This window comes from Alloalcanivorax xenomutans (genome assembly GCF_900217905.1).
GTDB lineage: Bacteria > Pseudomonadota > Gammaproteobacteria > Pseudomonadales > Alcanivoracaceae > Alloalcanivorax > Alloalcanivorax xenomutans.
Genome location: NZ_OBMO01000028.1, coordinates 1 through 47,979 on the forward strand (window position 1 = coordinate 1; position 47,979 = coordinate 47,979).

The window sequence follows — 47,979 nt, forward strand, 5'->3', positions numbered from 1 at the left end:
CAATAAACGCCATCTCTCGTGTCTTCCCTTGCTTATACGGCTTCATCCCGCTGTGAGGAGAGCCCGGATACCGTTCAGATTTAAGAGAATGTGGGGCGGAGCCAGATCTACAATACAGGGTCTTGGCCCTCAGGAGCTTGCCAGGCTTTGGTCCGACCCGGGAGTGCCGGTAGCTAACCAACACTCGTGGAGAGATACAAGGAGCTTGTCCGGGCGGCGGGCCGCTGCAAGCGAATTTTTTTAGCTCTTGTGCCCTCCCCAATTCGCTTGCAGGCAAGCTCCCACAGCGGCACAGCGGCACAGCGGCACAGCGGCTTCGTAGTTCCCCCTCTCTGTGAGAAGCGAGCTTGCTCGCGAATAGCCTGTTGCGTGCAAGCGCCCCGCCTCGTCAACAGGCATAATACCCGCTCCTGTTTTCTGCCCTGGACGTCCGCCCCATGGAATATCTTGGCGACCCCTGGCTGGTGGCGGCCCTGCTTGGCTCGGGGGTGATCGCCGGCTTTATCAATACCTTGGCCGGCGGTGGCGGCCTGTTGATTCTGCCGCTGCTGATGCTCAGTGGCATGGGCCCGGCCCTGGCCAACGGAACCATGCGGGTGGCGGTACTGATTCAGTGCGTGGAAGGTGTGCGCCAGTTCCACCGGCACGGTTCGGTGCCGTTCAAGGTCCTGCCCGGCATCCTCATTCCCACCCTGAGCGGTGCCTTGATCGGCGCGGTGGCCGCCTCTTTCCTGCCCACGACCATTCTCAAACCGGTGTTGCTGACCACCCTGGTGGTGATGGCGGTGATCATGGTGGTGCGTCCCTCCACGTTGATGCCGGAGGAGGGCGAAACGCCCAAGGCGTTGGCCAGTACCCCCGCCGCCTGGCTGGGCCTGTTCCTGACCGGCGCTTACGGCGGGTTTGCCCAGGCCGGCGTCGGGTTCCTGGCCATCGCCGTGCTGGCCGGCCAGTTACGCTATGACCTGCGCCGCACCAACGCGCTGAAACTGGCCATGACCGCCAGCTTTACCATCCTCGCTCTGGTGGTGTTCGTCTGGCGCGGCCAGGTGGCCTGGCTGCCGGGTCTGGTGGTGGGGCTGGGCACTTTATTGGGAGTGCGTCTGGCGGTGGGCTTCGCTCACCGGGTCTCCGGCGGCTGGCTCAAAGGGCTGCTGCTGATCATGGTGCTGGTGACCTGTTCCGCCGCTTTCCTCAAGGGTTGATCGGCCATGCCTATCGGTGTTCGTGACCCATCGCAACCGATCGATGACGACGCTATACTTGCCGGTCACCCCCAATCCAGCAATGACGTGTTCCTTATATGAAGAGCGCTGAGATTCGCCAGGCCTTTCTTGATTACTTCGCCAGCCAGGGCCATACGGTCGTGCCGTCCTCCTCCCTGGTGCCGGAGAACGATCCCACCCTGCTGTTCACCAACGCCGGGATGAACCAGTTCAAGGACGTGTTCCTGGGCCGTGAAAAGCGGGATTACACCCGTGCCACCAGCTCGCAACGCTGCGTGCGTGCCGGCGGCAAGCACAACGACCTGGAAAACGTGGGCTACACCGCCCGTCACCACACCTTCTTCGAGATGCTGGGGAATTTCAGCTTCGGCGACTACTTCAAGCGCGAGGCGATCCGCTTTGCCTGGGAATTCCTCACCGGCACCCTGGGGCTGCCGGAAGAGCGCCTGTGGGTGACGGTGCATGTCTCCGATGACCAAGCCGCCGACATCTGGCTCAAGGAAATGGGTGTCAGCGCCGAGCGCTTCTCCCGCCTGGACGAGGACAATTTCTGGCAAATGGGGGACACCGGTCCTTGCGGTCCCTGTTCGGAAATCTTCTACGATCACGGCGAGGACGTTCCCGGTGGCCCGCCGGGCTCCGAGAACGATGACCTGGATCGCTACATCGAGATCTGGAATCTGGTGTTCATGCAATACGATCGCCAGCCGGACGGTGAACTCAAGCCGCTGCCCAAGCCCAGCGTGGACACCGGCATGGGGCTGGAGCGCATTGCCGCGGTGATGCAGGGCGTCCACTCCAACTATGAAATCGATCTGTTCCAGGCCCTGCTGAAAGCCGCCGCCGAAGCCACCGGTTGCCAGAATCTGGAAGAGAAGTCTCTGCGGGTGATCGCCGACCACATCCGTTCCGCCAGCTTCCTGATCTGCGATGGTGTGATTCCCTCCAACGAGGGGCGCGGTTATGTGCTGCGCCGCATCATCCGCCGGGCATTGCGCCACGGCCATAAACTGGGGCAGGACAAGCCGTTCTTCTCCACCCTGGTGAAAGCGCTGGTGGCACAGATGGGCCAGGCCTACCCGGAGCTGGTGCGCGAGCAGGCACGCATCAAAAAAGCACTGCTCACCGAGGAAGAACAGTTCGCCCGCACGCTCAACGCGGGCATGAAGGTGCTGGAAAATGCCATTGCCGGCCTGCAAGGCAGCGAACTGCCCGGCGATGTGGTGTTCGCGCTGTACGACACCCATGGTTTCCCGCCGGATCTGACCGCCGACGTGGCCCGCGAGCGCGGCCTGACCGTGGATATGGCCGGCTTCGAAAAGGAAATGGAAGCGCAGCGGGCCCTGGCCCGGGGCACCGGCGCCTTTGCCAATGATTACAGCGACCGTCTCACCATCGAGTCGGTGACCGATTTCTCCGGTTACGAGAAGCTGGCGGATCAGGACGAGATCGTCGGTCTCTACAAGGACGGCAACGCCGTGAACAGCCTCAATGCCGGTGATGAAGGCATGGTGGTGCTGGCGCGCACGCCGTTTTACGCCGAATCCGGTGGTCAGGTGGGCGACACCGGCCTGCTGGTCAAGGGCGACAGCCGCTTCGCCGTGGCGGATACCAAAAAGCGCCAGTCCGCCCATGTGCATCTGGGCACGCTGGAAGCCGGCACTCTGAAGGTAGGGGACAAGGTCGATGCCTGCGTGGACGTCGAGCGCCGCAACAACATCATGCGCAACCACTCCGCCACTCACCTGATGCACGCCGCGCTGCGTCAGGTGCTGGGCGGGCATGTGCAGCAGAAAGGCTCGCTGGTGGCGCCGGATTACCTGCGCTTCGATTTCTCCCACGGCGAGGCGCTGAGCGCTGAACAGCGCGAGCAGATCGAGACCATCGTCAACCGTCAGATCCTGGCGAACACGGCGGTATCCACGGAGTTGATGGACATCGACGCCGCCCGTGAGGCCGGTGCCATGGCCCTGTTCGGCGAGAAATACGACGACCAGGTGCGGGTGCTGACCATGGGGCGCGATGGCTTCTCCAAGGAGCTTTGCGGCGGCACCCACGTGAGCCGTACCGGCGACATTGGCCTGTTCAAAATCACCCTGGAAACCTCCGCCGCCGCCGGCGTGCGCCGTATCGAGGCGGTCACCGGGGAAGGGGCCCTGGCGCTGGTGCGTCAACACGAAGCGGCGCTGGCGGAGATTGCCGGCACTCTCAAGAGCAGCCCGGAACTGGCCGCCGAGCGGGTGGGTGCCCAGGCTCGCCGTGTGCGCGAGTTGGAGAAGGAAGTGGAACGCCTGAAGCAGAAACTGGCTTCCGGTGCCGGCGGTGATCTGACCGCCGACGCCCGCGAGGTGGCCGGGGTGAAAGTGCTGGCCACCCAGGTGGACGGCGCCGACGCCAAGACCCTGCGGGTGACCATGGATAAGGTGAAGGACAAGCTCGGCTCGGCGGTGATCCTGCTGGCGGCGGTGGAAGGTGACAAAGTGGCGCTGGTGGCCGGCGTCACCAAGGACCTCACCGACCGCTTCAAGGCCGGTGATCTGATGCGCCAGGTGGCCGGTCAACTGGACGGCCGCGGTGGCGGCCGGCCGGACATGGCCCAGGGCGGTGGCAACGACGTGGCGGCGCTGCCGAAAGCGCTGGCCGGCGTTTACGACTGGGTGGCGGAACAGGCCTGAGCCCGCCGCGTTTCGGCGGGGAAAACCGGCCTCACATGATAACCGGGCGCGGAAATGTTACCCTTACGCGCCCTTTTTTGCGGAACAACGTCATTTATGGCCCTAATTGTTCAGAAATACGGCGGCACCTCCGTGGGGTCCGTCGAACGCATCCAGGCCGTCGCCGAACGGGTGGCGCGCTTTCACCAGCAGGGTGATCAGGTGGTGGTGGTGGTCTCCGCCATGAGCGGCGAAACCAACCGTTTGATCGAGCTGGCCAACGGCATCAGCGGCACCCCGTCTCCGCGGGAAATGGACGTGCTGGTGTCCACCGGTGAGCAGGTCACCATCGCGCTGCTGTCCATGGCCCTGCATGGCCGTGGCATCGACGCCCGTTCCTACACCGGTTGGCAGGTGCCGATCCGCACCGACCGCAGCCACTCCAAGGCGCGTATCGAGGACATCGACGACCAGAAAATGAGCGCCGACCTGAAGGCCGGGCGCGTGGTCGTGGTGGCCGGGTTCCAGGGGATCAACGACGACGGCCACATCACCACCCTTGGCCGGGGTGGTTCCGACACCACGGCGGTGGCCCTGGCGGCTGCCCTGAAGGCCGACGAGTGTCAGATCTATACCGACGTGGACGGGGTTTACACCACGGACCCCCGGGTGGTGGACAGCGCCCGCCGCCTGGACAAGATCACCTTCGAGGAAATGCTGGAAATGGCCAGCCTCGGCTCCAAGGTGCTGCAGATCCGTTCGGTGGAGTTCGCCGGCAAATACAATGTGCCGCTGCGTGTACTGTCCAGTTTTCAGGAGGGTCCGGGCACCCTCATTACCGTCGACGACGAGGTGGATATGGAAAAGCCGGTAATTTCTGGCATTGCTTTTACCCGTGATGAAGCCAAGATCACCGTGCGTGGTGCCCCCGACACCCCGGGTATCGCCGCCAAGATCCTCGGCCCGGTAAGCGACGCCAATATCGAAGTGGACATGATCGTGCAGAACGTGGGGGCCGACGGCGCCACCGACTTCACCTTCACCGTGCACCGCAACGACTTCAACAAGGCCAAGGACGCGCTGCAGAAATCGGCCTCGGAGCTGGGCAGCCCGGAGATCATCGGTGATGACAAAATCGCCAAGATCTCTCTGGTGGGTGTGGGCATGCGCTCCCACGCTGGCGTGGCCAGCAAGATGTTTGAAACCCTGGCCCAGGAAGGGGTTAATATCACTATGATCTCCACCTCGGAAATCAAGATTTCCGTGGTGGTGGCCGAAAAGTACCTGGAGCTGGCGGTTCGCGCACTGCACCAGGCCTTCGAGCTGGATCAGCCCGCCGCCTGACGAGACATTCTTATTGGCATGCGGCATACTACCCGCCTCGCACACGGGGCGGGTACCGGCTTCCCGATAGTGGAACGCTCAAGGATGACGGGTGGCTCGTATCCAGTGTGCAAAACCGCGCTCACTGAACAACATATGGATTCGAGGAGGGAACTCCCATGCTTATTCTGACCCGCCGCGTCGGCGAGACGCTCATGGTCGGCGACGATGTCACCGTCACCGTTCTGGGTGTAAAAGGTAACCAGGTACGTATTGGTGTTAACGCGCCCAAAGAGGTGGCGGTGCACCGTGAGGAAATTTATCAGCGTATCCAGCACGAAAAAGGCTCTGATGGCGAGTCTGCCTGATTTTTGAGCTGTATTTTCTGTCCAAACTGGTATGATGCGCGGCGATGTCACGAGTCGCCGTGAGAACAAAGCGATCGACCGTGTTCCGGAGAGGTGGGTGAGTGGCTGAAACCAGTTCCCTGCTAAGGAACCATACGGGTTACCGTATCGCGGGTTCGAATCCCGCCCTCTCCGCCATACAAACAAAAGCGCCCCGCTCCGCGGGGCGTTTTTGTTTGTATCGGTGACGGGCAGGGCTGAGAACCCGCCGGTTCGACAAGCCGCGCTTGCGCGGCGCAGGACGTCGCAAAGCGACGCCCCGAAGGGGTGAGCCGGCACGCCGGCGAATCCATCCCGCCCTCGGCACCTGACTCTCGTGCCACCATTCTCCTAAGCGCCCCGCTCCGCGGGGCGTTTTTGTTTGTATCGGTGACGGGCAGGGCTGAGAACCCACCGGTTCGACAAGCCGCGCTTGCGCGGCGCAGGACGTCGCAAAGCGACGCCCCGGAGGGGTGAGCCGGCACGCCGGCGAATCAATCCCGCCCTCTCGACGCTGACTCTCTCGCCCCCCTGATTTCTCAAGCTCCCACAGCGGCTTCGTAGACAGGTCTACGGGAAATTCTATTTAGCAGCGAATGGCGTGCTAGCGTGCTAGCGGGTAGTCGAGCAGGCATCCGACCCGGTGGCCCTCCAGAACAGAAGGGTCGAAGCAGACGATGTTGTTGTCCCGGTGCCAGCCGCAGGGGTAAAAGCCAGCATGGTAGACCTGGAACAGCGCTTCAAGCACCGGTTCGCCGTCCGGGCCCAGGCAATGCCGTGCCGCCGACACCTGCTTGAGTTGTTCCACGGCGTCGTAGAGCAGGGTGGTGACGAAGTTTTCGAACTCGGTCTGGGTTTTCCTGAGACGGCGTTTGACCAGCGTCATCCGGATCGGCTCCCAGTGTTCCCAGAATGGGGCGACGGCTTCCTCAATATCCGGGCTGATGGCGGCGTAGGCGTCGGTGCAATAGAAAGGGGAAACCGCATTGGCCTGCACGTCCTGCCAGATACGGTACTCCGGCGGTAACTCCTGCGAGTTCTCCAGCAGCATGGCCCGGTCCAGATCGGTGAGGACCTCCGTGCCGTCGGGCAGGGCTTCCCGGTGGGCGGCGGAGAACAGCCGCTCCGAAAAGGGGAGCCGGACCGGCTCCAGTACCAAGGACAAGTCATAATCAGACAAGAGGCCTCTCCCAAATCACGCTAATGGTTTAAGCCTGGCGTTCACCCAACGTCCGGCCCTGGAACCGGATCAGCAACTGCGCCAGTGAGTCCGCGCTGACTCTCAGCTCCGAGGCCATCATCACGCCCATGTCCACTTCAAACACGGCAGACTCCTGGTCGCGCAGCAGCAGCGCCATGCCGCCGCTGTCGTCTCCGATCATCAGGTAGCCCGGCAGATACTCCGCCACCTCATAATCGCGATTGCGTTCCGCGATGCTGTCCGCGTCCAGCAGCACCAGGTTGCCTCCGGTGTACAGGCCATCGCTGAGCCGGAGAAAGGCTGCATAGTCCGGATGCAGCGGCCGGCCCAGTCCGGCTTCGGCCCCGGCAAGGGCTTCCGGGGAGGCCGGCGGCTCCAGCCGGTAATGTTGCTCCAGGTTTGCTCTGTTCAGCATGGTCGCTACCGTTCAGTTGTCGCCGATCAGCCAGGGCCGGCATTCGTCCCGATTCATAAGTACGATTTGTTGTGCCTCCGGCGGGCGGTTGGGCGTTTGCTCCAACCGCAGCCACTGTAGCAGGTAGCCGACCAGCGCCGCCCGGGTGGGCAGGGCCAGTTCACCATCCTCCATGCCGTAATCGGCGGCGATCAGCGCTTGCTGCCTGGCGTCCAGGCGAGGGTCCGGTGCCAGCCGCAGGGTGATGACCGTCTGCCAGGGGCGGTCCTGCCGTGCGTCCCGGCTGGCCGGGGTGAGCAGACGGGCGCCGTCGCCGATGCGGCTCAATACGAAATCGCGATACTCCCGGTTTTTCTCACACCAGCCACGAACGTGCCAGCGATAGCCCGAGAACACCACGGTATGAGGGTGGATTACCCGGGGCTCCGGCTCGGGGTGAGCCAGCGAGACGTATTCGATTTCCAGCCGCCGCCGCTCCCGGCAGGCCTGGATCAGCGGCCGCAGCACTTCCGGGCGGAGCCCCCGGTTCGGCACCGGCAGCATCTCGATATTCAGTTCCCTGACCGCCAATTGCTCGAAGGAGCCGGCCAGATCCTCGCGGGTCCGGACCATTTGCAGGTACTCGTCGGCGGCTCCCAGGGTAAAGCGCGGGGTGAATCCGGGGCCGGGCCGGTAGCCCTTGAGGGAGCGGTCGTAGACCAGATTGCCCGGTGCATACTGCTTCAGGTACAGGTTGATGTCCTTGCTGGCCTGCTGGCGGCCAATGCCGAAGGCGCGCATGAGGTGATTGGTGGTGAGGCGGCCCTCCCAGAGGGCGATGATCTCGATCAAACGGTAACGCAGCAGCAAATCCCAGCGTAACGGCCAGTCGCCGGCACTCTTGCGGGGGGAACGGGACATTTCCCATGGGCTCCAAAAAACGACGTGTTCATGTAGTCAGTGTTGGTATGACCACACTGAATACATATTATGGTCTCCTTGCCCGGCAGGGCGCTGGAACAGGTCACGAATCCAGACCATCGTGAATCGGTTCACCGCGCTTCCGGGCCAGGAAGAAGAATCGAGACCCTGAGTAGGCTCTGAGATCGAATAAAGAAAGGAATGTCCGCGCCGCCTTTGGGACGCGTCGCCGGGGTAACTATCCGTTGGGGAAGGATAGAGGGTGAGCGAGATGGGGATCTTCGCTTTGGGGGCATCGATACCATCGATGACCGGTCATCGGGGGGAATCTTCGTGCCATCCACCTGCGGTGGAGGGTCCTTCAGTGCAAAGGTGCATTCGGGTGGGCATGACCTTTCGTGGTTGTGACATGGCGCCGGCCATGTCCATCGTCGCCCAGAGGTAATGCCATGGCCCAGCGTTTGCGCCACACCCTAGTCCTGGAACCCGGTTTCGGGCCGCCGTCCCCCTATGCCTGGAGCGGACTGCCGGAATCACCGGAGACCACGGAACGGGTTGCCCACCGTCTTGGCCTGCATGGCGAAGGCGGCTTGCTGGTGCCCGACCGGGGCTATGGCCATCGCCTCAAGTCCGTGCTGAGCCGGCGTTCCCTGGTGCGGCGGGGTCTCCGCCATGGCGAACTGGAGGTCTTGTCGCGGGTGGCGGCGCTGCTGGTCAACGAGCATACCGGCAACATCCAGGTGCTGGACCGGGAGCAACGTCCGCTGGACCCCCAGGCGTTAATGCTGTTGTTACGGGTGGATCCGGACGGGGTTCGTCAGTCGGTGGATGAGCAGATCCAGCAGCACCAGCAACGACTGGAAGGGTTGGTGACCTTGCACCATTGCACTCCCGCCCCCGGGGAGCAGCCGCTGCTTTCTCCAATGGCGGCGGAGGAACCGGAGCCGGCCATGTTGCCGTTCCGGGCCGGGCTCTGGGAGCGGTTCCTGGCGCTTTGGTCGGCGCGCCGGCGGGCTTGTCTGGCAAGTCGGCGGCGGCAGTGGCAGGAACAGCAACAGCAGGTGCGGCTGGCCTGGTTGCAGCGCCTGCATCGACACGCTGGCCAGTTCGAGCGGCTCAGGCGGCTGTATCAGGCGGCCCGGCAGGGGCAGCGCCAGGCCCTGGAAGGCGTGCTGGCCCATCGGTTGTCCATGGTGCCCTGGCCGCGGGTGACTCAGGTGGCGTTCCAACTCAGCGATGATCTGCGCGGCCTGACCCTGGAAGTGGATGTGCCGGATCCGGCGCTGTTCCCCTATACCAAACTGCGTCCGCACCCGCGTGGCGCCGGGGTATTGGTGACCTGGCTGTCCGACGGTGCCCGGCGGTGCCTGCACCGCGAGCACGCTCATGCCACCGGGGTGCGCTTGATCGGTGAAGCGCTGGCGGCGATTCCGCAGGTGCATTGGCTGGTGCTCTCCGCCCATGGCCGGGGCCGTGCCGGTGATCCGGTGCGCGGCCACTATCTCTACAGCGTTCGAGTGGAGCGTGGCGGCTGGCGCGGGCTGGTGTTCGAAGAGTTTTCAAGCCACCCGCCGGAGCGCATTTTGTCCGGTTTCGAGTATCGGCAAACCCTGGATGGCCAGGGCAACTGGCGGCCGGTACAGCCCTTTTCCACCCAGCCCCCCGGAGCACTTTAACCCCCGTTGACAATATCGCTACATTCCTGCGCCGGCTGACGTAGTACAACCGTACCAGATACCCACATGAAAATGAGGGGTAAGGATCCAGAACAACAATATTCAGGGGATCTGCTTATGTGCGAGCGAGGAATCGGTTGGCTGTCCTTGTGTTTGCTGTTGGGCGTGCTGGCGGGCTGCGGTGGTTCGGGCGGCTCGGACTCTGGTGGCGATAATCCTGGTGGCGAGAACCCGGGAGGTGAAGTGCCGGATCCGGAAGGCCAGGGCCGGGTGTTCACGGTAGCGCCGGGCGAGGACGCCACCCAGAGTATGGTGGACGCCATGATTCAGCTGAAGCCGAAGGACGTGCTGCAATTCGAATGTGGTTTCTTCGAGCTGGATCAGGGGCTGCTGATTCAGGCCACGGAAGACGTCACCATCCAGGGCTGCGGCAAGGATAAAACCGTGCTGTCATTCCGCGACAGCGTCAACGTCACCGGCCTGGAAGCACTCAATGTGCGCGGCATCACGGTGAAGGATCTGACTATTCTCGACTCCCCCGGTGACGCCTTTAAACTCAAGGGCGTGAAATGGGGCACCCTGAGCAAAGTGCGCGCGATCTGGTCCGGCGGCGGCGAACCCATCACCGCGGCCAATTATAGTGGGCGCCTGCAGGTGGCCTGCACCGCGCCGCCACTCAACGAGGGCGACCCGGCGCCGGATTATGTGCCCAGTTCCAGCAGCGGCCGTTATGGCATTTACCCGGTGGAGTCGGAATACATCCTGGTGGAGGACTCGGAATCCATTGGCGCCTCCGATGCCGGCATCTACGTGGGACAGACCGACACCACCATTATTCGTAACAGTCGCGCCGCCTATAACGTCATGGGGTTCGAGATCGAGAACGTGCGCGGCGGTGAATACGACAACAATATCGCCGAATGCAACACCGGTGGCTTCCTCATCTACGATCTGGAGAACATCACCCGCTACGGCGACACCTCGGTGATGGTCAACAACGTGGCCCGCAACAACAACACCTACAACTTCGCCCACAGCGGCCTGGTATCCATGGTGCCGCGTGGGGTGGGGTTCATCACCCTGGGCTACGACAATATCGAGGTTTACGACAACCTCTTCGAGGATCACAGCACCGCCGCCATCCTCTACATCAGCTATGAACTGATCGACGGTCCAGGGCAAACCGCCGACAAGAAGCTGGATCCTTATACCGAAGGGCTGCACATCCACGACAATGTTATCCGTAACTCCGGTTACAGCCTGCCACCGCCGGATCTGGAGGCGGCCGCGAACGGTGACATCCAGACTTTGCTGCCGATGATGATCGGCCTGAAAAATCTGCCCACCATCAATGATCCTTCCGAGTTGCTCGGCAGTCTGGACAATCTGTTTAATCTCGGCCGCGGCGCGCACATCATCTGGGATGGTTTACTCGATGACCTGGACGCGGACTGCCCCTATCCGGTGGACGCCAACGGTGATCCGGTGCCCGCCGATGCAAACGGTAAACCGATCCACACCAACCAGCATCCCAATCCGTCCTGCCACTACAACGCCTATAAGTTCGACGATCAGGGGCAGCGAAAACTGCCGCAGTGGGGCTCGTGCATTCATGACAACCAATTCGATGAAGACAGCGTGCCGTATCTGAATTTCCACGGTACCGATGGGCTCGAAGTGGTGATGGCTCTGGCCGAGCAGGATCTGTCTCTCCTTGATCCCGCTGAGCTGCTGGAGGTCATCCAGGGCCTGTTGAATCTGCCCAGCGATCGCAAGCTGAAGGATCACGACTGCCAGGCCCGTTTCGGCAAGCTGCTGGCGCCGCTGCCGAGGGTGACGATTCCGCCGTTCGAACCCAGCGGCGAGCACGATCCGGCGGTGTCCGAGGAATACGTGAAATTCCTGTGCGAAGCGGAAACCGCCCAGAACGCCATCAATCGTCCGGCTCTGGCGGTGGACTGTCCGCGTCTGGATCAATACAACCTGTTCGCCGATCCGGCGGATCCGCGCAGCCTGCCCCATGAAGGGGGCGTGCCCTTTGTCCTTAACACCAAGCTGTTTTCCGACTACGCCACCAAGTACCGGGTGGCCTTTATTCCGCCCGGAGAACAGGCGGTGTATCAGGACGGTCGGGACGGCGCCAACTCGAACGGCGCCATTGAGTTCCCGTTGGGGACGGTATTGGCGAAAACCTTCGCCTTCACCGACGAGGAGCAGGGCACCGAGCAACTGGTGGAGACCCGCCTGCTGATCAAACGGGAAAACAGCAGTGGCAATGCTTACTGGGCCGGCTTGCCGTACATCTGGGATGAGGATGGCGTGGCCCGGCTGGCCATGGGTGGCGGCGCCCGGGCGGTGAGCTGGCATTACCGTGACGTGGACAGTGGCGCGGTGATCAGTGGCGACACCGAGCGCTACAACATTCCCAATGCCAACCAGTGCATCACCTGCCATGGCAATGACGATCAGGCCACCGGCAGTCCGCCCATCGGTCCCAAGCCGCGTAACCTGAATCTGGCCTACCGGCCGGAAAGCACCTTCATGGGGGAGCAGGGACAAGGCGGCTTCCCGCGCGTGAATCAATTGCAGTACTGGGTGGAGCAGGGCCTGCTGGCCGGCGCGCCGCAATTGCAGATCGATAGCCGTGGCGTGGCCACCAACGTGCCTCGTTTGCCGCATTGGAACGTGGCCGGCGACGGCGGCGAAGCAGCCCATTCCCCGGCGGATATCGAGCAGCGGCTGCGGGCCTATATGGAAGTCAATTGCCAGCACTGCCACAACGACAAGGGTGCCGCTTCCAACACCGGCTATTACCTGGACCACTTCCGCGACGTGGATGCCGGCTACGGTATTTGCAAGAAACCCACCGCCACCGGCGGCGGCTCCTGCGGCCGGCAGCATGTCGTGGTGCCCGGTAACAGCGAGGCCTCCATCGTCACCTGCCGGATGGAAGCGGAACACGATCCGCAACGGATGATGCCGCCGATCGCGCGCAGTGTGGCCGACGACGAGGCGGTGGCCTTGCTGCGGCAGTGGATTGATACCGTGGTGGATGACAGCTACACCAACGCAGGGGCCTGCCAGTAGAGAAGAGGCGGTGCCCTCCATTATGGGCAGCAGAGCGGCGTTACGCCGCTCTGCTTCGTAGCCCCTTCTGTGCCAGCGGTCCTCTCCATACAGAAAAGGGCTGAGATCGGGTTCAACGGTTACCGTTCCGTCACATTGAGTCTCTATCCTTCCTTCTTCCTGGATTTTGAGTAAGGGGAAAGAATGAAATGGCTCGATGACATGACGGTGAAGCGCAGCTGGGACTGGGTGCTGCTTGGCTTCAGCGTGATGATTCTGGTGCTTGGTGGGGTGAGCCTGTACGCCTCCCATTTCAGCCGCCAGGCATTCGGTACCCTGGAGCAGATTCACGTCCGCCAGACCAGCGCCCTGAACCGCACCTACATTGATCTGCTACAGGCCCAGGTGGCCATGGATCGGGCAGCAGAACTGATCCGGGTGCCGTCCTTCGATGAACCGGAGCCGGTGATCGACGAGGCCGAGTCCTTGATGAAGGACGCTCGTCAGGCGTTCCAGCGCTTTTTGGAAATCCCCCCGCAACCGCAACAGCAGGAGGCCATCGATGCGTTGTCGGAGCAGTTGTACGCGTTGCTCAATGTTGGCCTGAGTCTGCAATTGACGGTGCTCAAGGAAGGGGATTTCGCCAGTTATCGCTCCGGTCGCGGTCGGGTCAGCGACATGAATTACGCTTTCGCCACTGGCGCGGACGCTTTTCTGGAAGCTTCGGAGGAGAGCGCCCGGCGTCTCACCGAAGGTTTCGAAGGACTGGTGCGACAGGGCGTGGCGGTGTTGGCGGTGACCGTGGCGGCGGCGCTGCTGCTGGTTTTGCTGGTGCGCTGGGGCGTGACAGTGAACGTGATCCGGCCGCTGCAGCGTTTATTGACGCATTTCGAGCGCATTGCCGAAGGGGATTTGTCCGCCCGTCTGGAACGTCGTGGCGGTAACGAAATCGGCCAGTTGTACTCCGGCCTGAGCGCGTTGCAATCGGGATTGGCCAATATCGTGGAGCGGGTGCGCAAAAGTTGCGAGACGCTGCACCGGGGCAGCGCCGGTATTGCCAACGGCACCGGCAATCTGTCCTCCCGCTTCGAGCAACTGGCCACGTCATTGGAAGAGACCGCCTCCAGCATGGAACAGCTTACCGCCACGGTGCGGCGCAATGAGGACCACGCCCGCCAGGGGCATGGCCTGGTCCGCGATGCGCACCGGGTGGCTTCGGAGGGTAGCGAGGTGATGGGCGCGGCGGTGAATCGCATGGAGCGTTTGCGCGCCGCCGCCGGGCAGATCGCTGAAACCACCAGCGCGATCCAGGGGATTGCCTTGCAGACCAGTATTCTGGCGCTTAACGCCTCGGTGGAGGCGGCCCGGGCCGGGGAAGAGGGCAGCGGTTTCGCGGTGGTGGCCAAGGAGGTGCGGGATCTGGCGCGGCGCAGCGCCACTCTGGCCAAGGACATCGAAACCCGTATGGAGCAAGCCCTAGTGGAAGTGGACGACGGTGTGGCTCTGGTGGGCAAAGCGGGAGGCACCATGGAGCACATTGTCGAGGCGGTGACGCGGGTCACCACCATCATGGATGACGTGGCCGTGGCTTCCACTGAACAGGCTCGGGGGATCGAGCAGATCGGCGAAGCGGTGGCGCAGATGGATCAGGTCACCCAGCAGAACGTTTCGGTGGTGGCCCGCGCCGCTGACCACGCGGACCATCTGCGCCGCCAGGCGGATGAGCTGATGGCGGCGGTGGCGTCCTTCACCCTGACGTCCGACGGCCCGGCGTCACCCCCGGGCGAGCTGGAGCAGCCGCGCCTCGGTGTCCGCCCAGCTCAGGCACGCATCGGTAACGGAAACGCCGTAGCGTAGCGATTCGGAAAGGGGTTGGTTGCCGCCGTTGAGGTGGCTTTCCAGCATCACCCCGACCACCGTGCTGTCACCCTGGCGCCGCTGGCGCAGCACCTCTTCCAGCACCAGCGGCTGGCGGGCCGGGTCCTTGCCGCTGTTGGCATGGCTGCAATCGACCACCAGGCGTGGATTGAGGCCGGCGCTTTCAAGGGCGTTACGGGCGGCCAGTACCTGTTCTTCCTGGTAGTTGGGGCCCTGATGGCCGCCGCGCAGCACCAGGTGCGTATCGGCATTGCCCGGTGTTTGCACCAGGGCCGGATGGCCGTGATCGTCCAGCCCCAGGTGGGTGTGGCCGTGGGCGGCGGCGCCCATGGCGTCGCGGGCCACGGTGACGCTGCCGTCGGTACCGTTCTTGAAGCCCACCGGCAGCGGCAGGCCGCTGACCATTTCCCGGTGGATCTGTGATTCGGTGGTGCGCGCGCCGATCGCCGCCCAGGCCAGCAGATCGCTCAGGTAGGAGGCGGCCAGCGGGTTCAACAACTCCGTGGCCAGTGGCAGACCGAGCCACGCCAGGTCGCGCAGCAGCTCCCGGGACAGACGCAGCCCCGTGGCCAGGTCGTGGCGGCCATCCAGATGCGGATCATAGAGCAACCCTTTCCATCCCACCGTGGTGCGTGGCTTCTCCACGTAAGCGCGCATGACCAGCAGCAATGAATCGCTCACCTGCTCGGCGAGGCCGGCCAGCCGCTGGCCGTATTCGAGAGCGGATTCGGGATCGTGCAGGGAGCAGGGGCCGGTGATCACCAGCAGGCGATCATCCTCGCCGTTGAGGATGGCGCGGACTGCCTGGCGTTGCTGGCGGATGCGAGTCTGCAACCCGGTTTCCAGGGGCAGCGCCTCACGCAGGGCGACAGGGCTGGGCAGACGTTGGTGGCGGGTTTCCTGGTCCTGGGCTTCGCCGGTTTCGGCCAGGGTGGCGACGGAGGCGTTCATAATCCTTTCCTTGAGCAATCAGGCGCCGATCATCGGCGCAAGGGTGTCGATGGTGGTGTCGAGTCGTGGCGGCGGCCGGCGGTAAGGCCGGCGCCGCTAAATCGCCAGTAGCAAAACAGCGCGAAGTTACGGTAGTAGCGGTTCATGGCGTCTCTCCATCCTGTTTTCAGTAAAAAAATCCGTGAAAAATGTTATACCCGAAAATGAAAAACCCCCGGTTGGGAAGCCAACCGGGGGTTCAGGGGTTTGGCAGGCGTCCCGGATCCGGGCGCCTGGGCGGGTGGGCTCAGGCGCTCGAGCGGCTAAACCAATACCCGTAAAAATAACCGCCACACGCCATCGCCACCGGAGTACCGGCGGTGAATGAAGCGTTGTCAGGGCGTGCGATGGTCATCGGAATCTCCAGAACAATGGACGAAGACTAACCCAGCCCTGGCGCCACCGCAATCCCCGGAGGTAGCCCCCCGGGGACCGGCGGCGACTCAGGCATTGATTCAGGCGTTGGACTCCGCCGGCTCCAGGGCAGGGGCTCGGGAGCCGAACAGCACCCCGGAGACCACCTGCCAGGCCACCGCCAGGGCGCCGATGATGAACACCACATCGCCGAAGGTGCGTACCCAACGCAGCGTTTGCAGCAGATCTTGTTGCATGAACGCCTCGCTGCGGGCGTACCACATGCCTTCGCTGACACTGGCGTGGAACTGGATCAGGCCCACCGGCAGCAGACTGGTGGAGATCATCAGCACCAGACCAATATTGAGCAGCCAGAAGCCGTTGCGCATCAGACGGTCACTGAACCGCAGTTGCGGGCGGATATAACGCAACACCAGCAGCGTGAAGCCCAGTGCCAGGAAGCCGTAAACACCGAACAGGGCGGCATGAGCATGCACCGGCGTGGTGTTCAGACCCTGGATGTAGTACAGGGAAATCGGCGGGTTGATCATGAAGCCGAACACCCCGGCGCCGAGCATGTTCCAGAACGCCACCGCCACGAAGCAGGCTACCGGCCACTTCATCTGCTCCATCCAGGGGGCCCGCTCGCGCAGCTTGCTGTGTTCCCAGGCTTCGTAGCCGAGTACCACCAGCGGTACCACTTCCAGAGCACTGAAGGTTGCCCCCACCGCCATCACCGGTGTGGTGGTGCCGGCGAAGTACAGGTGATGGAAGGTGCCGGGCACGCCGCCGAGCAGGAACAGGGACGCGGAGGCCAGGCTGGCGCCGGTGGCGACGGTGCGGGATACCAGCCCCAGGTTATAGAAAATGAAGGCCAGGGCGGTGGTGGCGAATACTTCGAAGAAGCCTTCCACCCACAGATGCACGATCCACCAGCGCCAGTACTCCATGATGGAAAGGTGAGTGCGCTCGCCGTAGAAGAAGCCGGCGCCGTAGAACAGACCGATGGCGGTCACCGAGGCGGTGAGCAGCACCAGCAGATGTTTGTCGCCGGGTTGGCGCAAGGCCGGGCCGATACCGCGCAGCATCAATACCAGCCAGAAGGCGACGCCGGTGAACTTGCCGATCTGCCACAGACGGCCCAGATCCACGTACTCATAGCCCTGATGACCGAGCCAGAAGTTCAGGTTCTCCGGCATGATCTGGGCGATGGCGAGGTAGTTGCCGACGAAGGAACCGACCACCACAACCACCAGCGCCCAGAACAGAACATCGACGCCGAGCTTCTGGAACTTCGGATCCTTGCCGCCGTTGATGATCGGTGCCAGGAACAGACCGGCGGCGAGGAAGCCGGTGGCGATCCAGAACAGCGCACTCTGGATATGCCAGGTGCGAAGCAGCGAGTAGGGGAAGTATTGAGACAGCTCGAAGCCGTAGAAATGCTGCCCTTCCACGGTGTAGTGCGCCACCGCTCCCCCGAGGAACACCTGGAAGGTGAAGAGTGCCACCACCAGGAACAGGTATTTCCCCAGTGCCTTTTGCGATGGCGTCAGAGAGACCAGACTGAGCGGGTCGCGGGCGGGGGCCGGCGGCTCATCATCATGGCGACGCAGGAAGGCCCAGCCCAGGATCAGGAAACCAACACCGGCGATCAGCAGGATGACGCTGACGATGGACCAGATGATGTTCTCGGCGGTGGGCACGTTGTCGATCAACGGCTCGTGGGGCCAGTTGTTGGTGTAGGTGGCTTCCCCGTCGGGGCGCTCGGTGGCCGCCGCCCAGGCGGTCCAGAAGAAAAATTGAGTGAGCGCCCGCCGGCGGCTTTCACTGGGCAGAGTGCCTTCCTTCATGGCGTAGCTTTGCCGTGTGCCACGCAGTTCCGGCGCGTCGCCGAACAGCCGTGAATAATAGTCCGCGGTCAGTGCCATGGCTTCGGCGCGCCGGTTGCTGACCGTCAGGGTACCGTCACTTTGCTGGAAGGTGTTGGTGCGGTAGGCATCGCGCAACGCTCGTTGCAGCATCGCCTGATGTTCGCTGTCCAGGGCGTCATAGGACTGGCCGTAACGTTCCCGGGCGGCCAGCTCCAGCCAGTGGATCAGCTCCCGGTGCAGCCAGTCGGCGGTCCAGTCCGGCGCTTGATAGGCGCCGTGTCCCCAGATTGATCCCAGTTGCATGCCGCCCACGGATTGCCAGGCGGTTTGGCCGTCGAGAATGTCGTCCTGGGTCATCAGTACGGTGCCGTCCTCGGTCACCACCCGATCCGGGATCGGCGGCGCCTTGCGGTAGACCTCGGTACCGAAGTAGCCGAGCAGCGCGAACGTGACCGCCAGAACGGCGATCAGCGTCCACCAGAGTTTGCGGTAGTGGGCCATGGTCGGGTCCTCCTGTTGATCCATGGGCATGGGGTTGGCGAACAAGCTTTAAAGGTGCATATAAAATATATCTTTAAAGATGTATTAACAATACATGTTAAGGATAATTTTCTGTCTTCAGTGGTCTTGGTCTTCCATGGAGCAGAAGCAGCAGGGTCAGATAGGCGAGACTCCAACAGAGAGAGGCCGCCGGCAGCAGCCACGACGGCGCTATCTCCGCGCCCCAGCGGGCCGCCGCGGCGGCGTTCAGCAATACCATCACCGCCACCATCGGGCGGTGCGGCGGAACCCAGCCGCGAAGGCGCGGCCCGGCCTGACGGGCCATGACGCCGCAGGAGAGCGAGCCAAGGGCGCCCACGGTGATGCCGTGCAGCGGCGTGGTGATGGCATGGCCGCTGATCAAGGCGAGCCCTATGCCACTGAGCCCCAGCGCCAGCCAGCCGTAGCCCTGGCCGAGTAGCCATAGATCCGGCCGGGGCACCGACCACAAGCGCCAGCGCCACAGGCGCGCCAGCACCAGAGCGCCGAGGGCGTTCAGCAATAATCCAGTGAGTACGGGGTAGCGCCAGGCGCTACCCCAGGCCAGTCCGAAGATGATCAGCAACAGGCCTTCCAGGCGTGGCTGCACCCGCGCCCGCAACACTTCTCCCCGTTGCTGCCAGGCTGCCGCGGCCAAAGGCGCGATGATGCGCCCGCCCATGAAGGTGAGCAGAGCGGCGAGGATGATTACGGTAGCCAAACGCGGCCAGGGGGGCGGCAACCACCACACCAGCAAGGGGATCAGGCACAACCAGGGAACCAGACCCAGGCCAACCCGGTTACGCCATTTCCTGGCATGACGCAGGCGGGGCAGCAGCAGCGCGGCCAGCAGCATACCAGTAAGCAAGTCCCAGCCGGATAGCGCAAATGGCGCGCTGGCAAACAGCCTTTGCCAGCGGCCCAGGGCCCATGGCAGCGTAAGCCCCCATAGCCGTGCCGGCGTCTGCGGGCCGAGCAGATAGCCGGCGATCAACATCGGCGCCAGCCCGAACAACATTTCCATGCCATGACCGGCACCCAGCAGGCCCGGGGGGCCGCCATCGAGTTGGGCCCAGGTGGAAAGCGGCACCATCACCACGGCCTCGGCGCAGGCGAGAGAAAAGAACAGCCGGGAGCAAGGCCACCGGCGCGACGGGGAAGAGGCTGCAGTGGACATGGACTGGTATTTCCTTTAAAGATGCATATAAAATACATCTAAAGTCTCATGATCACCCACTGTCATGCCGGTGGTATCGAGGAACCTTGTCATGGATCAAATATCGCGATCACCAAGACGACCATGGGCGGTGTTGTTCGCTTTCCCGTTTCGTATTTTCTTCGTTTCCACGGGCGTTGCCGCCGTACTGCTATTGCCGCTGTGGCTGTGGTGGTTGCTCGGCGGCGGCGGACCGGCGATGTCGGCGTTGCTATGGCATCAACACGAGATGACGGTGGGGCTGCTTAACGCGGCCATCGCTGGCTTTCTGCTCACCGCGGTATGCAACTGGACCGGCACCGCGCCGGTGTCGGGGCGCGCGTTGCTGGCTCTATGGGGGTTGTGGTTGTCGGCCCGTCTCGGATTGTTGTTGGGTGACGCTTGGCAGCTGCTGGCGGTGTCGCTGGATCTGGCTTTCCTGCCCGTGGTGGCGATGCTGGCCGCAAGGCGCGTCTGGACCGCGCGCCAGGCTCGCCAGGCGCCCCTGATCGGAGTATTGCTTGCCCTGTGGGGATTGGACGTGGCGTTTCATTGGAGCGGGGATCCCCGTTTCCTGCATGGGTTGGTGCTGTTGGGCGCATTGCTGATCCTGATGGTGGGCGGCCGCATTACCCCGGCTTTCACCGCCAACTGGCTGCGTTTGCACGGCGATGATCCGGAGCGGGTCCGGCGTCGGCCGGCGCTGGATATCGCGGGCCTGGTATGCGGATTGGCCGTGGTGGTGTTGGAACTGACCCCGTGGCGGGGGCTTGCGGTGGCTCTGGCGGGGTTGCTGGCGGCACTGATCGCCGCCGTCCGGCTGGCCGGTTGGGCCGGTTGGCGGGTCCGGCGCGAGCCGTTGTTATGGATTCTGCATCTGGGGCATCTTTGGGTGGTGCTGGGATTCGGGCTCTGGGCGGCGGCCAAGGCCGGCTTGCCGGTGGCCCCCACGGCCTGGGTGCACGCCTTGGGTGCCGGCGCCATCGGCACCATGATTTTGGGCGTGATCACCCGTGTCGCCATGGGGCATACCGGACGTCCCATGCGCCTGTTGCCGGGCATGCGTTGGGGGTTCCTGGCGATCCTGGCCGCCGGTCTGGTCCGGGTGCTCGCCGGGCTCGGTATGGTGTCCTGGCTGCCGGGGCTATGGCTGGCGGCGGCCTTGTGGTTGCTGGCCTGGTTGTTGTTCCTGTGGCTTTATACCCCGGTGCTGGCGGCGCCGAGGGCGGATGGACGGCCGGGCTGATGCGGATTACCCGCTACACCGACTATGCTCTGCGCGTGTTGATTCAACTGGCGCTGCAACCGCGGCGTCTGACCATCGCCGACATGGCCAGGGCTTACGGCATCTCCCGCCACCACCTGACCAAGGTGGTGCATCAACTGCAACGTCTGGGTTACGTGGAGACCCAGCGCGGACAAACCGGTGGCGTCCGTCTGGCCCGCCCGGCGGCGGATATCCGGGTGGGTAAGGTGGTGCGGGATATGGAGCCGGACCTGGCTCTGGTGGAATGCTTCCATGGCGAGGACCGCTGCGCGATCACGCCATACTGTCAACTGCGGGTGGTGTTCGAGCAGGGGCTGAGACGGTTTCTGGAAACGCTGGACGGCTATACCCTGGAAGACATGGTTCGCGGCGAGCGCCGGCAATTGATCCGGATTCTGGAGCCGCCATCCTTTGGTTGACCGGTTGGCTCAGGCGCTCCGCTCGGTGACGGTCGGCAAAAGCCGCTTGTGCAGCGCCCGCCGCGGTTCGATGAGGTCGGCCAGGGTGTAGCCATCAAGGACGTGCAGGAACGCGTTCAAGGCTTCGTTGAGGGCGCCGCGTAGCACGCAATTGGGAGTAAGGACACAGGCATTCTGGTCGCCGAAGCACTCCACCAGGCTCATATTGGCCTCGGTGTAGCGAACCACCTCGCCCACATTGATGTCTTCGGGGCTATGAGCCAGGCGCAGGCCGCCGTTCTTGCCACGCAGGGTTTCCACATAGCCCAGTTGTCCGAGCTGATGCACTACCTTGACGATATGGTTGCGGGAAATGCCGTAGCTTTCTGAAATGGCACTGATGGTGCTCAGTGCCTCTCCCCGCAGGCCAAGATAGATCAGTACGCGTAAGGAGTAGTCACTGTATTGGGTCAGCTTCATGGTCCCGCTTCCAAACGATGAACAATGGATTAGCCGGCAGTATAACGGAGTCTCGCAATGATGTTGGATTACCTGTTGATCAAGCACCTGCACATGACCTTGGCGGCGATGAGTCTGGGGTTGTTCGTGCTGCGCGCCGGCTGGTCGGTGGCCGGCTCGCCGATGCTGCGGCGGCGCTGGGTGCGCGTCACTCCCCATATAGTGGACACGCTGTTGCTGACCTTCGGGGGCACGCTGATGATTCTGCTGCGCGCCTGGCCTCACCAAACGCCCTGGCTGGCGGCCAAGCTGCTGGCTCTTCTGGTTTATATAGGCCTGGGCACCATGGCGATAAAGCGGGGAACCACGCCCGCGCGAAGGGCTGGGTATGCGTTGGCGGCGATAATGGTATTTCTCTATATGGTGGGGGTGGCGGTTCGGCACCACCCCGGTTCCTGGTTGATATGAGAAGGCGGCAAATACAACAATGAAGTTGACCTGGAACCATGGTCTAAAAAGTGTTTTTGGTGAAAATAGTTTTACTTTGATTGGTCGAAAAGACAGTAAATAAAGCTTTAAAAGCCAATGAGGGAATTTTTATTTTTTGAACGGTTTCCCTTTTTTTGTAGAAAAGAGTCGCTTTTACCTTTTGTTACTTGAGCTTCCCGTCGCCTGATTTAATGTGCCCTCATCTGGGACGAGTCGTGTCTCCAGTTCGTTAGATTGCACGAGGAGCGAAATATGAAAAAGCACTGGATGTTGGTACTGGCTTCCACGGCGGCCCTGAGCAGCCAGGTAGCCGTGGCGGATCTGTCCGCTGGCGTCAATGCCGCGGTAAATGCGGAGGCCGCTGGTGTCAATGCAGCGGTGAAAGCGGATGCCGATGCGAAAGCCGCCGAGAAAGCTCTGCGTGACAAGCGCGATGCCGCCAAGGACAAGGCCGAGGCTACCCTCGAAAAAGCCAAGGCCGAGAAAGACGCCGCCGTGGAAGACGCGGAGTCCAGGAAGGAAGCCGCTAAGAATCGCATGGAAGACGCCAAAACCGAGGCCAACGCCCGGGCCGAAGCCGGCAAAGCCAAGGCCGAAACCAAACGTGAGGAAGCCATGAAGAAGGTGGACGCAGCTCGGGACAATGCCTCGGTGGAGGCGGAAGCCAACGCCAATGCCAGCGTGAAAGCGGAAGAGAAAGGCAAGCCCTGGTACAAATTCTGGGATTGATGGTGCCTCCGCCGATAAATCACCCCGGTCGCTGTCTTGCGCGCCCGGGGTTTTTGTGCCCAGCGGGAACGGCCGTCCACACAGTCGTAAGAAAGTCCGCTTATACGCAACACGCTGATTCGCCGCCAAGGCAGCTTCCCACAGCGACTTCGTAGCCCCCGTCGTGGCGGCGAATCGGCGCGTTTTTATATCGCCTGGACCAATAGAGGGCCACGGCCATGGATTCCGCGGTCAAGCGTCAGAATCATCGGAACTTGTGAGGCAGCCGTTGCCTCCGGCGATTTTTGGGCTTGCCTTATTACACCAATGGGCTATGGTCATGGTTTCCATTGGTGCTGAATCCTGATTAGCTCAACGCAAATGACTCTCTTCTTTCGTTTTACCTCTTTGACCTTTCCGGTTTAAGCCGGACGGCCTCTGGCTGTTCCGGCATCCCTCGTTTTATTTCGACAACTGTCTGTCGTTAACCGACATTTCCATGATGACGTGGAGGCGCGCTGGTGAAGCCTGTTCGTGGTTCATGGCTGGAAAAGCGATTTGTACCCATGGTTCGAAAGTATGCGGTGAGGAACCCGTGTTGCTTCCCTCCTGGTCCCGGAGAAATCAGCGCCGTACTCGGCAAGCTGGAAGCACTGAGGCAGGCTGGGGGAGAGGCCCGGGTTGGCGTCGGTACCGTCGTGCGGATGGAAGATCTGCTCAGTGGTGAGCAGGGGAGCTTTCAATTGGTATGGCCGGACGAAGCGGCCCCGGAACAACGTCGTCTTTCGATTCTATCGCCACTGGGCGCTGCTCTGCTGGGAGCCCATCGCGGTGATGAGGTGACGGTGACCTTGTTCGGATGCCGCTGTGAATTTCGAGTTCTGGCCCTGCGGGAGGCGGAGCCTCGGGAGGGTAGCGCCGTGCGGTTATGAGTGCGCCGGGCGGGATACCGCGAATCGCCGAGCCCTGTTCCGGGGCCCTGTGACCCACCTCCCGTCATTGGCGGCGCGGCGGGGGGACGTCTCGTTCACCATGGGTGAGATCATGAGTAAAGAGAAACCCAAAAAGAAGGCACAAAAATCCCTCAAGGAAAAACGCCGCGACAAGCGGGAGAAGCGGTAGGGGATGCCTGGCGGGGCCATTATGGCCCCGTTTGCCCTCTTCATATGAAAAACCGTTTGAAAGCCGAGATGGGCGGTGTGGGGCCGGAATTTGAGCTACATCATGATTCTCGGGGGCGCTTCTTGATTCAATAAGGTCCGAGCCGGTCCATTTGCCGGTGGATCGTCAACCATAATCAAAGAAGAGAGGACGATGTCAGCGATCATTGATGTATTGGCGCGGACGGAGCTGTTCTCGACCCTGAAACCAAACGCCTTACGGGCGCTGTGTGAGGGTGGCCGGACCATCAATCTGCCAGATAACGGTCATTTGTTTGAAGTGGGGGAGATGGCGAACGCCTACTACCTGATGACCAGTGGCGTGATGCGTTTGTACCGGCCGGGTCTGGATGGCGAGGACAAAGTATTCCAAGTGGTCGCCGAGGGGGACCTGGTGGCGGAAACCGCCATGTTTTCCGAACCTTGTATATATCCTTTGTCGGCCGAAGCGGAGAGCGCCAGCACCCTGATCCGCCTGCCTCGCCCTGGCTTGCTCGGTCTGGTCCGGGTACAGCCGGATTTCGCCCTGCGCTTACTGGGAGAGATGTCTCACCGGCTTTATCAGGCGGTGAACCGGTTGGACCAGCTCACGGTGACCAATGCCGGACAAAGGGTGGCGATGTATTTGCTGGAGTTGACCGAGTGGCGGCCAGAGCATTGGGTGGTGCTGCCGGTAAGCGCCAAGGTGCTGGCGAGACAGCTGAATGTAACACCGGAAACGCTGTCGCGTCTGCTCACCCGTTTTCGCCAGAGCGGTTTGATCAGCGGGCGCGGACGTCGCTGGATGATCCTTGATCCCGCGGAGTTGTGCCGGGCCGCCAATCTGCCGTTACCGGACGCCCAGTGCCACTGTGCCGGCTCGCAGTTCTTTCGCTGTTGTAATTTCGGCCACCGGTCCTGCTCATAGGCGTATCCGTCGCTTAGTGGTCCAGGGTATTGATCAGGGTGACGACCTGATCGATCACCTGTTCAATGTCCCCTTCACCATAACGCCGCCCGCGTCTTTTTCGCAGTCCGTTCTGATAAAGACGAACGTGGTGGTCCGGCCGTACATCCGCGCGTTTGAGGCAGTGCTCGGCGCAGTGCATCTGGCAGCCGTCGATGGCGATGATCACCCGCCCGGAGCGGGCCTTGCGTACCAGGCCGGGCACGCCGCCGCCGACACCGGCGATACAGGACATTTCGGCGTGCCCGGCGTGGTCCAGACGCACCGCCACTTCGTTGGCGAGCTGAGCCACGTCGGAGCAGCCGGAACAGGAATACAACAAGGGCGGTTTGCGTGAACGCTGGCCGGTCATGAATCCTCCTCGAGGTGGAATCCGCGCACGCCGATATCGTTCTCCAGCGCCAGAAGATACTGGTGCAGGGCGCGTCGGCTGGCTTGCTCGAGCAGTTCGTGACGCACGCGTTCATTGACGTGTTCATAGGGCAGGGGGCGCGCTGGCCGCAGCTCTCTGATGTGTACCAGATGCCAACCGTAACGGCTGGCCAGCGGTCTCCCGTGCAGCCCTGTCGGCAGCCGCGCCAGCACCCGGTCCAATTCGGCGACGGTCTGTCCCGGCCCCAGCCAGCCCAGTTCACCGCCCTGGTCCCGGGATGGGCAGTCGGAATAGCGCTGGGCCAGTTCCGTGAACCGATGCTCTGACGCGTCCAACTGGCGCAGCAGTTTCTGTCCCAGACGATACTGCCGGTCCCGGGCCCGGGCGTCGTCCGGCGCGGCGGCCAGAAGGATGTGCCGGAGATGCCAGCCGGGAGGGGTTTGGAAGCGCTCCGGGTGGCTGTGATAGTAACGCCGGCAATCAGCCGGGTGTGGCTCCGGGACCTGCAGGTCCTGCTCCAGCAGGGCGCTGATGCAGGCTTCTTCATCGGTCGGATCCAACCCGCATTGCGCTGCCCGTTGCAACAGCAATTGGCGAATCACCAGGGCCCTGGCTGCCTGTCGCCGGGCCCGATCAAGGTCGCCAGCGGGATGGTGCTGGGTTTCCCGGGCGATCTCGCTCTCCTCGATGAGGGCCTCGCCAACCTGAATCACGCCGCCGCCGGGGCGTTCCACCATATCGATGCGTTGCATGGCTCAGGCCCGCCTGCGGACGATTTGATAGCGACGGAAAAGATAGCCCAGGGGCAGGCTCCAGACGTGCACCAAACGGCTGAACGGAAACACCAGGAAAATGGTCAACCCGATGAAAATGTGCACCTTGTAGATCCAGCCCACGCCTTCCAGATAAGCGGCGGCGCCACCCTGGAAGAAAGCGATGGCCTGGGCCCAGTGCGCCAGCTGCAGCATCAGGCCACCGTCCAGATGCCCAAGGGCCGGGCCGATGGTGGCCAGCCCGAGGGTAACCTGTACCACCAACAGAGCAATGATGAAGGTATCCATGGCACTGGAACTGGCCCGCACGCGGGGGTTGAACAGGCGCCGCCACAGCAGCATGACGCCGCCGATAAAACAGAGCACGCCGGCGATGCCGCCCACCAGGATCGCCATTATCTGTTTAGCCCCAGCGCTGATAATCCAGGCGTAGGCCCAGTGTGGCGTCAGTAACCCCACCAGATGGCCGAAGAAAATCACCAGGATACCGATGTGAAAGCTGTTGCTGGCCAGCCGCATGTGCCGCGACGACAGCATCTGGCTGGAGCCGGTTTTCCAGGTGTACTGGCCATGATCGAAGCGGATCAGGCTGCCCACCAGAAAGACGCTGACGGCGATATAGGGATAGATGCCGAACAGCAATATGTGCAGATGATGCGACAAGGATTCCATCAGCTCACTCCTTGGCGCGACCGCTGACGGCCGCCGCTGTGGGTGGGACGAAACGGACCGGTTGTTCCTCGGCCTGTTGCCGTTGTCGGGTCCGGTGACGGCCTTGGGCGGATTGCAACTGACAGTCCTGATCGGATTCGGCGGAGAAGCGCACGGCTTCCTCTTCCCACACCGCGTCCAGGGCCTGGGGAGTGTGGTCCGGTGCTTCCCGGGATACCTCGGGCCGATGCGCCTGTATTTCCGATTCCGCGCCGATCAGAGCCAGCAAGGCGGTGACGGCCAGAGTCTGGGGTGCCTCCCGGCTTTCCAACCGTGCCGCCAGCCGGGCGAGAATGGCGCGGATTTCACCGAGCCAGCGGCCGATTTCCGTTTCCCGGCGGGTGGACAGAAACTCCAGAAACAAGGGCAGATAATCGGGTAATTCCCGCGCTTGCAAACGGAAGCCGGCCTGTTGGTAGTGATCGAGCAGATCCACCATGGCCTGACCCCGGTCCCGGGATTCACCGTGGACATGCTCGAACAGCAGCAGTGAAGTGGCGCGGCCACGGTCGAACAAGGCCACGTATTCGGCTTGCAGATCCAGCAAATCGGCGGCGGCGATCCGTTCGCACCATTGGCCAAGCCGGTCCCGCATCGACAGGGTCCAGCGTCGTTCCGCGCTCAGGGCGGCGGCCAGTTCCGGCGCCGCCTGTTGCAAGGCGATTTCGGGATACTCCAGCAGGCGGGCGAGGGCACGCAGGCTCCGTTGGGTGATCTCAGTCATGACGCGCCTCCTGCTGCTCCGGTTCGAAACGTCGCGGTTTTACCAGGGTGGCGGTCTGCTTGCGCCCGCCGAACAGACTGGTATCGTCGTCGCCGCCCTGACAACCATTGCCAAAGGTGAAGCCGCAGCCGCCGCGTTCCGGAAACGCCTCACGGGCCTGTTCGCGATGGCTGGTGGGGATGACGAAACGGTCCTCGTAGTTGGCGATGGCCAGATAGCGGTACATTTCCATGACCTGGGCTTCGCTGAGACCCACCTGGTCGAGTACGGTGGTATCGGTTTCGCCATCCACCTGTTTGCCGCGCATATACAGGCGCATGGCGAGCAGCCGTTTCAATGCCAGCACCACCGGCTCTTCCTCGCCGGCGGTGAGCATATTGGCCAGATACTTCACCGGGATGCGCAGGGATTCGATTTTCGGCAACACACCGTCGAATTCCAGATGGCCCGCCTCGGCGGCGGACTGGATCGGCGACAGTGGTGGCACATACCAGACCATGGGCAGGGTGCGATACTCCGGGTGCAACGGTAGCGCCAGCTGCCAGTCCACCGCCAGCTTGTACACCGGCGAGGCCTGGGCGGCGGTGATCACATTGTCGGGAATGCCATCGGCCCGGGCCCGTTCGATAACATCCGGGTCATGGGGATCGAGAAAGATATCCCGCTGGCGGTGGTACAGATCCCGCTCATCCGGGCTTTCCGCCACGTCCTTGATACGGTCCGCGTCGTACAGCAGCACGCCCAGATAGCGGATCCGTCCGACGCAGGTTTCCGAGCACACGGTGGGTTCACCAGCTTCAATACGCGGAAAACAGAAAATGCATTTTTCTGATTTTCCGCTTTTCCAGTTGTAATAGATTTTCTTGTACGGACAGCCGGACACACACATGCGCCAGCCCCGGCATTTGTCCTGGTCGATCAGGACGATGCCGTCCTCCTCCCGCTTATAGATGGCGCCGCTGGGACAGGAAGCCACGCAGGTCGGGTTGAGGCAGTGCTCGCACAGGCGCGGTAAATACATCATGAAGGTGTGCTCGAACTGCCCGTAGATGTCCGCTTGTATCTGATCGAAGTTGCTGTCCTGACGGCGCCGGGCGAACTCGGTGCCGAGAATCTCCTCCCAGTTGGGACCCCATTCGATCTTCTTCATGCGCTCACCTGAAATCAGCGAGCGTGGCCGCGCCACCGGTTGATGCTTGCCAGGCTTGGCCTGATGCAGATGCTCATAGTCGAAGTCGAAAGGCTCGTAGTAGTCGTCGATTTCCGGCAGATCCGGATTGGCGAACAGATTGGCCAGCACCCGCCACTTGCCACCGATGCGTGGTTCGATGCGGCCGTCCTTGCGACGCAGCCAGCCACCTTTCCATTTGTTCTGGTTCTCCCATTCCTTGGGGTAGCCAATGCCAGGCTTGGTTTCCACGTTGTTGAACCAGGCGTATTCCACGCCCTCGCGGCTGGTCCAGACGTTCTTGCAGGTCACCGAGCAAGTGTGGCAGCCGATGCACTTGTCCAGATTGAGGACCATGCCGACCTGGGATCGAATAGTCATTTCGCGGCCTCCTGAACGAAGTCCTGGCCTTCACCGTCCAGCCAGTCGATGTGTTTCATGCGCCGTACCATGACGAACTCGTCGCGATTGGAGCCGACGGTGCCGTAATAGTTGAACCCGTAGGCAAGCTGCGCGTAGCCGCCAATCATGTGGGTGGGTTTGGGACAGGCCCGGGTCACCGAGTTATGGATGCCTCCCCGGGTACCGGTGATTTCCGAGCCTGGCACATGCACATTGCGCTCCTGAGCGTGGTACATCATCACCATGCCCTCTTTCACCCGCTGGCTGACCACCGCCCGGGCGGCGATGGCGCCATTGGCGTTGTACAGCTCGACCCAGTCGTTGTCAGCCACGCCCAAATCAGCGGCATCGGATTCCGACAGCCACACCACAGGCCCGCCCCGATTGAGCGTCAGCATCAGCAGGTTGTCACTGTAGGTGGAGTGAATGCCCCATTTCTGATGCGGAGTGAGGAAGTTCAGCGCCTTGCTGGGATAGCCATTATCCGGCGGCGGCGTGACACTGCTGGCGGCGCGGGTATCGATGGGCGGCCGGTAAACCAGCAGGCTTTCGCCGAAGGCGCGCATCCAGGGGTGGTCCTGATAAAGCTGCTGACGGCCGCTCACCGTGCGCCAGGGAATCAGTTCGTGCACGTTGGTATAGCCGGCGTTGTAGGACACATGTTCGTCTTCCAGGCCGGACCAGGTCGGGCTGGAAATGATCTTGCGCGGTTGGGCGACGACATCGCGAAAGCGGATTTTTTCCTCTTCCTTGGCACGGGCGAGATGGCTGTGATCGCGGCCGGTGAATTGGGACAATGCCTCCCAGGCTTTCACCGCCACCTGACCGTTGGTTTCCGGGGCCAGGCTGAGAACGACCTCGGCGGCGTCGATGGCGGTTTCGATGCAGGGCCGGTCCTTGGCCGGGCCCGCTGTCTTGCGACGGTTAAGCTGGCCGAGAAAAGCCACTTCCTTATCCGTGTTCCAACTGATGCCCTTGCCGCCATTGCCCAGTTTCTCCAGTGCCGGGCCCAGAGCGGTAAAGCGTTCGTAGGTGGCCGGGTAATCGCGTTGCACCTCGATCAGGGAGGGCATGGTTTTCCCCGGCACCGGCTCGCATTCGTCTTTTTTCCAATCCTTCACCCGTGGCTGCGCCAGCTCCGCCGGAGAGTCGTGCTGCAGCGGCAGGGTGACCAGATCGGTTTCCTCGCCCAGATGGCCCTCGCACACTTGGGAAAAGGCTTTGGCGATGCCTTTATAGATATCCCAGTCGCTGCGTGACTCCCAGGCCGGATCGGTGGCGGCGGTGAGCGGATGAATGAACGGATGCATGTCCGAGGTGTTGAGATCGTCTTTCTCATACCAGGTGGCGGTGGGCAGCACCACGTCGGAGTACAGGCAGGTGGTGGACATGCGGAAATCCAGCGTCACCAAAAGATCGAGTTTGCCTTCCGGTGCCTCGTCGCGCCAGGTCACTTCCCGGGGCCGTTCACCGCCGTCGCCAAGGTCCTTGCCCTGAATACCATGGCGGGTACCGAGCAGGTACTTGAGCATGTACTCGTGGCCCTTGCCGGAGCTGCCGAGAAGATTGGAGCGCCACACGAACAGATTGCGAGGGAAGTTTTGCGCATCGTCCGGATCCTCGGCGGCGAATTTCAGCGCGCCGGATTTCAATTGCGATACCACGTAGTCCGCGGTGCTTTGTCCGGCTTGCTTCGCGGCTTGGGCCAGGCGCAGCGGATTGGTGTTCAATTGTGGCGCGGAAGGCAGCCAGCCCATGCGCTCGGCGCGCACATTGAAATCGATCAGGCTGCCGCCGTAGTCCTCCACTTTGGCCAGGGGCGAGAGCAGGCTCTTCACGTCCAGTTTTTCGTAACGCCATTGGGAAGAGTGGGCGTAGAAAAAAGAGGTGCCGTTCATATGGCGCGGCGGCCGGGACCAGTCCAGGCCGAAGGCCAGAGGCAGCCAGCCGGTTTGCGGCCGCAGTTTTTCCTGGCCCACGTAATGAGCCCAGCCGCCGCCGCTTTGTCCCACGCAGCCGCACATCACCAGCAGATTGATCAGGCCCCGGTAGTTCATGTCCATGTGATACCAGTGGTTCATGCCGGCGCCGACGATGATCATGGATCGGCCACGGGTCCTGTCGGCATTGCTGGCGAACTCCCGGGCGATGCGGATGCACTGGTCCGCCGGCACACCGGTGATGCTCTCCTGCCAGGCGGGGGTATAAGGTTTGACTTGCCGGTAATCGGTGGCGCCTTGATCCTCGCCGAGTCCCCGATCGATACCGTAATTGGCGCAGAGCAAATCAAACACCGTTACCGCCACAATCTCGCCGCCATCGGCGCTGGTGAGCACTTTCACCGGCAGGCTATGGGTGAGGGTGTCGTCGCCGCCATTTTCCACATGAGGAAAGTGTTCGTGGGGAATGCCGCCGAAATAGGGGAAGGCGACCTTTTCCACCCGGTCGTGATCGCCGGCCAGGCTGAGGCGGGGTTGGATGTCCTGGCCATCAGCGTCAACCGGCTCCAGGTTCCATTTGCCCTGTTCGCCCCAGCGGAAGCCAATGGAGCCGCGCGGTACCGCCAGCCGTTCCCCGTTCTCATCCCAGACCAGTGTTTTCCAGCCCGGATTATTGTCCTGGCCCAGATTGTTGGCGAAGTCGCTGGCGCGCAGTTGTCGGCCGGGCACATAGCGGCCATCGTCGCGGCGTTCCAGTTCCACCAGACAGGGCAGGTCGGTATAACGGCGCACGTAGTCGGTGAAGTAGGCGCTGGGGGAATCCAGGTGAAACTCCTTGAGGATCACATGGCCCATGGCCAAGGCGAGGGCGGCGTCGGTGCCCTGTCTGGCGCTCACCCACTCATCGGAGAGCTTGGCCACCTCCGCGTAGTCCGGCGTGATCGCCACGGTCTTGGTGCCCTTGTAACGCACTTCGGTGAAGAAGTGGGCATCGGGGGTGCGTGTCTGCGGTACGTTGGAACCCCAGGCGATGATGTAGCCGCTGTTGTACCAGTCCGCGGATTCCGGCACGTCGGTCTGCTCGCCCCAGGTCTGCGGCGACGCCGGCGGCAGGTCGCAGTACCAGTCGTAGAAGCTCAGGCAGACACCGCCGATCAGCGACAGGTAACGGGCGCCGGCGGCATAGGACACCATGGACATGGCCGGGATGGGCGAAAAGCCGATGATACGATCCGGCCCGTATTGCTTGGCGGTGTAAACGTTGGCGGCGGCGATCAACGTATTGAGCTCATCCCAGCCGGCGCGCACGAATCCCCCCATGCCTCTGTTTTTCTTGTATTGGGCGGTCTTGTCCGGATCCTCGACCAGGCTGGCCCAGGCATCCACCGGATCACCGTGCCGCTCCAGCGCCTCGCGCCACAGCCGCCACAGGGATTGCCGCACCAGCGGATATTTGAGCCGGTTGGCGCTGTACAGATACCAGGAATAACTGGCGCCGCGGGGGCAGCCCCGGGGCTCGTGGTTGGGCAGGTCCGGGCGGGTACGGGGGTAATCGGTTTGTTGGGTTTCCCAGGTCACCAGGCCGTTCTTTACGTAGATCTTCCAACTGCAGGAGCCGGTGCAGTTCACCCCATGGGTGGATCGCACGATCCTGTCGTGTTGCCAGCGGGCCCGGTACCCGTCTTCCCAGTCCCGGTTTTCGTCGCGGGTCTCACCATGGTGATCGGAAAATTCGGTTGGCTTCTTTCCGAGATACCTCAGGCGGTCCAGAAAGTGGCTCATGGTGTTGCTCCTAACAGGGAATCTCCGCTTTTTTGCGGGTGTAATAGAACCAGGTCAGTCCCAGACACAGGACGTAGAACAGCAGGAAGCCGTACAGCGCCGGTTCGGCGCCGCCGGTGAGATCCAGGGCCGTGCCGAAGGCCTTGGGAATAAAAAAGGCACCGTAGGCGGCGATGGCGGAGGTAAAGCCGACCACGGCGGCGGCTTCGCGGTCGCTTTCCAGTTGCTGTTGCCGGACATCCTGGTCCGGCATCAGCCGGGCCACTTCATGACGGAAGATGGCCGGCACCATTTGAAAGGTGCTGGAGTTGCCCACCCCGGAGACCAGGAACAGCCAGAGGAAGCAGACGAAGAAGCCGACAAAGGCACCGGGTTGATCGCGATGGTCGAGGAACCAGAGTAATCCGATCACCCCGGCGATCATGCCGACGAACACCCAGAAGGTAACGCGGCCTCCGCCAAGCCGGTCCGCCACGCCACCGGAGAAGGCACGGCTCAGCGCTCCGAGAAGCGGACCGAGGAACGCCAACTTGAGAGCGTCCACTTCGGGGAACAAATGGGAGCTGAGCAGCGGAAAGGCGGCGGCGAAACCGATAAAACTGCCAAAGGTGCCGGTGTACAGCACGCACATCAGCCAGTTGTGCTTGCGCCGGAAAATCACCGCCTGATCCTGGAATGAGGACTTGGCGCTGGCGATATCGTTCATGCCGAACCAAGCAGCCACGGTGGCGGCAATAATGAACGGCACCCAGACGAAGCCCGCGTTCTGCAGCCATAAGCGCTCGCCGTCGGCGGTCGTTTGCGGATCGCCGACCGCGAAGGCAAACACGCCGGTGGTAATCACCAGCGGTACCAGGAACTGCATCAGGCTCACGCCCAGGTTACCGAGGCCCGCGTTGAGTCCCATGGCGGCGCCTTTTTCCTTTTTCGGAAAGAAAAAAGAAATGTTCGCCATGCTGGAAGCAAAGTTGCCGCCCCCAAAGCCGCACAACAAGGCCAGTACCAGCATTACCAGATAAGGGGTGTCCGGGTTGCGTACCGCGAAACCGATCCACAGCGCCGGCAGTAACAGCGATGCGGTGGAGAATGCGGTCCAGCGGCGGCCGCCGAAGATCGGTACCATGAAACTGTAGAACACTCGCAGGGTGGCGCCGGAGAGGCCCGGTAACGCCGCCAGCCAGAACAGCTGATTGGCGTTGTAGTTGAAGCCCACTTGCGGTAACCGCGCCACCACCACCGACCACACCATCCAGACGGAAAAGGCCAGCACCAGATTGGGAATGGAAATCCACAGGTTGCGGCGGGCGATGGCGCGACCCTGCTGCTCCCAGAAATCGGTGTCCTCCGGCCGCCAGTCCTGCAGTACCAGTTTGCTCGGGGTGGACAGTTCCGGCAGGTCGCCGGTTTCGCGCTGCTCCGTCCATTCCACCCGGTTGGCCTTGATAATGGCGTAATGCATCCACGCCAGAGCTCCCGCCACCAGCACGAACAGCAGCATGAAACAGCTTTGCCAGATGCCCACCACGTCATTGAGCATGCCGAAGGTCAGCGGCAGGAAGAAGCCGCCCAGGCCGCCGACCATGCCCACCACACCGCCCACGGCACCCACGTGTTCGGGGTAGTAGGTAGGGATGTGTTTGAAGACCGCCGCCTTGCCCAGAGACATAAAGAAGCCCAGCACCATGATCAGCAGCACGAAGGGTGGCAGGCCCATGATCAAGGAAAAACGCAGTTCACCATCAATGCCCTGAATGCGGTATTCGGTGGGGGGATAGCTGAGCAGGAAAGTGCAAACCAGGCAGGCGATGAAGGTCCAGTACATCACGCGCCGCGCGCCGTACCGGTCGGAGAGCCAGCCACCGAGAATGCGGAACAGGGAGCCGGGAAGGGTGAACAAAAGGGTGATCATGCCGGCGGTGGTGAGACTTACCCCGTAGACCCTCATCAGGTAGTGGGGCAGCCACAGCGCCAGGGCAACGAAGGCGCCGAACACAAAAAAGTAATAGAGCGAGAAGCGCCACACTCGAAGGTCGGCCATGGGCGCCAGCCGCTGGCTCAAGGTGAGGGACGGAGTCGGGTGTCGCGGATCCCGCGCGAACACCAGGAAGCCAAGGCCCATCAGCGCCAGCACCAGCGCATACACCTGGGCGGTGCCCTGCCAGCCCAGCGCCACCAGCAGTAAAGGCGCGGCGAAGTTGGTCAGCGACGAGCCCATGTTGCCGGCGCCGAAAACGCCCAGGGCGGTGCCCTGGCGGTCGCCGCCAAACCAGCGGGAAACGTAAGCGGTGCCCACGGCGAAGGCGCCACCAGCCAGACCCAGGCCCAGCGCCGCCAACAGCAGCATGGGGTAACTGTGGGCCAGGGTCAGAAGATAGACGCAGCTGGCGCTGACCAGCAGCAGGATGCCCATAACCGGACGCCCGCCGAAGCGGTCGGTGAGAATGCCGAGAACCGGCCGGCTGATCGAGCCGGTGAGCACCGGTGTCGCGATCAGCAAAGCCAGTTCGGTGTCCGACAGATTCAGTTCTTTACTGAGAGGGATGCCAATAATGGACAACAAAGTCCATACGGCGAAGCACAGCGTGAACGCCAGGGTGGAAAGGAACAACGCCTGCCCCGAGCCGGGGGGTGAGACCGGTTCCGTTGATGCCACGGTGCCTCCTTGAGGTATGGGCCGTCCGTGTGTGGCAATCTGTCAGAAATAACTATCAAACGTATTGATTAGGGTCAACCTCTCTCCGACGAATGGCATGGAGTATGGGGTTCCCGTCATGACAGTCCGGGGACTGCTCAATGCGATATCCTTTCACGCCGCCGAAGCCGCCGTCGCCACTGGCGGTATTTCGCCATATCGATGCTCATGCGCCGTTGCCGCTGAAGCGCCCTTTTCTGGAGCCGCTGATGAACCGTCTACTGGCGGAGCCGTTGGCGGCGGGGGAATTCGAACCCTTGCAGGGGCGTCACCTGACCCTTGATCTGGCTGACGGCGCGCCGCGTTTTACCGTGACGCTGCAGGCCAACCGTCTGCGATTAAGCGAACGCCCCGGCGAGGCGTGTATTCGTGGAGGCTGGCGTGAATTTTTGCAGCTCCTTGGCAGGGAGCAGGATCCGGACACCTTGTTTTTCCAGCGCCGTTTGTTGGTGGAAGGGGACACCGAATTGGGGTTGTGGGTGAAGAATCTGCTCGATGGTCTGGATCAGAGCGGCTGGCCGGGACCGGTGCGGGAGGGATTGCGGTTGCTGGCGTACGCAACACGTTGATCGCTGCCATGGCTGATTCCCACGAAAGGATTACAAAGCTCTTGCAGTGCTCTTGAAGCGACCTTTGAATTCATATCCCCATTGTCAACGCACGCTGAGCGTTTCAAATAACGGCCGCAGCCGTTCCGCCAGTTCGGGCAGAGGATTGGCTATCGGCGACGGCTGTTGATAGGACGGTGACAGGCATTGTTGTGGTCGCGCCCATTGCAGGGCGTAGTGGCGCACTCCCTTGGCGGCCAGCCAGCGTGCCAGCCGTTCCACGGCGGCTTCATCGAAGTCCAGCCAGTGCACGGTGGTGCGGCACTCCAAAGCGAGATCGGCGGCCAGCAACTGATCCAGACTGTCGCACAATTGTCGCCACTGCCGGCCGCGCCCGGTGATGCGATCGATTTGAGCCGCATCCCCTTTCACGTCCAGACCCACCCAATCCAAATCCGGTATCAGTGTGCTCAGCCGGCGGGGGTAACTGCCGGCGGTGTGCAGACCGATGCCGAATCCTCGCTCACGGGCCCGCTGTATCGCCGGTAACAGGTGTGGATGCCGGGTGGGCTCGCCGCCACTGAACACCACCGCTTCCAACAGGCCTCGTCGTGTTTCAAGAAAGGATTCGACTTCAAGCCATTCCCGCACCTGGCCCCGCCGGGGCGGGATCATGTGCGGGTTATGGCAATAGCCGCAGCGCAGCGGGCAACCCTGCAGGAAGACCACGCACGCCAGCCGGCCTGGATAGTCCAGTGTGGTCAGCGGCGTCAGGCCCGCCACCGGCAGGGCCGGAACGGCATCCGCGTCAGCCATTCAGGCGTGCCTGTTGCTCACAAAAATGACGGCGCTGGCGATGCTCGGATTTTTTACCCGGATTGAACTGGCTCACCGGCCGGTGGTATCCCATCACCCGGGTCCAGACTTCGCAGCGCTGGCGTTGCTCTTCGGGCAGGGTGTCACGGGGATTCAGAGAAGCGGTGGAGAGAGAAGCGTTCATGGTATGTCTCCTTTTTGCGATGGAATAAAAATCAGCGTGAAAGTGTCAGGCCACGTGGGTGTCTTTCACTGTTGTTTGCTGGGCCAGCAGCGCGTCGTCGCAGCGCGGGCAGAATTCGTGTTCTCCAGCCAGGTAGCCGTGGACCGGGCAAATGGAAAAGGTTGGCGTCACGGTTATGTAAGGCAGTCGGAACCGGGACAGGGCGGTGCGTACCAACTGGCGGCAGGCGCGGGAGCTGGAAAGCCGTTCGCGCATGTACAGATGCAGCACGGTGCCGCCGGTATAGCGGGTTTGCAGCGGGTCTTGATGAATCAGCGCCGCGAACGGATCCTCGGTATGGCCCACCGGCAACTGACTGGAGTTGGTGTAATAGGGAGCCTCGGGCGTACCGGCCTGGAGAATGTCGGGATAACGGCGGGCGTCCTCCTTGGCGAAGCGGTAGGTGGTGCCTTCCGCCGGAGTAGCTTCCAGGTTGTACAGATGGCCGGTTTCTTCCTGGAAACCACGCATGCGTTCGCGTACGTGTTCCAGAAGACGCAAGGCCAGGTCACGACCCTGCTCGGTGGCGATATCCTGGCGATCATGGGTGAAATTACGCACCATCTCGTTAAGACCGTTCACGCCCAGTGTGGAGAAATGATTGCGTAACGTGCCCAGATAGCGCCGGGTGTAGGGATAAAGCCCCGCGTCCATCCAGCGCTGAATGCAATCGCGTTTGATTTCCAGACTGTCGCGGCCCAGTTCCAGCAGCCGATCCAATTCCCGGTAGAGCCCTTTTTCGTCGCCGGCGAAGCGATGACCCAGCCGCGCGCAGTTGATGGTCACCACACCCACGGAGCCGGTTTGCTCGGCACTGCCGAACAGGCCGTTACCACGTTTGAGCAGCTCACGGACATCCAGCTGCAGGCGGCAGCACATGGAACGCACCATGTGCGGTTGCAGATCAGAATTGAGGAAATTCTGGAAGTAGGGCAGGCCGTACTTGGCGGTCAGGGCGAACAGCCGCTCCGTGTTGGGCGCGTCCCAATCGAAATCCTCGGTGATGTTGTAGGTGGGAATCGGGAAGGTGAATACCCGGCCGCGTTGATCGCCGGCTTCCATCACTTCCAGATAGGCGCGGTTGATCAGATCCATCTCCGCCTGCAGCTCGCCGTAGGTGAACGGCTGCTCCTCGCCGGCGATCACTGGCACCTGTTCGCGCAGATCCTCCGGGCAGGTCCAGTCGAAGGTCAGGTTGGTGAACGGGGTCTGGCTGCCCCACCGGGAGGGCACATTGAGGTTGTAGATAAATTCCTGGATGGCTTGCCGTATCGCCGGGTAGTCCAGGTTGTCACGGCGCACATAGGGTGCCAGGTAGGTGTCGAAGGAACTGAAGGCCTGGGCACCGGCCCATTCGTTTTGCAGTGTGCCAAGGAAGTTGACCATCTGGCCAAGCGCGCTGGAGAGATGTTTGGGCGGGCCGCTTTCGGCGCGGTCGGTGACGCCGTTGAACCCTTCCATCAACAGGCTGCGCAGGGACCAGCCAGCGCAGTAGCCGCTCAGCATATCCAGATCATGCAAGTGCAGATCGCCTTCCCGATGGGCGCTGCCGATCTCCGGCGGGTAAACCTGATCGAGCCAGTAGTTGGCGATCAGCTTGCCGGAGATGTTGAGGATCAGCCCGCCCAGGGAGTAACCCTGATTGGCGTTGGCGTGCACGCGCCAGTCGGCGCGACTGAGGTATTCCTCGACGGTGGTGCTCACTGCCACCGTGCTGTCCGGGCGGGGTGTGGTCATGGCGCTGTTTCCATATTTAGTGTGTTTTATTTGGTTTGGCACAATATATGGTGGTCAGCGTAAAGGTGAGACCGAGAGAAAGGGCTGATCTGGGTCAAGGAAAGTGAGGGTGGGAGGGGCCGGACGCCGATAATGCAAAACCAGACCCAACGCCCTGGCAAGCACTAAAACGCTTATTTATTTCCGCAATGCCTGCAGCCCCGGGTTTTGACTTTAGCGTCTGGCGTCCGGCGTCCTACCGCCGGTCCATCCCGGGGGCGCCGTGCCAGTAGCCGTCACAGCGCGCTTCGTCCACCAGGGCAAGCGGGTCCCGGTGGTCCGGCTGGCCCCGGCGCACTCGATCAAAAGCCGCCACTATCTCCGCCATGGGCTCGTCGGCCACCACCAGGCGCGCGCTGCTTATCCCCATTTCAGCCATCACCGGCAGTTCCCGGCGCAGGTCCTGGGGCCAGGCGGAGAGGGTCTGGATGCCATTGAGAGTGAACAGTCTTCGACCATCCTGACTGAACAGAGGCAGCCCCTGAGGATCGTCCCGGCAAACAAACTGGCAGCGGTCCTTGGCATTGCCCCGCCGCCGGGCGGTGAAGCAACGGGCCGACCAGGCCAGCGCCAGATGCCCATAGGCATGGACCTCGCACGGCAGAGCCAGATCCTGTTCCCGCAGTGCTGTCAGCAAAGCGGTGAGCGCCTGCCGGGACAGTTCCAAGGGCGCGTGCCAGCGTTGCATACCGGACCCAGCCAGCAAGCGGATGGCTTCCACGTTGTAGAGGTTCAGAGGCGCGCCGCCGATAAAGGGAATGCCGGCTTCGCTGAGCAAATGGACGGCGCTCATATCATTGGCTTCCACCGGCAGTTCGCCGTTGTCGCACAGCCGGCGCAGCGCGCGCAGGTCGGCGCCGGCCTCGATCAGCGTTTGCGAGGCCAGCACCACGGTCTTGCCCTGAGCACGCAGTTCCCGGGCCAGCCCGAGCCAGTGGTCCAGTTTCATGTCCCGTCGCCGACCGCACACGGTCTCGCCCAGATAGATCCGTTCCACCGGCCAGTCCGCCGCCTGCGCATAGAAGCTCTCGTAATCCTGTTGGTGCCAATAAAACGGTACCGGTCCCAGGGCCAGTTCCAGCATGCCGATGCCTCCTATTTCCAGCGCCGCTCGTAGGCGCCCAGGGTGGTGGTGGTGCCTTCGGACAGGGCGCTCAGCGCACGTTGCCAGGCCGGGTCGGACTGGAACATGGATGATGTCCGGGAGAGACGGTCCAACGCCTGGCGCCATACCCGGGTGACCTCCCGTACATAAGCGGGACTGCGTTGCCGGCCTTCGATCTTCACCGCGGCGATGCCGAGGGCCTGCAACTCCGGCAGCAGCTCCAACGTATTCAGACTGGTGGGTTCCTCGATGGCGTGATAGAGCTCGTTGTCCACCCGGAAGCGGCCCTTGCACAGGGTTGGATAACCGGCTTGTTCGCCAGGACCATAACGGTCGATGAGCACGCCGTTGAGACGGGAACTGAGACCGCCGTCCCGCTCTTCCCAGCGCACGTGGGCGGCGGGTGAGCAGGCACCGTGGGTATTGGGCGATTCACCGGTGAGATAGGAAGAAAGATAGCAGCGCCCTTCCACCATGATGCACAGGCTGCCGAAGCCGAACACTTCCAGGGCCACCGGCGAAGCCGCCGCCAGCTGTTTGACCTGATCCAGTGACAGCACCCGGGGCAGCACCGCGCGGCGAATGTCGAAATGCCGATGATAAAAATGCAGGGCCTCGGCGCTGGTGGCGGAGCCTTGCACGGACAAATGCCGGGGCAGGTCAGGGTGGCGGCGGCTGGCATACTCGAGCAGGCCCAGGTCCGCCAGAATCAAGGCATCCACACCGAGATCCGCGGCCTGATCCACGGCCCGGGTCCAGAGCGGCCAGCCCTCGTTTTGCGGATATGTGTTGATGGCGCAGAACACCCGGCAACCTTGCCGGTGGGCGTAGTCGATACCTTCCCGGGCCCGTTCCGGAGTGAAGTTGAGACCGGCGAAGCGACGCGCGTTGGTGATGTCCTTGAAACCCATGTAAACCGCGTTGGCGCCTTCGTCCACCGCGGTTTTCAGTGCCGGCAGATTGCCGGCGGGGCAGACCAGTTCCGGGGAACCGCTCATGTCTCCTCCCATGCCAGGTAGCGTGGCCGGTCAGGGTAAAGCCGCTGGGCCGCGCCGGGCTGACCTGGATCAAGGGGAAGGCCGGACTTCAGAGGTCGAGGACGAGCCGGTTCTCCATCCGTTCGGCATGGCGCCGGTCATGGGTGACCATGATCAGAACCCGGTCGTTCAAGGTGGAATGCAGCGTGTCGAACAGAGCGTCGGCGGTGGCCGGTTCCAGACCGGTGAAGGGCTCGTCCAGCAGGACGACCGGACTGTCCCGCAGCAGCACCCGGGCCAGCGATAAACGCCGTCCCTGTCCGCCGGAGAGGTGCATGCCGTTGGTGCCGATCCAGTGATCGAGACCGCCACGTTGCCGTACCAGATCCGCCAGCCGTGCCTGTTCCAGCACCTGCCAGAGGCGCTCGTCGCTGGCGTCCGGTCTGGCCAGGCGCAAGTTATCCCTGAGAGTGCCGGTGAATAGCTGCTGTTGCTGTAACAGCAGGGCGAAACATTGGCGCCAGGCGTCGCTGTCCGCCCGTTCCTGGCTGACACCGCCGAATCGGATCTCGCCAGCACTGATCCGTTGCAGGCCCATCAGGCAATGCAACAGAGTGGATTTACCACTGCCGCTTGGACCGACGATGGCCAGCGGAGCGCCGGCTCGCGCTTGCAGATCAAGACCGCTGAACAAGGCCGGTTGTCCAGGCCAGGCGAAACTCAGTCCGGAGACCTTCAAATCGCCGTCGGACCGGGGAATCCCGCTGCCGCCGGCGGCCGGCGGCGGGATTGGCGTGCCGGTCAGGGCCTCCAGGCGTGTCACGGTGGCACGGGTGTCTGGCCAGCCCTGCCAGGCCTGAGCCAGGGGCAGGGTCACCTCGGCGGCGGCGAGTACCAGCAGCATCAGGGCCAGCGCCATCGGCGCGTCGATCATCTCTTGCCGCACCGGCGTGATCAGTATCAGCAGCATCGCCACCGCCAGCCACTGCATCAGACTCTGAATCAGGGTCTGGGTGATGGCGTGCCGCAAGGCCAGCCGATGCTCGAGCGCGGCCAGATCGGCCAGGCGGCGGCGCCACTGCTCGAGTAATGACGGCCGCAGGCCATAGGCAAGCACATCGGGCAGTCCGTTGAGGGTTTGCACCAAATCCCCACGAAGCTGTTCGCGTTGCCAGGCCCGTTGTTCCAATGGTTCGGCGGAAACTTTCGACAAGTGCCGCAGTGGCAGGAACATCGTGATAAAACCGGCCAGCATGGCCAGGGCCGCCGCCGGTCCGGCGATCCAGAACCCGGCCAGCAGCAATACCACGGCGGTGGCGATGGCCACCAGGGCGGGCTGTCCCTGTCCCAGCCAGGCGTTCTCCAAGCGCTCCACATCTCCCAGCAGGCGCTCCAGCAAATGGCCGCTGCTCAGTGACGACAAGGGGCCGGGTATGCGCGGCAGAATCGCCGCGAACAATCGCGTGCGCAGGCGCTGCATCACATGGAAGGTGGCGTCATGGCTGACCAGCCGCTCGAAATAGCGGGACACGGTGCGGCCCACCGCCAAGGCGCGAATGCCGGCGCTGGGAACCAGAAGGTTGAACGCCACCGCCGGACCGCCAGCGGCCAGCCCGGCCAGCGCCGCGGCGCTGATGAACCAGCCTGACAAGCCCAGCAGCGCCATGGCGGCGAGGGCGGTAATCAGCGCCAGTAACCCGGCATTACGTAGCCGAGTGCCTTCCCCTTTGAATTGATGACGAAGCCAGGTGATGCGATCAGCCATGGGCCCGCCCTTCCATGGGCACCGGGGAAGGGCCCAGCCACAGGCTCTGGTCGGCCAGGGTGGCGAGCGCCGGGGAATGGGTGGCGATCACCAAGGTGCGTTGTCCCTTGCGGGCGCGCAGCGCCGCGATGATGCGTTGCTCCAGGGGGGCATCCAGCTCCGCGGTGGGTTCGTCGAGCAGCAGCAGTGGTGCCGGGCTCAGCAAGGCCCGGGCCAATGCCAACCGGCGGCCTTGCCCGCCGGAAAGACCGCCGCCGTTCTCGTCCAGCGCCGTATCCAGTCCGGCGGGCAAGTGTTCCAGACCACATTCGGCCAGTACTTGATGTAAGGCCTCGTCATCGGCATCCGGGGCGGCCAGACGCAAATTATCCGCCACCGTGCCGTGGATGAACCACGGATGCTGCCCGGCCCAGGCCAGATTGCCGGTCACCTGTGCCAGCAGTGGCGCCGGCCGGCGGTTATGGCGTACTTCGCCGGTGTCCGGCGCCAGCAAACCGGCGATCAGTTTCAACAGAGTACTCTTGCCCGTGCCGCTGTCGCCCCTGAGTACCAGGCACGTCCCGGCCGTTACGGTCAGAGAGCAGTCGTGAAGCAGGGTCTCCTCGCAGCCAGGGTAACGGAACGACACCTGGTCAAGGGTCAGCGTGGTGGCGGTGGTGGAGACGTCAGCGGAAACGGTGGTGGCGCCGCTATCCTGGAGCAGTGGCGCCAGGACCTCGGCGGCGGCGCGGGCAGCGGCGCGGTCATGATAGCCGGCGGCCAACTGACGCAACGGCTGATAGAACTCCGGTGCCAGCAGCAATAGCCAAAGTCCGGTGGCGAAATCGAGCCGGGGACCGGGACCGATGGCGATCAAATTGAGCAGGTGCAAACCCACATACAAGGCCACCAGGGCCACCGATAGCGCCGCGAAAAGCTCCAGCACGGCGGACGTAAGAAAAGCGATTCGCAGTACTTTCATGGTGCGTTTGCGGTATTCGGCGTTGACCGTATCCACTGCCCGTTGCTCCGCCGCTTCACGGGCGAAGGCTCGCAGCGTCAGCACGCCACGCAGACGATCGAGAAAATAGCCGCCGAGAAAGCGCAAACTTTCCAGCTGTCGATCCGCTGCCCGCTGCGCGCCACTGCCCACCAGCATCATGAAGACCGGGATCAAAGGCGCGGTACACAGGAAGATCACACCAACGATCCAGTCCATGCTGAACGCGGCCAATAAAAACAACACCGTGGCCACGCTGGCCACTCGCCGTTGCACCGCGAAACCGGCGTGATAGCGACCCACCGCGCCGGCTTGTTCCAGCAAAGCGGTGCTGGCTTCCCCCGCGGTCAAGGTACCGCCGGCACCGCGCAACAATGCCTCCGCCACGGCGCCGCGTACTGCCTGGCTGATATCGGCGGCGGCGCCGGCACTGAATCGGGCGCGGGCGGCTCCGGCCAGGGCCCGCGACGCCAGCGTCAACAACAGCAGGGAGGCGGGCAGCCATAAAGAGGGCTCGCCGTTGAGCAGACCAGCGGCGAGCCAGGCCAGCAGTCCCGCCTGAATGATCGCCAGCGGCGTATCCGCCAGCGCGCTCAGGTATAGCCAGCGCACCATGTTCTTGGCGTGTTGCCGTTGTGCATCCAGCCAGAGGAGCGGGCTGGCCGGGGGTTCCGCGGACGCCGCGGGAGAATCTTGATGTAAATCAATAGGCATGCCGGTTTTCAACTCTTCTCTGGACCGCCGACGTGAACAGGGGCAGGGCCGGTGCTATGCTGAACCCGGCTTCACCAGCGCGAACAACGATGGGGATCAATGGTAGACCCGATTGCTCAGGCTTTCACCCGCAGTCTGTAATCACATGGATGAAAGTCAACGGGCAATTCCCTGTGGCCACGGTCCATGGTGGCCACTCTGGCGGGTCGTCGCGGGGCAACGTTAAAAATTACGCCCGGCAATTTTTAATCCTGAATCGTTTCTTTGTCGACACGGAAACGCTGCTTCCATCGTATACGCGCACCGGTAAACAGAGGGCCACGGAGGGTCTTCAGCAGGATATTTCTGCAGGCAAGGAATGGCTGGCCGTCAATATCTCCATGGGATGGAGCGGATCGGTTGAGTCCGATCCGGTTGGCGAACCGCCAATGTGTAATCAGGGGAGAAACGCAGATGATCGACGCTACTCTGGTTGAGTTGTCGCGGGCGCAGTTTGCCCTGACAGCAATGTACCATTTCCTTTTCGTACCTCTGACTCTGGGACTGTCCTTCATGATCGCCATCATGGAGAGCGTCTATGTCATGACCGGACGCACCATCTGGCGTGACATGACCAAGTTCTGGGGGTTGCTGTTCGGCATCAACTTCGCCATGGGCGTGGCCACCGGTATCGTCATGGAGTTCCAGTTCGGTACCAACTGGGCTTACTACAGCCACTATGTCGGTGACGTGTTCGGCGCGCCTTTGGCGATCGAAGGCCTGATGGCGTTTTTCCTCGAAGCCACGCTGGTCGGTCTGTTCTTTTTCGGCTGGGACAAACTGGGCAAGGTCCAGCATCTGGCGGTGACCTGGCTGGTGGCCCTGGGGTCGAATCTGTCGGCGTTGTGGATTCTGATCGCTAATGGCTGGATGCAGAATCCGGTGGGCTCCTTTTTCAATCCCGACACCATGCGCATGGAAGTCACCGATTTCGCCGCGGTGATTTTCAATCCGGTGGCGCAGGCCAAGTTCGTTCATACGGTGGCCGCCGGTTACGTTACCGGCGCTGTGTTCGTATTGGCGATCAGTGCTTACTATTTGCTGCGTGGCCGTTATAAGGCGCTGGCCAAACGCTCCTTCACGGTGGCGGCTTCGTTCGGACTGGCGGCGGCGCTGTCGGTGGTGGTGCTCGGTGACGAGTCCGGTTATGCCATCACCGAGAATCAGAAGATGAAACTGGCGATGATCGAGGGGATGTGGCACACGGAAGAGGCGCCGGCGTCGTTTTCCTTGTTCGGTATTCCGGACCGCGAGGCCCAGGAAACGCACTATGAGTTGAAGATTCCCTGGGTCATGGGGTTGATCGCCACGCGCAGCTTCAGCAAGGAGATTCCCGGCATCACGGAACTGGCGGCCCTTTCGGAGATGCACATCCGTGATGGTTTGCTGGCCTACGACGCGCTGGAAACCCTGAAGGTCGATGAGGCCAACCCGGAGGCCAGGGAGACTTTTCTTCAGAACCAGGAATATCTGGGCTATGCGTTGCTGTTGAAAAAGTACGTGGAGGATCCCCGTGATGCCAGCGATCAGCAGATCGTCATGGCGGTACAGGATTCGCTGCCCAATGTGTTCGCGTTGTTCTGGTCGTTCCGTTTCATGGTGGCCATCGGTTTCTACATGATCGCGCTGTTTGGCCTGGCGTTCTATCTGGTGTCGCTGCGTCGCCGGGTGCCACGCTGGTTCCTGAGGGTGTCCTTTTACACCTTGCCGTTGCCCTGGATCGCCGCGGAGCTGGGTTGGCTGGTGGCGGAATACGGCCGGCAGCCCTGGGTCATCGAAGGGGTGTTGCCTACTTTCCTTGGCGTCAGTTCCATCGGCATCAGTGACATTCTCATCTCCCTGGGGGGCTTCATGGTGTTGTACACGGTGCTGGCGGTGATCGAGGTCCGTCTGATGCTCAAATACATCCGCAAGGGCCCGGAACAGGAAAGCGGTGACGATCCCGCCAAACTGGATGCCGGCCTGTCACCGGCCTTTGCCAAGTCCCAGGAATGAGGGAGGAAACGCCATGATTTTCGATTACGAAGTGTTGCGTTTGATCTGGTGGGCCTTACTGGGTGTTCTGCTGGTGGCCTTTGCCGTCACCGACGGCTTCGACATGGGCGTGGCGGCGCTATTGCCAGCGGTGGCCCGAAGCGACGGCCAGCGCCGCCAGGTGATCAATACCGTGGGACCGGTGTGGGAAGGCAATCAGGTCTGGTTCATCCTTGGCGGCGGCGCCATTTTTGCCGCCTGGCCCGCGCTTTACGCGGTCAGCTTTTCCGGATTCTATCTGGCCATGTTCCTGATCCTGTCGGCGCTGATTATCCGGCCGGTGGCATTCAAATTCCGCTCCAAGCGCGACGAACCGGCCTGGCGCGCACGCTGGGACGCGGCGTTGTGCTTCAGCGGTGTGGTACCGGCGCTGATTTTCGGTGTGGCGGTGGGCAATGTGCTGCAGGGCGTGCCGTTTCATTTCGACAGCAGTCTGCGGCCGTTCTACACCGGTTCCTTCTTTGCGTTGCTGAATCCGTTTGCTCTGTTGTGTGGGCTGGTGTCACTGGCGATGCTGATACTGCACGGCGCCACCTGGCTGCAGATCAAGGCGGATGGTGAACCGGCGGAGCGGGCCCGAAAATTCGGCATGGTCGCGGCCATTGTCGTAATCGTACTGTTTGCCGTTGGTGGCTTCTGGGTCAGTCATATGGACGGCTACCGCATCGTCACGGCAATGGATCCGCAAGGGCCTAGCAATCCATTGCGCAAGGAAGTGGTGTCGGAAGCCGGCATCTGGCTGAACAATTACCGTGCCCAGCCGGTTCTATGGCTGGTGCCCCTGGCCGGTTTCGCCGGTGCCGTGCTGGCGTTGATGGGGTTGTTCTGGCGCGTGGGCGCTTTGAGCTTTCTCGGCTCAAAGCTCTCGGTGGCCGCTATCATCACCACGGTGGGAGTGTCCATGTTCCCGATGATTCTGCCGAGCAGCTCTGATCCGGGCCACAGCCTGACCGTCTGGGACAGTTCCTCCAGTCATTACACCCTGGGCGTGATGCTGTTCGCCACGGTGGTGTTCCTGCCCATCATCCTGCTGTACACCGCCTGGGTGTATAAGGTGTTGTGGGGCAAGGTGAGCGAAAGCGACGTCAACAAGGATATGTACTGAGGAAACGATTATGTGGTACTTCAGCTGGATTCTCGGTGTGGGCCTGGCCTGCACCTTCGCCATCCTCAACGCCATGTGGTTTGAGCTGTCCGAAGTGGACGAGCAGGCCCGTGAGGCCGAGGACGAGGGGTAATTTCGGAGATTGTTACAAGGCCGCTGTAATCGGATGGACTCGCCCTCGCCGAGGCGTCTAGGCGCCACGGTGGCATTCTAAACATGTCAACGACAGCGAGGGCGAGCCCATGAAACAGC

General features: G+C 62.4%; 38 protein-coding genes and 1 tRNA gene. 18 read left to right on the top strand and 21 right to left on the bottom strand.

Annotated features, from left to right (window positions below; translation table 11 throughout):
* Nucleotides 1-437: 437 nt before the first annotated feature.
* The 5 genes from CRO06_RS18255 (at nt 438) to CRO06_RS18275 (ending at nt 5,748) form a co-directional block, all read left to right on the top strand.
* The gene (locus CRO06_RS18255) at nt 438-1,205 is read left to right on the top strand and encodes a sulfite exporter TauE/SafE family protein (protein ID WP_022995677.1); all 768 of its coding nucleotides are present in this window, start codon (nt 438-440) and stop codon (nt 1,203-1,205) included.
* A 98-nt stretch (nt 1,206-1,303) separates the two neighbouring features.
* Nucleotides 1,304-3,901: an alanine--tRNA ligase gene (alaS, locus tag CRO06_RS18260; protein WP_097059085.1), complete on the top strand. Its 2,598-nt coding sequence runs from the start codon at nt 1,304-1,306 to the stop codon at nt 3,899-3,901.
* Nucleotides 3,902-3,997: 96 nt separating this feature from the next.
* A complete protein-coding gene (locus CRO06_RS18265) occupies nt 3,998-5,224 on the top strand; it encodes an aspartate kinase (RefSeq protein ID WP_022995679.1) in 1,227 nt (408 codons plus the stop codon).
* Between the two features lie 158 nt (nt 5,225-5,382).
* The gene (gene csrA, locus CRO06_RS18270; RefSeq protein ID WP_022995680.1) at nt 5,383-5,571 is read left to right on the top strand and encodes a carbon storage regulator CsrA; all 189 of its coding nucleotides are present in this window, start codon (nt 5,383-5,385) and stop codon (nt 5,569-5,571) included.
* Between the two features lie 87 nt (nt 5,572-5,658).
* Nucleotides 5,659-5,748 (top strand) — tRNA-Ser (locus CRO06_RS18275).
* 445 nt (nt 5,749-6,193) lie between these two features.
* Here the strand turns inward: CRO06_RS18275 and CRO06_RS18280 are convergent.
* From CRO06_RS18280 to CRO06_RS18290, 3 genes are read right to left on the bottom strand one after another with little or no spacing between them, the layout of a single operon-like run.
* On the bottom strand, nt 6,194-6,769 hold the full coding sequence (locus CRO06_RS18280; protein WP_026949502.1) for a hypothetical protein: 576 nt from the start codon (nt 6,767-6,769) through the stop codon (nt 6,194-6,196).
* Between the two features lie 28 nt (nt 6,770-6,797).
* The gene (locus tag CRO06_RS18285; RefSeq protein ID WP_051414455.1) at nt 6,798-7,205 is read right to left on the bottom strand and encodes an SMI1/KNR4 family protein; all 408 of its coding nucleotides are present in this window, start codon (nt 7,203-7,205) and stop codon (nt 6,798-6,800) included.
* Between the two features lie 12 nt (nt 7,206-7,217).
* A complete protein-coding gene (locus tag CRO06_RS18290) occupies nt 7,218-8,105 on the bottom strand; it encodes a helix-turn-helix transcriptional regulator (protein ID WP_097059086.1) in 888 nt (295 codons plus the stop codon).
* Nucleotides 8,106-8,554: 449 nt separating this feature from the next.
* On the opposite strand from CRO06_RS18290, the gene CRO06_RS18295 reads away from it, so the two are divergent.
* The 3 genes from CRO06_RS18295 to CRO06_RS18305 all read left to right on the top strand — a co-directional run bounded on the left by CRO06_RS18295 (nt 8,555) and on the right by CRO06_RS18305 (nt 14,704).
* On the top strand, nt 8,555-9,781 hold the full coding sequence (locus tag CRO06_RS18295) for a hypothetical protein (protein WP_097059087.1): 1,227 nt from the start codon (nt 8,555-8,557) through the stop codon (nt 9,779-9,781).
* Nucleotides 9,782-9,898: 117 nt separating this feature from the next.
* Nucleotides 9,899-12,868: a parallel beta-helix domain-containing protein gene (locus CRO06_RS18300; protein WP_097059088.1), complete on the top strand. Its 2,970-nt coding sequence runs from the start codon at nt 9,899-9,901 to the stop codon at nt 12,866-12,868.
* A gap of 183 nt (nt 12,869-13,051) precedes the next feature.
* A complete protein-coding gene (locus CRO06_RS18305) occupies nt 13,052-14,704 on the top strand; it encodes a methyl-accepting chemotaxis protein (protein WP_022995198.1) in 1,653 nt (550 codons plus the stop codon).
* On the opposite strand, the gene CRO06_RS18310 is transcribed toward CRO06_RS18305, so the two are convergent.
* The 3 genes from CRO06_RS18310 to CRO06_RS18320 form a co-directional block, all read right to left on the bottom strand.
* Nucleotides 14,621-15,676, bottom strand: a complete 1,056-nt coding sequence (locus tag CRO06_RS18310) for a 3-deoxy-7-phosphoheptulonate synthase (RefSeq protein ID WP_097059089.1) — start codon at nt 15,674-15,676, stop codon at nt 14,621-14,623. The genes CRO06_RS18305 and CRO06_RS18310 overlap by 84 nt on opposite strands.
* Before the next feature lie 494 nt (nt 15,677-16,170).
* Nucleotides 16,171-18,441 (bottom strand): nitric-oxide reductase large subunit, encoded by a 2,271-nt coding sequence (locus CRO06_RS18315; RefSeq protein WP_097059090.1) that lies wholly within the window; start codon nt 18,439-18,441, stop codon nt 16,171-16,173.
* Nucleotides 18,442-18,538: 97 nt separating this feature from the next.
* Nucleotides 18,539-19,636 carry an NnrS family protein gene (locus CRO06_RS18320; protein WP_097059091.1) on the bottom strand — a complete coding sequence of 366 codons (1,098 nt, stop codon included), beginning with the start codon at nt 19,634-19,636 and terminating at the stop codon, nt 18,539-18,541.
* A gap of 91 nt (nt 19,637-19,727) precedes the next feature.
* Between CRO06_RS18320 and CRO06_RS18325 the strand changes: the two genes are divergently transcribed.
* Nucleotides 19,728-20,900 carry an NnrS family protein gene (locus CRO06_RS18325; protein ID WP_097059092.1) on the top strand — a complete coding sequence of 391 codons (1,173 nt, stop codon included), beginning with the start codon at nt 19,728-19,730 and terminating at the stop codon, nt 20,898-20,900.
* Entirely contained in the window at nt 20,900-21,340 is a 441-nt protein-coding gene (locus CRO06_RS18330) for an Rrf2 family transcriptional regulator (protein ID WP_022995204.1), read from the top strand. Before CRO06_RS18325 ends, CRO06_RS18330 begins: the two co-directional genes overlap by 1 nt.
* Before the next feature lie 9 nt (nt 21,341-21,349).
* Here the strand turns inward: CRO06_RS18330 and CRO06_RS18335 are convergent, their stop codons facing one another.
* Nucleotides 21,350-21,799 (bottom strand): Rrf2 family transcriptional regulator, encoded by a 450-nt coding sequence (locus tag CRO06_RS18335; RefSeq protein ID WP_097059093.1) that lies wholly within the window; start codon nt 21,797-21,799, stop codon nt 21,350-21,352.
* 57 nt (nt 21,800-21,856) lie between these two features.
* On the opposite strand from CRO06_RS18335, the gene CRO06_RS18340 reads away from it, so the two are divergent.
* From CRO06_RS18340 to CRO06_RS18355, 4 genes are all read left to right on the top strand, one after another.
* Nucleotides 21,857-22,246: a SirB2 family protein gene (locus CRO06_RS18340; protein ID WP_425319675.1), complete on the top strand. Its 390-nt coding sequence runs from the start codon at nt 21,857-21,859 to the stop codon at nt 22,244-22,246.
* Between the two features lie 273 nt (nt 22,247-22,519).
* A complete protein-coding gene (locus CRO06_RS18345; RefSeq protein WP_097059094.1) occupies nt 22,520-22,996 on the top strand; it encodes a hypothetical protein in 477 nt (158 codons plus the stop codon).
* 545 nt (nt 22,997-23,541) lie between these two features.
* Nucleotides 23,542-23,907 carry a GreA/GreB family elongation factor gene (locus CRO06_RS18350; protein ID WP_097059095.1) on the top strand — a complete coding sequence of 122 codons (366 nt, stop codon included), beginning with the start codon at nt 23,542-23,544 and terminating at the stop codon, nt 23,905-23,907.
* A 382-nt stretch (nt 23,908-24,289) separates the two neighbouring features.
* Nucleotides 24,290-25,042, top strand: a complete 753-nt coding sequence (locus CRO06_RS18355) for a Crp/Fnr family transcriptional regulator (protein ID WP_097059096.1) — start codon at nt 24,290-24,292, stop codon at nt 25,040-25,042.
* Between the two features lie 13 nt (nt 25,043-25,055).
* On the opposite strand, the gene CRO06_RS18360 is transcribed toward CRO06_RS18355, so the two are convergent.
* The 7 genes from CRO06_RS18360 to CRO06_RS18390 are packed head-to-tail and all read right to left on the bottom strand — an operon-like array spanning nt 25,056 to nt 35,607.
* Nucleotides 25,056-25,433 (bottom strand): putative zinc-binding protein, encoded by a 378-nt coding sequence (locus CRO06_RS18360; RefSeq protein ID WP_097059097.1) that lies wholly within the window; start codon nt 25,431-25,433, stop codon nt 25,056-25,058.
* Nucleotides 25,430-26,206, bottom strand: coding sequence for a peptidylprolyl isomerase (locus CRO06_RS18365; protein WP_063139907.1), 777 nt, complete (start codon nt 26,204-26,206; stop codon nt 25,430-25,432). Before CRO06_RS18365 ends, CRO06_RS18360 begins: the two co-directional genes overlap by 4 nt.
* A 3-nt stretch (nt 26,207-26,209) precedes the next feature.
* Nucleotides 26,210-26,899 (bottom strand): respiratory nitrate reductase subunit gamma, encoded by a 690-nt coding sequence (gene narI, locus CRO06_RS18370; RefSeq protein WP_022995212.1) that lies wholly within the window; start codon nt 26,897-26,899, stop codon nt 26,210-26,212.
* A gap of 4 nt (nt 26,900-26,903) precedes the next feature.
* The gene (gene narJ, locus CRO06_RS18375; protein WP_097059098.1) at nt 26,904-27,662 is read right to left on the bottom strand and encodes a nitrate reductase molybdenum cofactor assembly chaperone; all 759 of its coding nucleotides are present in this window, start codon (nt 27,660-27,662) and stop codon (nt 26,904-26,906) included.
* Entirely contained in the window at nt 27,655-29,211 is a 1,557-nt protein-coding gene (gene narH, locus CRO06_RS18380) for a nitrate reductase subunit beta (RefSeq protein WP_097059099.1), read from the bottom strand. Before narH ends, narJ begins: the two co-directional genes overlap by 8 nt.
* Nucleotides 29,208-32,954 (bottom strand): nitrate reductase subunit alpha, encoded by a 3,747-nt coding sequence (locus CRO06_RS18385; protein WP_097059100.1) that lies wholly within the window; start codon nt 32,952-32,954, stop codon nt 29,208-29,210. The genes narH and CRO06_RS18385 overlap by 4 nt, the downstream gene beginning before the upstream one ends.
* 10 nt (nt 32,955-32,964) lie before the next feature.
* Nucleotides 32,965-35,607 (bottom strand): nitrate/nitrite transporter, encoded by a 2,643-nt coding sequence (locus tag CRO06_RS18390; RefSeq protein ID WP_097059101.1) that lies wholly within the window; start codon nt 35,605-35,607, stop codon nt 32,965-32,967.
* Nucleotides 35,608-35,747: 140 nt separating this feature from the next.
* On the opposite strand from CRO06_RS18390, the gene ubiT reads away from it, so the two are divergent.
* Nucleotides 35,748-36,215: a ubiquinone anaerobic biosynthesis accessory factor UbiT gene (ubiT, locus tag CRO06_RS18395; protein WP_022995217.1), complete on the top strand. Its 468-nt coding sequence runs from the start codon at nt 35,748-35,750 to the stop codon at nt 36,213-36,215.
* Between the two features lie 84 nt (nt 36,216-36,299).
* On the opposite strand, the gene CRO06_RS18400 is transcribed toward ubiT, so the two are convergent.
* From CRO06_RS18400 to cydD, 7 genes are all read right to left on the bottom strand, one after another.
* Complete coding sequence (locus CRO06_RS18400; protein WP_055099230.1) at nt 36,300-37,010, bottom strand: anaerobic ribonucleoside-triphosphate reductase activating protein; 711 nt, start codon at nt 37,008-37,010, stop codon at nt 36,300-36,302.
* A complete protein-coding gene (gene nrdD / locus CRO06_RS18405; protein WP_022995219.1) occupies nt 37,003-37,194 on the bottom strand; it encodes an anaerobic ribonucleoside-triphosphate reductase in 192 nt (63 codons plus the stop codon). Before nrdD ends, CRO06_RS18400 begins: the two co-directional genes overlap by 8 nt.
* 45 nt (nt 37,195-37,239) lie before the next feature.
* On the bottom strand, nt 37,240-38,970 hold the full coding sequence (locus CRO06_RS18410; protein ID WP_022995220.1) for a ribonucleoside triphosphate reductase: 1,731 nt from the start codon (nt 38,968-38,970) through the stop codon (nt 37,240-37,242).
* Between the two features lie 235 nt (nt 38,971-39,205).
* Entirely contained in the window at nt 39,206-40,093 is an 888-nt protein-coding gene (locus tag CRO06_RS18415) for a U32 family peptidase (protein WP_022997144.1), read from the bottom strand.
* 11 nt (nt 40,094-40,104) lie between these two features.
* Nucleotides 40,105-41,112 carry a ubiquinone anaerobic biosynthesis protein UbiU gene (gene ubiU / locus CRO06_RS18420; RefSeq protein WP_022997143.1) on the bottom strand — a complete coding sequence of 336 codons (1,008 nt, stop codon included), beginning with the start codon at nt 41,110-41,112 and terminating at the stop codon, nt 40,105-40,107.
* Nucleotides 41,113-41,200: 88 nt separating this feature from the next.
* Complete coding sequence (gene cydC / locus CRO06_RS18425) at nt 41,201-42,856, bottom strand: thiol reductant ABC exporter subunit CydC (RefSeq protein WP_097059102.1); 1,656 nt, start codon at nt 42,854-42,856, stop codon at nt 41,201-41,203.
* Nucleotides 42,849-44,549: a thiol reductant ABC exporter subunit CydD gene (gene cydD / locus CRO06_RS18430; RefSeq protein WP_097059103.1), complete on the bottom strand. Its 1,701-nt coding sequence runs from the start codon at nt 44,547-44,549 to the stop codon at nt 42,849-42,851. Before cydD ends, cydC begins: the two co-directional genes overlap by 8 nt.
* Before the next feature lie 453 nt (nt 44,550-45,002).
* On the opposite strand from cydD, the gene CRO06_RS18435 reads away from it, so the two are divergent.
* The 3 genes from CRO06_RS18435 to cydX are packed head-to-tail and all read left to right on the top strand — an operon-like array spanning nt 45,003 to nt 47,860.
* Nucleotides 45,003-46,583: a cytochrome ubiquinol oxidase subunit I gene (locus CRO06_RS18435; RefSeq protein ID WP_022997139.1), complete on the top strand. Its 1,581-nt coding sequence runs from the start codon at nt 45,003-45,005 to the stop codon at nt 46,581-46,583.
* A 13-nt stretch (nt 46,584-46,596) separates the two neighbouring features.
* Nucleotides 46,597-47,727, top strand: a complete 1,131-nt coding sequence (gene cydB, locus CRO06_RS18440) for a cytochrome d ubiquinol oxidase subunit II (RefSeq protein WP_022997138.1) — start codon at nt 46,597-46,599, stop codon at nt 47,725-47,727.
* Between the two features lie 10 nt (nt 47,728-47,737).
* Nucleotides 47,738-47,860 (top strand): cytochrome bd-I oxidase subunit CydX, encoded by a 123-nt coding sequence (gene cydX, locus CRO06_RS18445; RefSeq protein ID WP_014995381.1) that lies wholly within the window; start codon nt 47,738-47,740, stop codon nt 47,858-47,860.
* The last annotated feature ends 119 nt before the right edge of the window (nt 47,861-47,979 follow it).

Bases quoted from the DNA above. Each gene is read 5' to 3' on its own strand.
- CRO06_RS18320 (WP_097059091.1), bottom strand. From the start codon at position 19,636: ATGTCCACTGCAGCCTCTTCCCCGTCGCGCCGGTGGCCTTGCTCCCGG.
- CRO06_RS18300 (WP_097059088.1), top strand. From the start codon at position 9,899: ATGTGCGAGCGAGGAATCGGTTGGCTGTCCTTGTGTTTGCTGTTGGGC.
- CRO06_RS18360 (WP_097059097.1), bottom strand. From the start codon at position 25,433: ATGACCGGCCAGCGTTCACGCAAACCGCCCTTGTTGTATTCCTGTTCC.
- CRO06_RS18310 (WP_097059089.1), bottom strand. From the start codon at position 15,676: ATGAACGCCTCCGTCGCCACCCTGGCCGAAACCGGCGAAGCCCAGGAC.
- CRO06_RS18285 (WP_051414455.1), bottom strand. From the start codon at position 7,205: ATGCTGAACAGAGCAAACCTGGAGCAACATTACCGGCTGGAGCCGCCG.
- CRO06_RS18365 (WP_063139907.1), bottom strand. From the start codon at position 26,206: ATGCAACGCATCGATATGGTGGAACGCCCCGGCGGCGGCGTGATTCAG.
- CRO06_RS18415 (WP_022997144.1), bottom strand. From the start codon at position 40,093: ATGCTGGAACTGGCCCTGGGACCGGTACCGTTTTATTGGCACCAACAG.
- CRO06_RS18435 (WP_022997139.1), top strand. From the start codon at position 45,003: ATGATCGACGCTACTCTGGTTGAGTTGTCGCGGGCGCAGTTTGCCCTG.
- CRO06_RS18255 (WP_022995677.1), top strand. From the start codon at position 438: ATGGAATATCTTGGCGACCCCTGGCTGGTGGCGGCCCTGCTTGGCTCG.
- CRO06_RS18330 (WP_022995204.1), top strand. From the start codon at position 20,900: ATGCGGATTACCCGCTACACCGACTATGCTCTGCGCGTGTTGATTCAA.
- CRO06_RS18345 (WP_097059094.1), top strand. From the start codon at position 22,520: ATGAAAAAGCACTGGATGTTGGTACTGGCTTCCACGGCGGCCCTGAGC.
- CRO06_RS18290 (WP_097059086.1), bottom strand. From the start codon at position 8,105: ATGTCCCGTTCCCCCCGCAAGAGTGCCGGCGACTGGCCGTTACGCTGG.
- csrA (WP_022995680.1), top strand. From the start codon at position 5,383: ATGCTTATTCTGACCCGCCGCGTCGGCGAGACGCTCATGGTCGGCGAC.
- CRO06_RS18410 (WP_022995220.1), bottom strand. From the start codon at position 38,970: ATGACCACACCCCGCCCGGACAGCACGGTGGCAGTGAGCACCACCGTC.
- CRO06_RS18265 (WP_022995679.1), top strand. From the start codon at position 3,998: ATGGCCCTAATTGTTCAGAAATACGGCGGCACCTCCGTGGGGTCCGTC.
- cydB (WP_022997138.1), top strand. From the start codon at position 46,597: ATGATTTTCGATTACGAAGTGTTGCGTTTGATCTGGTGGGCCTTACTG.
- cydX (WP_014995381.1), top strand. From the start codon at position 47,738: ATGTGGTACTTCAGCTGGATTCTCGGTGTGGGCCTGGCCTGCACCTTC.
- narJ (WP_097059098.1), bottom strand. From the start codon at position 27,662: ATGACTGAGATCACCCAACGGAGCCTGCGTGCCCTCGCCCGCCTGCTG.
- alaS (WP_097059085.1), top strand. From the start codon at position 1,304: ATGAAGAGCGCTGAGATTCGCCAGGCCTTTCTTGATTACTTCGCCAGC.
- CRO06_RS18350 (WP_097059095.1), top strand. From the start codon at position 23,542: ATGGTTCGAAAGTATGCGGTGAGGAACCCGTGTTGCTTCCCTCCTGGT.
- CRO06_RS18340 (WP_425319675.1), top strand. From the start codon at position 21,857: ATGATGTTGGATTACCTGTTGATCAAGCACCTGCACATGACCTTGGCG.
- ubiU (WP_022997143.1), bottom strand. From the start codon at position 41,112: ATGAGCGGTTCCCCGGAACTGGTCTGCCCCGCCGGCAATCTGCCGGCA.
- CRO06_RS18385 (WP_097059100.1), bottom strand. From the start codon at position 32,954: ATGAGCCACTTTCTGGACCGCCTGAGGTATCTCGGAAAGAAGCCAACC.
- CRO06_RS18400 (WP_055099230.1), bottom strand. From the start codon at position 37,010: ATGGCTGACGCGGATGCCGTTCCGGCCCTGCCGGTGGCGGGCCTGACG.
- CRO06_RS18355 (WP_097059096.1), top strand. From the start codon at position 24,290: ATGTCAGCGATCATTGATGTATTGGCGCGGACGGAGCTGTTCTCGACC.
- CRO06_RS18305 (WP_022995198.1), top strand. From the start codon at position 13,052: ATGAAATGGCTCGATGACATGACGGTGAAGCGCAGCTGGGACTGGGTG.
- CRO06_RS18295 (WP_097059087.1), top strand. From the start codon at position 8,555: ATGGCCCAGCGTTTGCGCCACACCCTAGTCCTGGAACCCGGTTTCGGG.
- cydC (WP_097059102.1), bottom strand. From the start codon at position 42,856: ATGGCTGATCGCATCACCTGGCTTCGTCATCAATTCAAAGGGGAAGGC.
- CRO06_RS18325 (WP_097059092.1), top strand. From the start codon at position 19,728: ATGGATCAAATATCGCGATCACCAAGACGACCATGGGCGGTGTTGTTC.
- narI (WP_022995212.1), bottom strand. From the start codon at position 26,899: ATGGAATCCTTGTCGCATCATCTGCACATATTGCTGTTCGGCATCTAT.
- narH (WP_097059099.1), bottom strand. From the start codon at position 29,211: ATGACTATTCGATCCCAGGTCGGCATGGTCCTCAATCTGGACAAGTGC.
- CRO06_RS18335 (WP_097059093.1), bottom strand. From the start codon at position 21,799: ATGAAGCTGACCCAATACAGTGACTACTCCTTACGCGTACTGATCTAT.
- nrdD (WP_022995219.1), bottom strand. From the start codon at position 37,194: ATGAACGCTTCTCTCTCCACCGCTTCTCTGAATCCCCGTGACACCCTG.
- ubiT (WP_022995217.1), top strand. From the start codon at position 35,748: ATGCGATATCCTTTCACGCCGCCGAAGCCGCCGTCGCCACTGGCGGTA.
- cydD (WP_097059103.1), bottom strand. From the start codon at position 44,549: ATGCCTATTGATTTACATCAAGATTCTCCCGCGGCGTCCGCGGAACCC.
- CRO06_RS18315 (WP_097059090.1), bottom strand. From the start codon at position 18,441: ATGGCCCACTACCGCAAACTCTGGTGGACGCTGATCGCCGTTCTGGCG.